At 72.2% G+C, this 55,952-nt stretch carries 51 protein-coding genes, 1 tRNA gene and 1 riboswitch (2 of these 53 cut by a window edge); of the genes, 18 read left to right on the top strand and 34 right to left on the bottom strand.

The window, feature by feature from the left end; genetic code table 11:
• The 5 genes from ACZ3HQ_RS17880 to ACZ3HQ_RS17860 all read left to right on the top strand — a co-directional run.
• On the top strand, positions 1-978 hold the 3' portion of the coding sequence (locus ACZ3HQ_RS17880; RefSeq protein ID WP_467511914.1) for a type III PLP-dependent enzyme domain-containing protein. It extends 423 nt beyond the left edge of the window; the window shows 978 of its 1,401 coding nt (coding positions 424-1,401); the start codon falls outside the window, past its left edge; it ends in the stop codon at positions 976-978.
• A 218-nt stretch (positions 979-1,196) separates the two neighbouring features.
• Entirely contained in the window at positions 1,197-1,586 is a 390-nt protein-coding gene (locus ACZ3HQ_RS17875) for a hypothetical protein (protein ID WP_078858580.1), read from the top strand.
• Complete coding sequence (locus ACZ3HQ_RS17870) at positions 1,583-2,413, top strand: transcriptional regulator (protein ID WP_467511912.1); 831 nt, start codon at positions 1,583-1,585, stop codon at positions 2,411-2,413. The genes ACZ3HQ_RS17875 and ACZ3HQ_RS17870 overlap by 4 nt, the downstream gene beginning before the upstream one ends.
• A gap of 31 nt (positions 2,414-2,444) precedes the next feature.
• Entirely contained in the window at positions 2,445-2,945 is a 501-nt protein-coding gene (locus ACZ3HQ_RS17865) for a roadblock/LC7 domain-containing protein (protein ID WP_467511910.1), read from the top strand.
• A 23-nt stretch (positions 2,946-2,968) separates the two neighbouring features.
• Positions 2,969-3,340, top strand: a complete 372-nt coding sequence (locus tag ACZ3HQ_RS17860; protein WP_467511908.1) for a roadblock/LC7 domain-containing protein — start codon at positions 2,969-2,971, stop codon at positions 3,338-3,340.
• 1 nt (position 3,341) lies between these two features.
• Here the strand turns inward: ACZ3HQ_RS17860 and ACZ3HQ_RS17855 are convergent, their stop codons facing one another.
• From ACZ3HQ_RS17855 to ACZ3HQ_RS17845, 3 genes are all read right to left on the bottom strand, one after another.
• Entirely contained in the window at positions 3,342-3,926 is a 585-nt protein-coding gene (locus ACZ3HQ_RS17855) for a hypothetical protein (protein ID WP_467511906.1), read from the bottom strand.
• Positions 3,927-4,007: 81 nt separating this feature from the next.
• Positions 4,008-4,850, bottom strand: a complete 843-nt coding sequence (locus tag ACZ3HQ_RS17850) for a MurR/RpiR family transcriptional regulator (protein WP_467511904.1) — start codon at positions 4,848-4,850, stop codon at positions 4,008-4,010.
• A 147-nt stretch (positions 4,851-4,997) separates the two neighbouring features.
• On the bottom strand, positions 4,998-6,335 hold the full coding sequence (locus tag ACZ3HQ_RS17845; RefSeq protein ID WP_467511902.1) for an aminotransferase-like domain-containing protein: 1,338 nt from the start codon (positions 6,333-6,335) through the stop codon (positions 4,998-5,000).
• 127 nt (positions 6,336-6,462) lie between these two features.
• On the opposite strand from ACZ3HQ_RS17845, the gene ACZ3HQ_RS17840 reads away from it, so the two are divergent.
• Positions 6,463-7,113 carry a LysE family translocator gene (locus ACZ3HQ_RS17840; RefSeq protein WP_467511900.1) on the top strand — a complete coding sequence of 217 codons (651 nt, stop codon included), beginning with the start codon at positions 6,463-6,465 and terminating at the stop codon, positions 7,111-7,113.
• A 290-nt stretch (positions 7,114-7,403) separates the two neighbouring features.
• Here ACZ3HQ_RS17840 and ACZ3HQ_RS17835 read toward each other — a convergent pair whose 3' ends face one another.
• Positions 7,404-8,795 (bottom strand): cystathionine beta-synthase, encoded by a 1,392-nt coding sequence (locus ACZ3HQ_RS17835; RefSeq protein WP_467511898.1) that lies wholly within the window; start codon positions 8,793-8,795, stop codon positions 7,404-7,406.
• A gap of 161 nt (positions 8,796-8,956) precedes the next feature.
• Between ACZ3HQ_RS17835 and ACZ3HQ_RS17830 the strand changes: the two genes are divergently transcribed.
• From ACZ3HQ_RS17830 to ACZ3HQ_RS17820, 3 genes are all read left to right on the top strand, one after another.
• The gene (locus tag ACZ3HQ_RS17830; protein WP_467511896.1) at positions 8,957-9,979 is read left to right on the top strand and encodes an SGNH/GDSL hydrolase family protein; all 1,023 of its coding nucleotides are present in this window, start codon (positions 8,957-8,959) and stop codon (positions 9,977-9,979) included.
• Between the two features lie 145 nt (positions 9,980-10,124).
• A complete protein-coding gene (locus tag ACZ3HQ_RS17825) occupies positions 10,125-11,345 on the top strand; it encodes an acetyl-CoA C-acetyltransferase (protein WP_467511894.1) in 1,221 nt (406 codons plus the stop codon).
• A gap of 295 nt (positions 11,346-11,640) precedes the next feature.
• Positions 11,641-12,423, top strand: coding sequence for a hypothetical protein (locus tag ACZ3HQ_RS17820; protein ID WP_467511892.1), 783 nt, complete (start codon positions 11,641-11,643; stop codon positions 12,421-12,423).
• Positions 12,424-12,433: 10 nt separating this feature from the next.
• On the opposite strand, the gene ACZ3HQ_RS17815 is transcribed toward ACZ3HQ_RS17820, so the two are convergent.
• Entirely contained in the window at positions 12,434-12,745 is a 312-nt protein-coding gene (locus tag ACZ3HQ_RS17815) for a hypothetical protein (protein ID WP_343235356.1), read from the bottom strand.
• Positions 12,746-12,844: 99 nt separating this feature from the next.
• Here ACZ3HQ_RS17815 and ACZ3HQ_RS17810 point away from each other — a divergent pair, with 99 nt between their 5' ends.
• On the top strand, positions 12,845-13,075 hold the full coding sequence (locus tag ACZ3HQ_RS17810) for a DUF4287 domain-containing protein (RefSeq protein WP_467511890.1): 231 nt from the start codon (positions 12,845-12,847) through the stop codon (positions 13,073-13,075).
• 67 nt (positions 13,076-13,142) lie between these two features.
• On the opposite strand, the gene ACZ3HQ_RS17805 is transcribed toward ACZ3HQ_RS17810, so the two are convergent.
• The 5 genes from ACZ3HQ_RS17805 to ACZ3HQ_RS17785 form a co-directional block, all read right to left on the bottom strand.
• Positions 13,143-14,003, bottom strand: coding sequence for a Bax inhibitor-1/YccA family protein (locus ACZ3HQ_RS17805; protein ID WP_467511888.1), 861 nt, complete (start codon positions 14,001-14,003; stop codon positions 13,143-13,145).
• A 245-nt stretch (positions 14,004-14,248) separates the two neighbouring features.
• Positions 14,249-14,920 (bottom strand): hypothetical protein, encoded by a 672-nt coding sequence (locus ACZ3HQ_RS17800; protein WP_467511886.1) that lies wholly within the window; start codon positions 14,918-14,920, stop codon positions 14,249-14,251.
• Positions 14,921-15,056: 136 nt separating this feature from the next.
• Positions 15,057-17,000: a zinc metalloprotease gene (locus tag ACZ3HQ_RS17795; protein WP_467511884.1), complete on the bottom strand. Its 1,944-nt coding sequence runs from the start codon at positions 16,998-17,000 to the stop codon at positions 15,057-15,059.
• Positions 17,001-17,142: 142 nt separating this feature from the next.
• A complete protein-coding gene (locus tag ACZ3HQ_RS17790; protein ID WP_030814261.1) occupies positions 17,143-17,361 on the bottom strand; it encodes a hypothetical protein in 219 nt (72 codons plus the stop codon).
• A 65-nt stretch (positions 17,362-17,426) separates the two neighbouring features.
• Complete coding sequence (locus ACZ3HQ_RS17785; RefSeq protein ID WP_405555164.1) at positions 17,427-17,642, bottom strand: hypothetical protein; 216 nt, start codon at positions 17,640-17,642, stop codon at positions 17,427-17,429.
• 239 nt (positions 17,643-17,881) lie between these two features.
• Here ACZ3HQ_RS17785 and ACZ3HQ_RS17780 point away from each other — a divergent pair, with 239 nt between their 5' ends.
• Together ACZ3HQ_RS17780 and ACZ3HQ_RS17775 are read left to right on the top strand one after the other, a co-directional pair.
• Positions 17,882-18,289 carry a helix-turn-helix domain-containing protein gene (locus ACZ3HQ_RS17780; protein ID WP_467511881.1) on the top strand — a complete coding sequence of 136 codons (408 nt, stop codon included), beginning with the start codon at positions 17,882-17,884 and terminating at the stop codon, positions 18,287-18,289.
• Between the two features lie 180 nt (positions 18,290-18,469).
• Positions 18,470-18,721: a hypothetical protein gene (locus ACZ3HQ_RS17775; protein ID WP_467511879.1), complete on the top strand. Its 252-nt coding sequence runs from the start codon at positions 18,470-18,472 to the stop codon at positions 18,719-18,721.
• Positions 18,722-18,758: 37 nt separating this feature from the next.
• Here the strand turns inward: ACZ3HQ_RS17775 and ACZ3HQ_RS17770 are convergent.
• Positions 18,759-18,842 (bottom strand) — tRNA-Leu (locus ACZ3HQ_RS17770).
• A gap of 389 nt (positions 18,843-19,231) precedes the next feature.
• Between ACZ3HQ_RS17770 and ACZ3HQ_RS17765 the strand changes: the two genes are divergently transcribed.
• Both ACZ3HQ_RS17765 and ACZ3HQ_RS17760 read left to right on the top strand, forming a co-directional pair.
• Positions 19,232-20,002: an ABC transporter ATP-binding protein gene (locus tag ACZ3HQ_RS17765; RefSeq protein WP_467511877.1), complete on the top strand. Its 771-nt coding sequence runs from the start codon at positions 19,232-19,234 to the stop codon at positions 20,000-20,002.
• Positions 20,002-22,530 carry an ABC transporter permease gene (locus ACZ3HQ_RS17760; protein ID WP_467511875.1) on the top strand — a complete coding sequence of 843 codons (2,529 nt, stop codon included), beginning with the start codon at positions 20,002-20,004 and terminating at the stop codon, positions 22,528-22,530. The genes ACZ3HQ_RS17765 and ACZ3HQ_RS17760 overlap by 1 nt, the downstream gene beginning before the upstream one ends.
• 58 nt (positions 22,531-22,588) lie before the next feature.
• Here the strand turns inward: ACZ3HQ_RS17760 and ACZ3HQ_RS17755 are convergent, their stop codons facing one another.
• From ACZ3HQ_RS17755 to ACZ3HQ_RS17695, 13 genes are all read right to left on the bottom strand, one after another.
• A complete protein-coding gene (locus ACZ3HQ_RS17755; protein WP_467511873.1) occupies positions 22,589-23,884 on the bottom strand; it encodes a class I SAM-dependent methyltransferase in 1,296 nt (431 codons plus the stop codon).
• Between the two features lie 192 nt (positions 23,885-24,076).
• Entirely contained in the window at positions 24,077-25,459 is a 1,383-nt protein-coding gene (locus ACZ3HQ_RS17750; RefSeq protein ID WP_078858577.1) for an NAD(P)/FAD-dependent oxidoreductase, read from the bottom strand.
• A 474-nt stretch (positions 25,460-25,933) separates the two neighbouring features.
• Positions 25,934-26,875 (bottom strand): Ppx/GppA phosphatase family protein, encoded by a 942-nt coding sequence (locus ACZ3HQ_RS17745; RefSeq protein ID WP_467511871.1) that lies wholly within the window; start codon positions 26,873-26,875, stop codon positions 25,934-25,936.
• Positions 26,872-27,429: a DUF501 domain-containing protein gene (locus ACZ3HQ_RS17740; RefSeq protein ID WP_030814224.1), complete on the bottom strand. Its 558-nt coding sequence runs from the start codon at positions 27,427-27,429 to the stop codon at positions 26,872-26,874. Before ACZ3HQ_RS17740 ends, ACZ3HQ_RS17745 begins: the two co-directional genes overlap by 4 nt.
• 46 nt (positions 27,430-27,475) lie before the next feature.
• Complete coding sequence (locus ACZ3HQ_RS17735) at positions 27,476-27,952, bottom strand: FtsB family cell division protein (protein ID WP_467511869.1); 477 nt, start codon at positions 27,950-27,952, stop codon at positions 27,476-27,478.
• Between the two features lie 162 nt (positions 27,953-28,114).
• Complete coding sequence (eno, locus tag ACZ3HQ_RS17730; protein ID WP_350904023.1) at positions 28,115-29,395, bottom strand: phosphopyruvate hydratase; 1,281 nt, start codon at positions 29,393-29,395, stop codon at positions 28,115-28,117.
• Positions 29,396-29,718: 323 nt separating this feature from the next.
• The gene (locus tag ACZ3HQ_RS17725; protein ID WP_467511867.1) at positions 29,719-30,429 is read right to left on the bottom strand and encodes a transglycosylase family protein; all 711 of its coding nucleotides are present in this window, start codon (positions 30,427-30,429) and stop codon (positions 29,719-29,721) included.
• A 4-nt stretch (positions 30,430-30,433) separates the two neighbouring features.
• Positions 30,434-30,612, bottom strand: a riboswitch (cyclic di-AMP (ydaO/yuaA leader).
• Between the two features lie 202 nt (positions 30,613-30,814).
• Positions 30,815-31,840 carry a transglycosylase family protein gene (locus ACZ3HQ_RS17720; RefSeq protein WP_467511865.1) on the bottom strand — a complete coding sequence of 342 codons (1,026 nt, stop codon included), beginning with the start codon at positions 31,838-31,840 and terminating at the stop codon, positions 30,815-30,817.
• A gap of 123 nt (positions 31,841-31,963) precedes the next feature.
• Positions 31,964-33,331, bottom strand: coding sequence for a cytochrome P450 family protein (locus tag ACZ3HQ_RS17715; RefSeq protein WP_467511863.1), 1,368 nt, complete (start codon positions 33,329-33,331; stop codon positions 31,964-31,966).
• A gap of 118 nt (positions 33,332-33,449) precedes the next feature.
• Complete coding sequence (locus ACZ3HQ_RS17710) at positions 33,450-34,463, bottom strand: nucleoside triphosphate pyrophosphohydrolase (RefSeq protein ID WP_467511861.1); 1,014 nt, start codon at positions 34,461-34,463, stop codon at positions 33,450-33,452.
• Between the two features lie 141 nt (positions 34,464-34,604).
• Positions 34,605-35,243, bottom strand: coding sequence for a SurA N-terminal domain-containing protein (locus ACZ3HQ_RS17705; protein WP_467511859.1), 639 nt, complete (start codon positions 35,241-35,243; stop codon positions 34,605-34,607).
• Between the two features lie 154 nt (positions 35,244-35,397).
• Complete coding sequence (locus tag ACZ3HQ_RS17700) at positions 35,398-37,140, bottom strand: M16 family metallopeptidase (protein ID WP_467511857.1); 1,743 nt, start codon at positions 37,138-37,140, stop codon at positions 35,398-35,400.
• Between the two features lie 25 nt (positions 37,141-37,165).
• Entirely contained in the window at positions 37,166-38,122 is a 957-nt protein-coding gene (locus tag ACZ3HQ_RS17695) for a hypothetical protein (protein WP_467511855.1), read from the bottom strand.
• A gap of 133 nt (positions 38,123-38,255) precedes the next feature.
• Between ACZ3HQ_RS17695 and ACZ3HQ_RS17690 the strand changes: the two genes are divergently transcribed.
• The gene (locus ACZ3HQ_RS17690; protein ID WP_467511853.1) at positions 38,256-38,699 is read left to right on the top strand and encodes a hypothetical protein; all 444 of its coding nucleotides are present in this window, start codon (positions 38,256-38,258) and stop codon (positions 38,697-38,699) included.
• Positions 38,700-38,710: 11 nt separating this feature from the next.
• On the opposite strand, the gene ACZ3HQ_RS17685 is transcribed toward ACZ3HQ_RS17690, so the two are convergent.
• The 3 genes from ACZ3HQ_RS17685 to ACZ3HQ_RS17675 form a co-directional block, all read right to left on the bottom strand.
• On the bottom strand, positions 38,711-40,201 hold the full coding sequence (locus ACZ3HQ_RS17685) for a protein kinase domain-containing protein (protein ID WP_467512033.1): 1,491 nt from the start codon (positions 40,199-40,201) through the stop codon (positions 38,711-38,713).
• 38 nt (positions 40,202-40,239) lie between these two features.
• Positions 40,240-40,830 (bottom strand): hypothetical protein, encoded by a 591-nt coding sequence (locus ACZ3HQ_RS17680; RefSeq protein ID WP_467511851.1) that lies wholly within the window; start codon positions 40,828-40,830, stop codon positions 40,240-40,242.
• A 126-nt stretch (positions 40,831-40,956) separates the two neighbouring features.
• Positions 40,957-43,041, bottom strand: a complete 2,085-nt coding sequence (locus tag ACZ3HQ_RS17675; RefSeq protein ID WP_467511849.1) for an N-6 DNA methylase — start codon at positions 43,039-43,041, stop codon at positions 40,957-40,959.
• A gap of 196 nt (positions 43,042-43,237) precedes the next feature.
• On the opposite strand from ACZ3HQ_RS17675, the gene ACZ3HQ_RS17670 reads away from it, so the two are divergent.
• Together ACZ3HQ_RS17670 and ACZ3HQ_RS17665 are read left to right on the top strand one after the other, a co-directional pair.
• On the top strand, positions 43,238-43,669 hold the full coding sequence (locus ACZ3HQ_RS17670; RefSeq protein WP_467511847.1) for a hypothetical protein: 432 nt from the start codon (positions 43,238-43,240) through the stop codon (positions 43,667-43,669).
• A gap of 146 nt (positions 43,670-43,815) precedes the next feature.
• On the top strand, positions 43,816-44,532 hold the full coding sequence (locus ACZ3HQ_RS17665) for a hypothetical protein (protein ID WP_467511845.1): 717 nt from the start codon (positions 43,816-43,818) through the stop codon (positions 44,530-44,532).
• Positions 44,533-44,581: 49 nt separating this feature from the next.
• Here ACZ3HQ_RS17665 and ACZ3HQ_RS17660 read toward each other — a convergent pair whose 3' ends face one another.
• The gene (locus tag ACZ3HQ_RS17660; protein WP_467511843.1) at positions 44,582-45,298 is read right to left on the bottom strand and encodes an HNH endonuclease family protein; all 717 of its coding nucleotides are present in this window, start codon (positions 45,296-45,298) and stop codon (positions 44,582-44,584) included.
• Positions 45,299-45,454: 156 nt separating this feature from the next.
• A complete protein-coding gene (locus tag ACZ3HQ_RS17655) occupies positions 45,455-46,339 on the bottom strand; it encodes an SCO6745 family protein (protein WP_467511841.1) in 885 nt (294 codons plus the stop codon).
• Positions 46,340-46,453: 114 nt separating this feature from the next.
• Here ACZ3HQ_RS17655 and ACZ3HQ_RS17650 point away from each other — a divergent pair, with 114 nt between their 5' ends.
• A complete protein-coding gene (locus ACZ3HQ_RS17650) occupies positions 46,454-47,044 on the top strand; it encodes a TetR/AcrR family transcriptional regulator (RefSeq protein ID WP_467511839.1) in 591 nt (196 codons plus the stop codon).
• A 79-nt stretch (positions 47,045-47,123) separates the two neighbouring features.
• Here the strand turns inward: ACZ3HQ_RS17650 and mfd are convergent, their stop codons facing one another.
• From mfd to ACZ3HQ_RS17625, 5 genes are all read right to left on the bottom strand, one after another.
• A complete protein-coding gene (gene mfd, locus ACZ3HQ_RS17645) occupies positions 47,124-50,669 on the bottom strand; it encodes a transcription-repair coupling factor (RefSeq protein ID WP_467511837.1) in 3,546 nt (1,181 codons plus the stop codon).
• Between the two features lie 268 nt (positions 50,670-50,937).
• A complete protein-coding gene (locus ACZ3HQ_RS17640; protein WP_467511835.1) occupies positions 50,938-53,517 on the bottom strand; it encodes an ABC transporter permease in 2,580 nt (859 codons plus the stop codon).
• Positions 53,514-54,302 carry an ABC transporter ATP-binding protein gene (locus ACZ3HQ_RS17635; RefSeq protein ID WP_467511833.1) on the bottom strand — a complete coding sequence of 263 codons (789 nt, stop codon included), beginning with the start codon at positions 54,300-54,302 and terminating at the stop codon, positions 53,514-53,516. Before ACZ3HQ_RS17635 ends, ACZ3HQ_RS17640 begins: the two co-directional genes overlap by 4 nt.
• A 412-nt stretch (positions 54,303-54,714) precedes the next feature.
• The gene (locus tag ACZ3HQ_RS17630; protein WP_467511831.1) at positions 54,715-55,578 is read right to left on the bottom strand and encodes a DivIVA domain-containing protein; all 864 of its coding nucleotides are present in this window, start codon (positions 55,576-55,578) and stop codon (positions 54,715-54,717) included.
• A 183-nt stretch (positions 55,579-55,761) separates the two neighbouring features.
• Positions 55,762-55,952, bottom strand: the 3' end of a protein-coding gene (locus ACZ3HQ_RS17625; protein WP_467511829.1) for an SUKH-4 family immunity protein. Its footprint extends 2,191 nt past the window's final position; only the last 191 of its 2,382 coding nucleotides appear in the window; its start codon lies beyond the right edge, outside the window; the stop codon is at positions 55,762-55,764.

Raw genomic sequence — 55,952 nt, 5'->3', positions numbered from 1 at the left:
GTCAACGCGGACAACCCGCAGGAGCTGGCCCGTATCGACGCCCTGGTGGCGGCCGGGGCCACCCGGTCCCCGCTCGGCATCCGGGTGAACCCGCAGGTCGGCGGCGGGACGATCGGGGCGACCTCCACGGCGACGCCGACCTCGAAGTTCGGGGTGGCGCTGCTGGACGAGGGGGCCAGGGAGTGGGTGGTGCGGGCGTACCTGGAGCGGCCCTGGCTGACCCGGCTGCACGCGCACACCGGCTCGCAGGGCATCCCGCTGCCGCTGATGGCGCGGGGCGTGGCGGAGGCGTACGCGCTGGCGGAGGAGATCAACGAGCGGGCCGGGCGGCGCCAGATCGACACCCTGGACATCGGCGGCGGACTGCCGGTCGACTTCACGGCCGAGGCGACCGCGCCGACGTACGCGGAGTACGCCCGGCTGCTGGCCGCCGAGGTGCCGGGGCTGTTCGACGGGCGGTACGGGCTGGTGACCGAGTTCGGCCGGTCGCTGCTGGCCAAGCACGGCACGGTGCTGGCGCGGGTGGAGTACGCCAAGAGCGCGGGCGGCCGGCCGATCGCGGTGACGCACGCGGGCGTGCAGGTGGCCGCCCGGACGGTGTACGCCCCCGCGCAGTGGCCGCTGCGGATCGCTGCGTACGACGCCGAGGGGCGGCCCAAGTCCGGGCCGGCGGTGGTGCAGGACGTGGCGGGTCCCGCCTGCTTCTCCGGGGACCTGCTCGCCGAGGGACGCGCGCTGCCCGCGCTGGAGCAGGGCGACCTGGTGGCCGTGCTGGACACCGGCGCCTATTACTTCGCCCACCACTACTCGTACAACTCCCTTGCCCGGCCCGGCATTTACGGCTTCGTGCCGGACGGTGCCGGGGGCGTGGGGTTCGCGGTCGTGCGCGAGCCGCAGACGGTGGCTCAGATCCTGGCCGAGTCCGGAGGGGCGCACGCGGACGCGCTCACCACCCTGGGTACGCACGGGAGCCGTTGACGCGGGAAGTCCGCCCGGAGGACAAAGAGCGCACGGACAGCGCACGGACAGCACACGGACAAAGGGGCCGACTTCCGCGCAACGCAGGCCAATCGGCCCACACTAGTACGCCGGACGCACGTTCCAACGGAAAATGCCAAAGCCCTCACCCGCCACGCACACGTTGCGTAGTGTCAGTGTCACTGAGCCGGAGACCCAGGCGGGGAGGGGAGCCCACGGTGCCCGGAATCGACGAATGCTTACTGGAAGCCATGCGGCTGCCCGGCGCCCGGGGGGCGGCGCTGGTGGACTGGACGAGCGGACTGGCCCTCGGCACGGTCGGCGAGGCGCCCGGCGGTGACCACGAGACCACGGCCGCCGAGGCCGCCGAACTGGCCCGGCTGGCAGCCGAGCACGGCGCCTTCTCGGCCGGGGAGAGCGAGGACGGGCGGCCACCGGTCGAGGACGTGATCGTCAGCAACCACGACAGCTATCACCTGCTGCGGTTCGTGGACACCTCCTTCGACAGCAGTGTCTTCCTCCATCTGTGGGTGGGCCGCGCGGAGGGCAACCTCGCGCTCGCCCGGATCAGGCTCGGCGAGATGGCCGACCGGCTGGTGCTGGGATGACCGTGGTGGACATACCCCCGCCACTGCCCGTGCGGGACCGGAGCGACCAGCGCGACCCGTTCGCGGGAGCCCTGTCCCCGATGCTCAGACGGCTGGCGGAGGAAGAGGCCACCGGTGTCCTCGTCCGCGAGCACGGCACGCTCTACCTGGCCCAGGGCAGAGTGGTGCACGCCGAGAGTCCGCTCGCCCCCGGCCTCGGCGTGCTCCTCACGGCCCATGGCACCCTCGCGGCGACCGCCTGGCAGCGGGCCACCGAGCACTCCGCGAGCCCCGCGGACGCCGCCCGGCTGCTGCTCGACGCCGGGCTGCTCCCCGAGGGCGCGCTGGAGCTGTGCCACCTGGACGCGCTGTACGACGCCGGGTACTTCGCCCTGGCGCCGAGCAGCACACCGGGCCGGTTCCGCTACGACGGCACGCCCCGGCTGGGCCCGCTGCCCTCGGTGCCGGTGGTGGCGCTGGAGCGGGAGACGCTGCGCCGGCGCCTGCTGCTGCACCGGCTCTGGCCCGACCCGGCCGCCGACAGCGCCCCGCTGATCCGGGCCGATCCGGTGGGCGCGGCCCAGGTCCCGCCCCGCCGCCGGGCGGTGCTGGAGCGGGTGGACGGGGTCCGTACCGCGCTGCGGATCGCCCACGACCTGGGGCGTCAGGCGTTCCACACCCTGGTGGACGTACGGCGGCTCACCGCGGACGGGCTGCTGGCGCCGGTGCCGGTGCCGACCGCGCCGGACCCGCCGCCCGCGGGGTTCCATCCACCGGCCCCGCTCACCGTCACCGACCCCGACATCGCGCTGCTGAAGAGGCTCAGGAATGCGCTGGAGGCGCTTTGAACGGCAACCGCCCGCCGAGAGGAGAGAGCTGATGCTGCCCGAATCGGACCTGGCCGCCGTCGTGGACGAGCTGCGGCGGCTGCGCGCCCGCGTACCCCAGCTCACCGGCGCCCTGGCGGCGGGCGTCGACGGCCTGGTCGTCGCCCACGACACCCCCGGTGTCGACCCCGACGGGCTGGCGGCGCTCACCGCTGCCTCGCTGGGCGTCGCCGTCCGGCTCGCCGACGCCACCGGAAACGGCGGCTTCCGGGAGCTGCTGGTGCGCGGCGAGCGCGGCTACGTCGCCACCTACGCGGCCGGGCGCACCGCGGTACTGACGCTGCTCGCGCAGGACCGGGTCAACGTCGGGCGGCTGCACCTGGAGGGCCGCCGGGCCGGGGCCCGGGTCGGGGAACTGCTCGACGCCGCCGAGGCCGAGGCCCGGCGCCGTGCGCCGGAGCGGCCCGCCCGGCCCGCGCCCGTCCGTACCCGCGCCGCCACCCGCACTCCGCGGGCCGCGGCCACCGAAACACCTACCGCAACCGAGAGTTGAACCTCCGAAAGGACAGCAGAACCATGGCGAACACCGAAACGGCACTGAAAGAGGCGCTCACCTCCATCGAGGGTGCCACCGGCGTCGCGCTCGTCGACTACACCAGCGGCATGGCGCTGGGCACGCTGGGCGGCAGCAAGACGTTCGACCTGAACGTCGCCGCCGCGGGCAACACCGACGTGATCCGCGCCAAGATGCGCACCATGGAGCACCTGGGGCTCAACGCCGAGATCGAGGACATCCTGATCACGCTGAGCGACCAGTACCACCTGATCCGGCTGTTGAAGGGCCGGGGCGGCAACGGCCTGTTCCTCTACCTGGTGCTGGACGGCCGGGCCAACCTGGCGATGGCCCGGCACCAGTTGAAGCGGATCGAGGGGGACCTGGAGGTCTGAGCTACACCGACGCCGTGGCACGGCGGCGGGCCCCGCCGGGGGTCGCGTCGCCCGCCGCGACTCCGGTGCTCCGCAGCCCCCGTACGGCCTTGCCGGCCGGGGCTCCGCCGCGCCGGTCCAGCCAGTCGACGCGTACCCAGAGGAGCGCGTCCAGCGCCCGTTCGCGGCGCCCGAGCCACCCCGCCTTCAGCCGGAGCCCGGTGCCCGCTCCGGCGAGCAGCAGACCGCCGGCCACGGGCAGGGCGAAGGCGCTGCCGAGGGCGGCGAAGAAGGCGAGCAGCAGCCACCAGCGGTGTCCCCGGCGCCAGTTGCGGGTGGTCACCGCGCGGTCCTGGAGCAGGTCGTACCGTCCCGCGCGGGTCGCACCGGCGGCGAGGGCCGCGTACCGGGGCCGGTGGGCCAGGGCCGTGACGGCGGTGGCGAGGACGAACAGCGCGGCTCCGGCCGCCGCTCCGGCCACGCGCCCGGTCAGCCCCTCCGGCACCGCGCCGAGGGCGGCCGCGAGCACCCCGAGCCTGATCAGCGGGCCCGCTCCGGCCCGTACGACGACGGCCACCCGGGCCAGTCCCTGTCCACCGCGCGCCACGTCGGCCTCCCGCGTCACCGTGTCCGTTGTTCGCGCGGCAGGTTAACGAGGGAACCTGAGACGAGCCTTAGAGCGCGCCGGTCACTCCACGAAGAGCCCGCGCGCCGACGCCCGCGCGTCGAACTCCTCCAGCCGGGCCTGTGCGTCGGGCAACCCGTCGCACAGCGCCTCCAGCAGGACCCGGCCCAGCAGCATCGGCGCGCACGTGGTGTCGAAGGCGAGCCCGGTGCCGACGGCGGCGGGCAGCAGCAGGTCGGAGTACTTGGCGACCGGCGCGAACGCGGAGTCGGCCACCGTGACGATCGTCAGCCCGGCCTCCCTGGCGTAGGCGAGGGTGTCCAGCACCTCGCGCGGGTGCCGGGGCAGCGCGAAGCAGAGCAGCGCGGAGGCACCGGCCCGTACGGCGGCGTCGACGCGGTCCTGCACCATCGAGCCGCCCTCGTCGAGCAGCCGGACGTCGGGGTGGACCTTGGCCGCGAAGTAGGCGAACCCGAACGCCTGCGGGGCGGCGGCGCGCAGGCCCAGCACCGGCAGCGGGCGGGAGGCGGCCAGGACGCGGCCCGCGCGCTGGACGGGGGCGGGGTCGGCGAGGAGTTCCGCGAGGTGGCGCAGGTTCTCGATCTCGGCCTCGACGGCCTGCTGGTACTCGTTGAACGCGCCGTTGTCCGCGGCCGGTTCGGCGGGGACCACCTCGCGCAGATGGCGGCGGAGCGCCGGGTAGCCGTCGAAGCCGAGGGCGACCGCGAACCGGGTGACGGAGGGCTGGCTGACCCCGGCCAGCTCGGCCAGTTCCACGCTGGACAGGAACGGCACGTCGGCCGCGCGGCGCACCATGCTGTGCGCGATGCGGCGCTGGGTGGGCGTGAGCCGGTGCCCCTCGAAGAGCGCCTGCAACCGGTTCGCAGGGCTGTCGCTCGCGCTCATGCCGCGCTCCCCCTCCAGATGTCGTCGGGTCCCGGGCGCCCCGCGCGGAAAGTACGGAGGGTACAGCGCCGGGGCGGGGTCGGGCACCGTCACCTATTCAGCCACGGCACCCCTTGCATACCTTTATACAGCGCGGGAGGCGGCCCGTCAGTCCGCGAGCAGATCCTCCGGGGCGGACCGGGCGATGCCGGCCAGGGTGTCCAGGGCGGGGCCGAGGGCGTCGGCGGGCGGGGAGGCGAGGGCGAGGCGGACCGCGTGCGGGGCGCTGTCGCGGCGGACGGCGAAGGCGGCGGCCGGGGCGACGGCGATGCCGTGGCGGGCCGCGGCGGCGACGAAGGTGTCCGCGCGCCAGCCGTCGGGCAGCCGCCACCAGCAGTGGTAGGCGCGCGTGTCCCCGCGCACGCCGAACCCGTCGAGCCGCTGGGCCGCGAGCGCCTGCCGTACGGCCGCGTCCCGCCGCTTGTCGGCCACGAGCCGGTCGGCGGTGCCGTCGCGCTGCCAGCGCCGCATGACCTCCAGGGCGAACCGCATCGGGGTCCAGCCGCCCGAGCGCAGTGAGGTGGCCAGGGCGTCGGTGCGGGCGGGCGGTGCGACGAGGAAGCCGAGGGTGAGGCCGGGGGCGACGCGCTTGGAGAGGCTGTCGACGAGCACGGTCCGCTCAGGCAACAACGCTGCCAGCGGCGGGAGTTCGCCGCGCAGGAAGCCCCAGACGGCGTCCTCGACCACGGGGAGGTCCAGCCGGGTCAGCACCTCCGCGAGCGCGGCCCGCCGGGCGGGCGGGGCGGTGAGCGAGAGCGGGTTGTGCAGGGTCGGCTGCGTGTACACGGCGTGCAGCGGGGCGCGCCGGTGGGCCTGCTCGACGGCTTCGGGGACGAGCCCCTCGTCGTCCATGGCGAGCGGCACGAGAGTGACGCCGAGCCGGGCGGCGACCGTACGGATGACGGGGTACGTCAGCTCCTCGACCCCGAGCCGGCCGCCGGGCGGGACCAGGGCGGCGACGGCGGCGGAGACGGCCTGGCGGCCGTTCCCGGCGAACAGCACCTGGCCGGGGCCGGGACGCCAGCCGCCTCGGGCGAGCAGGTCGGCGGCGGCTTCGCGGGCGGCGGGGGTGCCTGCGGCGCCGACCGGGCGGAGGGCGTCACCGAGGATGTCGGGGCGGGTCAGCGGGGCCAGGCCCTCGGCCAGCAGGGCGGCGTGGCCGGGCAGGGTGGAGTGGTTCAGCTCCAGGTCGACGCGGGCGGCGGCCGGTTCGGTGAGGGCGGGGGCGGCGGACTCGGCTTCGGCGCGGACGTAGGTGCCCCGGCCGACCTCGCCGACGGTGAGGCCGCGGCGGGCGAGTTCGCGGTAGACGCGGGTGGCGGTGGACTCCGCGATGCCGTGCCGGCGGGCGAACGTGCGCTGCGGGGGCAGGCGGTCGCCGGGGCGGAGGGCTCCGCCGCGGATCTCCTCGGCCACGGCATCGGCCACGCTCCGGTAGTCGCTCACTCCGGCCCCCTTTCACGACATTGCCCCGAGAACAATAGCGGCTATTGCACCGAGAATTGACGGCTCATAGCCTCAAGGCAATACCGCTCAAGCACCCGGCTCAAGCACCCGACGGGGGGACTCTTCCATGCTCATCGAGCCCAGCGCCGCCCTGGGGGTGACGGTGGTGGCCCTCGGGATGGTCCTCACCCCGGGCCCGAACATGATCTACCTGGTCTCCCGCAGCATCACCCAGGGCAGACGCGCCGGGCTCATCTCCCTCGGCGGGGTGGCCCTCGGCTTCGTCGCCTACCTGCTGGCGGCGAACCTCGGCCTCTCGGTGCTCTTCCTCGCGGTGCCGGAGCTGTACGTCGCGGTGAAGCTGGCCGGCGCGGGATACCTCGCGTACCTGGCCTGGTCGGCGCTGCGGCCGGGCGGCGTCTCGGTCTTCGCCCCGCGCGAGGTCCCGCCGGACTCCCCCCGCAGGCTCTTCACGATGGGCCTGATGACGAATTTGCTCAACCCCAAGATCGCCATCATGTACCTGTCCCTGATCCCCCAGTTCGTCGACCTGGACCGGGGTCACGTCCTCACCCAGGGCCTCCTCCTGGGCGCCTGCCAGATCGCCGTGAGCGTCGCGGTGAACCTGGCCATCGTCCTGGCAGCCGGCACCATCGCCACGTTCCTGTCCCACCGCCCGTCCTGGCTGAAGCTCCAGCGCTACGCGATGGGCACGGTCCTGGGAGCCCTGGCCATCACCTTGGCGGCGGACACGTCGGGGCCGGGCGCGGCGGGCTGAGACCCCCGTGGAAGAACATTCGCGGGGACCGCCGCACCCCCGGTGAAGGGGGGCGGGACGACGGCGGTCCCCGCGAAGGACGCGGGTCGGGTCAGGCCCGGGCGCGTCCGAGGCGCCGTGGGAGGTCCGGGAGCCGCTCCGGAGTTTCCTGGGCGCCGTTCGGCGCCGACACGGGCGGGGAGCCGCTCCCACCCTTGCCGACGCCCCTACTGTGCCGGGCCCGTGTTAAGCACGTGCTGCGCGCACGTGACACGCTCGTGCCGCTTGGACCACGGCCCGGTCAAGGGCGCTCAGTGATGGGCGCCCTTGGCGAGGAAGGACAGCAGGTCCTGGCGGCTGACGACGCCGGTCGGCTTGCCCTCGACCAGGACGATCGCCGCGTCCGCCGCGCCGAGCACCGTCATCAGGTCGCCCACCGGCTCGCCGGAGCCGACCTGCGGCAGCGGGGCCGACATGTGCTTCTCCAGGGCGTCGCCGAGCGAGGCCCGCTGGGAGAACAGGGCGTCCAGCAGCTCCCGCTCCACGACCGAGCCGACGACCTCGGCGGCCATCACGTCCGGGTGACCGGCGCCCGGCTTCACGACCGGCATCTGCGAGACGCCGTACTCGCGCAGCACCTCGATGGCCTGGCCGACGGTCTCCTCGGGGTGCATGTGGACCAGGGACGGGATGACACCGCCGGCCTTGTCCTTGAGCACGTCGGCGACACGGGCGCTGGGGCCCTCGTCCTCCAGGAAGCCGTAGTCGGCCATCCACTCGTCGTTGAAGATCTTCGACAGGTAGCCGCGGCCGCTGTCCGGGAGCAGGACGACGACCACGTCGTCCGGGCCGAGGTCCTCGGCGACGCGCAGCGCGGCGACGACCGCCATGCCGCAGGAGCCGCCGACGAGCAGGCCCTCCTCCTTGGCGAGGCGGCGGGTCATCTGGAAGGCGTCCTTGTCGGAGACCGCCACGATCCCGTCGGCCACGTTCCGGTCGTAGGCGGACGGCCAGAAGTCCTCGCCGACGCCCTCGATCAGGTACGGGCGGCCCGAGCCGCCGGAGTAGACGGAGCCCTCCGGGTCGGCGCCGATGACCTTGACCTTGCCGTCGCTGGCGTCCTTCAGGTAATTGCCGGTGCCGGAGATGGTGCCGCCGGTGCCGACGCCCGCGACGAAGTGGGTGATCTTCCCCTCCGTCTGCTCCCACAGCTCGGGGCCGGTCGAGTGATAGTGCGAGAGCGGGTTGTTCGGGTTGGAGTACTGGTCCGGCTTCCACGCGCCCGGCGTCTCACGGACCAGCCGGTCGGACACGTTGTAGTAGGAGTCCGGGTGCTCGGGGTCCACGGCGGTCGGGCAGACCACGACCTCGGCGCCGTAGGCGCGCAGCACGTTGATCTTGTCCATGCTGACCTTGTCGGGGCACACGAAGATGCACTTGTACCCCTTCTGCTGCGCCACGATGGCGAGCCCGACACCGGTGTTGCCGCTGGTCGGCTCGACGATCGTGCCTCCGGGCTTCAGCTCCCCGCTCGCCTCGGCCGCCTCGATCATGCGCAGCGCGATGCGGTCCTTCACGGAACCGCCGGGGTTGAAGTACTCCACCTTGGCCAGGACGGTGGCCTGGATGCCCTCGGTCACGTTGTTGAGCCTCACCAGCGGGGTGTTGCCGACGAGGCTGATCATCGAGTCGTGGAAATGCACCGTTGTCTCCGGTTGCTTGCAAAAAACTGTGGTCGTCGTGGTTGTGCCAGCCTACGGCCAGCGGGAGGAGATGCGGACGGCCCTTCACTCAGTGTGGAGATTGGCGCACATGCCGTACGGGGCAAGGAGTGGGTACGGCTACGAGGAGGTGGCGGCGACGCATGACGAGCATGTCGAGGGCGAGAGTGGCCCGGCGCATCGCGGCCGGGGCGGCGTACGGCGGTGGCGGGGTCGGACTGGTGGGGGCGGCCGCCGTCGGACTGCTGCTGACGGAGATGCGGATGGCGCGGCGCCATGTGAACAACGGTGGCTCGGGCGGCCGGGTCCCCCTGGCGGACGGTGTGTACGGCGCGGGGTACGGGCGGTTCGGCGAGCCCCCGCTGCGGCTGGCGATGCTGGGCGACTCCACGGCCGCCGGGCAGGGCGTGCACCGGGCGGGCCAGACACCGGGCGCACTGCTGGCGTCCGGGCTGGCGGCGGTGGCGGAGCGGCCTGTGTCACTGCGCAACGTCGCCCTGCCGGGCGCCACCTCGGACGACCTGGAACGGCAGGCGGCGCTGGTGCTGGCCGCCCCGATCACCGCGCCCGACATCTGCGTGATCATGATCGGCGCCAATGACGTCACCCGCCGCATCCCGCCCACCCGCTCGGTCCGGCACCTGTCGGCGACGGTACGGCGGCTGCGCTCGGCCGGTGCCGAGGTGGTCGTCGGCACCTGTCCCGACCTCGGCACCATCGAGCCGGTGCGGCAGCCGCTGCGCTGGCTGGCCCGGCGCGCCTCGCGGCAGTTGGCGGCGGCGCAGACCATCGGCGCGGTGGAGCAGGGCGGCCGGACGGTGTCGCTGGGCGACCTGCTGGGCCCGGAGTTCGCGGCCAACCCCCGCGAGCTGTTCGGCCCGGACCACTACCACCCCTCGGCCGAGGGGTACGCGACGGCGGCGATGGCGGTGCTGCCCACCCTCTGCGCGGCGCTCGGCCTGTGGCCGGCCGAGGAGGAGGGCCCGGACGCCTCGCGCCGGGAGGGCTTCCTGCCGGTGGCCCGCGCGGCCGCCGAGGCGGCGTCGGAGGCGGGTACGGAGGTCGCGGCGGCGATGCCGACCGGGCCGCGCGGCCCGTGGGCGCTGCTCAAGCGGCGCCGGCGCCGCCGGGTCCGGGAGACGGAACCGGTCACGCCCTCTGGCTGAAGCGGCCGGGCGGTGTGACACTGGCCAAGCAAGCGCTTAGACAATTGCGGCCAGTGTCACACCGCCGCACCGGTGACCCGGACCATACGTACGGGTAACTTCCGACTCGGCCCTGCCCGAATTCCCGTAAGCCTCTGGAGCCGTGATGCCCGAAGCCGTCATCGTGTCGACCGCCCGCTCCCCCATCGGCCGCGCCTTCAAGGGCTCCCTGAAGGATCTGCGGCCGGACGACCTCACCGCCACGATCATCCAGGCGGCGCTCGCCAAGGTCCCCGAGCTGGACCCCAGGGACATCGACGACCTGATGCTCGGCTGCGGCCTGCCCGGCGGCGAGCAGGGCAACAACCTCGGCCGGATCGTGGCCGTGCAGATGGGCATGGACCACCTGCCGGGCTGCACGATCACCCGTTACTGCTCCTCCTCGCTCCAGACCTCCCGCATGGCGCTGCACGCCATCAAGGCGGGCGAGGGCGACGTCTTCATCTCGGCCGGTGTCGAGATGGTCTCCCGCTTCACCAAGGGCAACTCCGACAGCCTGCCGGACACGCGCAACCCGTTCTTCGCCGAGGCCGAGGCCCGCACCGCGGCCGTCGCCGAGCAGGAGGGCACCACCTGGCACGACCCGCGCGAGGACGGCCTGGTCCCGGACGCCTACATCGCCATGGGCCAGACCGCGGAGAACCTGGCCCGGCTCAAGGGCATCAGCCGCCGCGAGATGGACGAGTTCGGCGTCCGCTCGCAGAACCTCGCCGAGGAAGCCATCAAGAACGGCTTCTGGGAGCGCGAGATCACCCCGGTCACGCTGCCCGACGGCACCGCGGTCGGCAAGGACGACGGCCCGCGCGCGGGCGTCAGCCTGGAGGGCGTCGAGGGCCTGAAGCCGGTGTTCCGCCCCGACGGCCTGGTCACCGCGGCCAACTGCTGTCCGCTGAACGACGGCGCCGCCGCCCTGGTCATCATGAGCGACACCAAGGCCCGCGAGCTGGGCCTGACCCCGCTCGCCCGCATCGTCTCCACCGGTGTCTCCGGCCTGTCCCCCGAGATCATGGGCCTCGGCCCGGTCGAGGCGAGCAAGCAGGCGCTGAGCCGCGCCGGTCTGGGCGTCGGCGACATCGACCTGGTCGAGATCAACGAGGCGTTCGCCGCCCAGGTGATCCCCTCCTACCAGGAGCTGGGCATCGACCTGGACCGGCTGAACGTCAACGGCGGTGCCATCGCGGTCGGCCACCCCTTCGGCATGACCGGCGCCCGCATCACCGGCACGCTGATCAACTCCCTGCAGTTCCACGACAAGCAGTTCGGTCTGGAGACCATGTGCGTCGGCGGCGGTCAAGGCATGGCCATGGTCATCGAGCGCCTGAGCTGAACCCCTTTTGATCGACCCTCGGTGACCGTCTCCGCACGGTCGGTCGAGAACGGCCCAGAACCCGGTAAAGCCCCCTGGTTCTGGGCCGTTTTGTGATCCAATCTCCCCCAGGGTGTGACCTATCTCGCTCGCTGGGGGAATCGGCGCAGGTCAGTGCCGTGAGCCGAGTGACACCTGAGGCCGCCGAGGCCAAAACCCTGTCCGTTTCGTGACGTTACGCACTGACAGGCGGTCAGTCCACCCTTCAAGCTGAGGTAGGAAGTCGGGGGTCGACTTTGAACCTGGGAGTACGTCAGTGAGCGCCATGTCCATCGCCCTGCTGCTCACCACGGCCGCCACGGGCGCCGTGGGCGTCGCCGTCCTGTGCACCGTGCTGCGGCTGCGCCGCCAGCTCGCCGAGCTGCACACCCAGCTCGCCGCGAACCAGGCGGCGGAGATCCGCGCGCTGCTGCCCGCGGCCCGCACCACCGCCGACGCGGAGGAGATACGCGAGGCCGTGGCCGCCGCGCTCGCCGAGGAGCGGGAGCGCGAGCTGGCCGAGGCCCGCGCCTTCTGGGCCGCGCAGGAGGTCCGCGACCTCTCCGACGCCCCGCCCCCGCTGTACGGCCTGGACGCCGACACGTTCCTGCCCCGCGCCTCCGACTTCGCCGGCCTGGAGCCGGTGTCGGAGCCGGCCACCGAGCCGGACGAGTTCGCCGGCGACTCCCCCGAGCTGGCCGCGGCCCGCCGCCGCCACCCCTCGCACCCGGACTTCGTCCCCGTGCAGTCCCCGGTGGGCGACGAGGAGGACCGCGCCGTCACCGTCCTGGAGCGGCTCTCCATGGAGGGCACCGCCCTCGCCGACGTCCGCCCCGGCCCGCTGGGCACGCTCGATGTCTACGTCTTCGCCGACGGCACCACGCTGTGCATGACGCCGGGCCACCGCGAGACCGCCGAACGGCTGGCCGCCGCGCTCCAGGAGGGCGAGGCCCCCTGTCTGCTGGGCGGCTCGGGCATCTCCGGCGCCTTCACCCTGACCTTCGCCTGCGGCGAGGAGACGGTGTACGTCCTCGCCGACCGGGTCATCGCCTCGCTGTAGGCCCCGCCCCTCAGACACCGGCCCGCTTGCGGGCCTCCTCGACCAGCTCGACCGCCTCCGCGAGCTGGTCCTCGCCCCGCAGCGCGACCGCCAGGTCGTGCCCGGCCACCGTGATCTGGTCGGCCGCCGCGAACATCCCGGCGTCCGGCATCTCCCGCGGCTCACTGCCCGGCTCCTCCAGCTCCTGCGCCCGCCGCGCCAGCTCCCGCGCCACCGCCAGCGCCTCGGCGGCCGCGCCGCGCTGCAGCCGGCTCTGCGGGGCGGCCCGCAGCCGGTCGGCGAAGAGTTCCACTGCTTTGGTCAGGGGCGTCGTATCCAGCACGCGCCGAGCGTAACGCGGGCACTGTTGCCAAGCGGCCCGTGCTCGGGCACGGTGACCTGAAGGACCGGCCTTAAATTCCCCTTGTGTCCGGAGGCGCCGATGTCCCAAGTCTTCTCCGAGGAGACCCACCGCAACCTGCTCGCCCGCATCCCGCACTGCACCGGCCGTGAAGTCGCCGACTGGCTGCGCGCCGTCGACGAGGGGCCTTCCCTCTTCCGCTTCGAGGACAAGGTCAACTGGCTCCGGCACGAGCACAACCTCGCGTACGGCCACGCCAAGGCCCTCGTCCACGAGTACGACCTGAGGAGGGCCGCGCGGAAGCTGGGCTGACCCGGCCCGCACATGCCAAAGGGCCCCCGGTGCGCGTGCACCGGGGGCCCTCCGTCGCGCCGGGGCGCTAGTCGTTGTTGCTGAAGATGGCGACCAGGCGCAGCATCTCCAGGTAGATCCAGACCAGGGACACGGTGAGTCCGAAGGCGGCGAGCCAGGACTCCTCGCGCGGGGCGCCGTAGGCGATGCCGTCCTCGATCTGCTTGAAGTCCAGCGTCAGGAAGAACGCGCCGAGCAGGATCGCGATGACACCGACGATCGCGCCCAGCGGGCCCATGCCGCGCAGACCGCCGTCCGGGGCGATGCCGAACGCGACCAGCAGCAGGTTCACCACCATGGCCAGCACGAACGCGATGGCGATGGCCATGCCGATCCGGGCGTACCGGGCGGTGACGCGAATCCAGCCGGCCTTGTAGACCAGCAGGGTGGCGGCGGAGACCGCCATGGTGCCGAGCACCGCCTGGAAGGGGGCGCCGCTCCAGCGGCTGTTGTACATCTCGCTGATGACCCCGAGGAAGACGCCCTCGAAGGCCGCGTATCCCAGGATCAGCGCGGGCGACGGCTTGCGCTTGAAGCTCTGCACCAGCCCCAGGACCATGGCGACGAGCGCGGACCCGAAGGCCAGCGCGAAGCTGGTCGGGGAGACCGGCAGCAGCGCCCAGGCGAGCACCGCGCCGAGGACGACGACGCCCAGCGTGGTCGCCGAGCGGACGATCACGTCGTCCATCGTCATCCGGCCGGCCGCGGGCGGAGCCTGCGGCGGCGCACCCTGGCCGACGGTGGTCTGCGCGTACGGGTTCTGCGCGTACGGGTTCTGGCCGTACGGGTTGCCCTGCGCGTACCCGGCCTGCGGTGCGATGTCGAAGCCTGCGTAGCCGTTGTCGCGGCCGAACCCTCGGCGCGAGAAGACCGGGTTGCTGCTCCTCATTTCACTCCTCCATGGCTGCCGTGCGCAGCCTTGGCTCAAGAGTAATGGATTGGCAAAGGACCGTCAGTGCTCCTCAAGGAGGATCTTTCCTTCGCCGTGCTTGACCAACGCACCACGCGGGAGCCATGTTCCCGGCCCGGTCGTTTTATATGCGCAGGCCCGCGCGGAAGAGGCCGGCCGCCGGTCCCCGCGGGAGGCGCTCACGGGAACCGGCGGCCGGCCGGGAAGGACGGTCAGGCAGGGGGTCAGTGGCCCGGCCAGCCGTCCAGTCGGCGGTGCAGGGTGACGTCCGGCTTCTCGGTGCCCTTGGGCGCCTCGGCCACGGCCGTCCGGAGGATGCCGTTCACCTCGCCCGCGAGGGCGTCCACCCGCGTCCGCAGCTCGGTGGCGGGCAGCGTGGACCGGGTCAGCGCGTCCAGCCTGCGGTGGATGTCGGCCAACTGGCGGCGGGCCCCGGCGTCCAGGGTGAGCCGGTGGGGCGTGGAGACGACGAACTGGTAGGCGCCGGCCAGGGTCTGGCAGCCGTCGCAGTACTTGTTGGCCGCGTCGCTGACGTTGACCGCCTTCAGGTGGTGCGCGTCCCCGGCGACCGTGACGATCTGGAAGGACAGCGCGACCGAGCGGCAGTGGTCGTCCACCGAGCAGCCCACGGAGACCGCGCGCGCCTGGTTGCGCACGGAGGTCGCGTCGACCTTACCGAACTGGCGGATGGTGAAGGAGTCGCGGGCCTGGGTGTGGTGGAGCCGGTTGGCGCCTGTGAACACGCTGTCCGACACCACCGCGGCGGACCTGGCGGGCCCGGTCGCGGCGTGCGCCGGCACGGCGGTGGCCACGCCCGCGGCCCCGGCGGCGAGAAGGACGGTACGGACGGCCCGCCCGTTGAACGGACCGCTGCGTGGTTTCCGGTGGCTGCTCATGGGTTCTCTCCCGAGGAATGAAGGACGTGCTGATGAGGGGCCGCGATGGGGGAAGGGAGGACGACACCAGGACGGCGGACCGCCGCCGCGGTGGCGTCGCGGGTCCGGCTACCGGCGCGGACCGGTCCCCGTCCGGTCAGGACGTGGACACCGGGGCCGGTGGACCGCTGGTGGGCGGCTCCGTCGTGGGCGCGGTCGAAGGCGTCGGCGTGGCGCTCTCCGACGGGACCGACGACGTCTCCGTGACCGGGGGCGGCGGCTGCTGCGGGGACGGGTCGCCGCCCGGCGCCGCGCCGGTGCTGCTCTCGCTCTGCCGGGGTCCGTCCCCGCCGCGCGTCGGCTTGTCCGGTGCCGTCGACGCGGCGGCGGACGACTGCGGCGCGGAGGCCGAGGCGCCGTCCGAGGCGCCGGCGCCCGGATCGCCCGGCCCGCCCTTGGCCGGCGCTCCCGGCGGGACGGACGGCTCGCCGGAGGCCGCGCCCGGCCCGCCGGATTTGCCTTCCGGACCGGCGCCCGGTGTGGAGGCGTCCGGGGACGGCGGTGGTGTGGTGGGCACCCCCGGCTGGAGGATCGGCGCGATGGGCGGCTTCTTCGGCAGCGGCTGCGGGGTCGCCCCGGACATCCAGGCGTAGGCGAGGCCGCCGAGCCCGGCGAGCAGCAGCCCGCACAGCGCGACGCGCAGCGCGGGCCGCCCGGCCGTGGAGCGCTTGGCGAGCCGGAACAGCCGGCCGCCGATCTTCACGGTGAGGTAGAGGACACCGGCCATCGGGAACAGCAGCATCAGCGTGCCGAGCACCCCGACGAGGCCGGGCAGCACATCCCCGTGAGCGAACGCCGACCCCGTGCCGGTGACCTGCTCGGTGAGCGAGCGGATCATCGTGCTGACGATCCGGGGCAGGTTCCACAGCCCGTAGCCCAGCTCCCCGATGATCAGCGGCACCATGGTCAGCACCCAGGTGGCGACGATGGTGCGCGTGGACTTCTTCAGCCCCGCGACCTCCTGGCGGGCCGACCGGCCCCGCTCCCCCGGCACCAGGGAGAGCAGGATCGGCTTGATCTTGCCGTACAGGTCCGGGACGCCCGCGAGGTCGCCCAGGATGTAGTAGCCGTCCAGGCGGACGGCGGGCATGAGCTGTTCCAGGATCTCGAAGTGGCCGAGGTAGACCGCGGCCAGGAAGAACTGCTCCCCGGTGGCGAAGTAGGCGCCGGCCATGGCCAGCATGAAGACGACGTTGAAGTACACCCCGCCGAAGTCGGTGCGGATGCGCCCGGCCTTGCTGATCCGGTAGACGTCGGTGACATCGGTGTACATCGACGGCCAGATGAGGAAGAGCCCGCAGCCGATGCAGCCGGGTCTCGCCCCGCCGTACCGGCACGCGGAGGCGTGGCCGAACTCGTGGAAGACGAGCGAGGCCACGGTGAGCACGAAGACCAGCAGGATGAGCACCGGCTGGTCCAGCACCTCCAGCACCGGCTCGATCGCGCCGAAGAAGCCGAACAGCCAGACGTCCATGACGACGGCCGCCAGCAGCACCGCCGCGACCACCACCGGCCGGTGCAGCCAGGTCAGCGACCTGGCGATCCGGGCGGTGCGCCGCTCGTCGAAGATGACCCGGTGGCCCTTGAGGGCGAGCAGCAGGTCGGAGCGCGGGGCGTCGACCTCGTCGCTCTCCTGGCCCTCCGGGACCGTCACGCCCAGCGGGTCGAGCTTGTTCTCCACGAGGTAGCGGATGTTCTCCCCGCTGACCTCGCGGCCGAAGCGGGCGCTGACCCGGTGGGCGATCGTGTCGTCGTCGCGGACCCCGTCGACGGACGACGCCACCAGGTACAGCAGCCGCGAGAGCTGCACGACCTGCCCGTCCCCCCGACGGGCGATGTACTTGGGCTCGGTGAAGCCCGAGCCCTGGTACTCACCGTGCAGCCGCAGCCCCGCGCTGAGCCGCGGGACGGGCCGGGCCGGCACCCCGGCCGCCGGCAGGCTGCCGGTCGCCACCTGCTCGTACGTCACCGGCCAGCCACCGGGTCCGGGCAGCGGTCCGGTGTCGTAGAGCGTGGTCGTGCCGTTCCCCAGCACCGTCACCTGTGGTCTCCCCCCACATCGATGCCGCACCGATGCCACGTCGGTGCCGCCGCACCGCCGCGCTTCCCCCGGCATGACCGGGGGCGGACCGCCCCGCACTCGGGCGCGGTCCGCCCCCGTGACCGCCGTCGCGGCGGTGGTGCTACTGCTTGACGCTGATCGTCTGTCCGGCCTGCGACTGGGCGTCCGACCACAGCGAGTGGTCGTTGAGCGCGGCGGACTGGTTGGCGGCCTCGATGTTGGCCACGTGCTTGGTGACGTTGACCGTCTTGTTGAAGCTGAACTTCAGCTTGCCCAGGGCCTCGCGGCCCGGCAGCAGCTCGGCGGACTCGGCGTCCAGGTCGCGCATGTCCATGCTCATGGTGGTGTTCCCCTCTTACCGTGCTTGTCGTGCTTGGCTTGCCTGGTGCTTCCCGACGGTCCGGGCTACTGGCTGACGCTGATGGCCTGCGAGGCGCCGGAGCTGGCGACGGACCACGCCGAGTGGTCGTTGAGCGCGGCCGACTGGTTGGCCGCCTCGATGTGGGCGACGTGCTTGGTGACGTTCACCGTCTTGCCGAAGCTGAACTTCAGCTTGCCGAGGGCCTCGCGGCCGGGCAGCAGTTCGGCGGACTCGGCCTCGAGCTCGTGGGCGTCCATCATGGTGATTCCCCCTCGGGAAATGGGCATTTCCGGTCGGACCGAGTCAGGTTCCCCCCGGACTCTGTCCAACTTGGTCGGACGTACTGTCCAACGAGATTGGACACTAGGCCCTCGCGGCGGCTGCCCGCAACCCTTTTGGGTCATCACTCTTTCGGCGGGTCGGCTACTCGCCCGTAGACTCCCTCCCGACAGGGACGTGCGGCCGAGCGGCGAGCAGGACGAGCAGGAGGTGACCAACGGTGGCCAACGCACTGCAGCAGTTGATCCGCGAGCGCCTGGACCGCGAGGGCTGGTCCTACGGCGAAGTGGCACGTCGCGGCGGCGTCCCCCGCTCCACCGTCCACCACCTGGCCACCACCGAGCGCGTGGTGCGCATGCCTCAGGCCGGCACCCTGGAGGGTCTCGCCAAGGGGCTCGAACTCCCGCTGGACACCGTCCGCCGGGCGGCCGCCGAGGCGTGCGGCATCCATGTGTACGGCAGCGGAGCCGGTGCGGACGACGCCCCGGCCACGCCCCGCTCCGGCGACCCCGAGGTGGACCTGCTGATCGCCAGCGTGCAGCGGCTGTCGTCCGACGACCGCAGACACGTCACCGCGCTGGTGGAGTCCCTGCTCGGCCGGGCGGCGAAGCCGGAACAGCGGGACTGAGCCCCGTACCGGGGCGCGACGCGGAGTGTCCGGGCGGCGCCCCGAGGCGGCCGTGCTTCCGTCAACTCGGAAAAAGAAAGCAACTCCACCCGAACAGGCCGAGATCCCCCGCTAGTCTCTCGTCCTGCCCGAGGAGCGAGAGCCGCACGACCACGGGCCCTTGGGGGGAACGTGTTGTTGGTGCATGGCGGCCCGGCCACCGCGGTGGTCCGGGGCCCGGACGGCGAGTCCGTCGTCCTCCTGTCCGGCGAACTCCCCGAGGTCCTCACCGACCAGGCGGTCCACGAGCTCCTCGACCTCGCCGCGGCCATCCTGGACACCGCCGAACTGGCCCTCTTCCGCACCTGCCTGGACACCCTGCGCGCGAACGGCATGCGAGCGGGCCGCAGCATCGAGGTCGACGGCGCGGTGCTCACGGTGTACGAGGGCTGAGCCGACGGCCTCGGCCGGCCCGTCACGACAAGGAATGTGCCCGGAGCCGGACTCGAACCGGCACGCCCGCGAAGGGGCAGCGAGGTTTAAGCTCGCCGTGTCTGCATTCCACCATCCGGGCAGGCCGTGGGCTCCGCATTCGAGATCCAGAGCCTATCGGGAGGGCTCACTCGGACAGCGGAAAAAACGGACCGACGTTGTCTTATTTTATTGATGTCTGAGGGTGCATCAGACCACGGAACGAGCCATCCGCACTTGCCAACAGCCTGCCGGGACGCCCACGCACCCGTACGCGGAATGACGGAATTTCACCTACCGAACAAGGGCGGTCCCCCTGTTCCTGGTGGTACGCCCCCTCAGGGTCGGCCGTCCTCCCCAGGTATGACACGGAGCGGCTCCGTCCGACCGGAGTCGCGGTAGGGAACGGGAACAGCGGCTGACCGAATGGCCGCCGGGAACGGGAACGATGGGAACAGACCCCCGAGACCCGTCCGACAGGAGCCCCACCCCGTGACCACCACACCCACCACCGGCAGGACCACCGCCGTGGCCGCGCGCGCCGCGGAGCTGTCGAAGATCTACGGGCAGGGTGAGACCCGAGTGGTCGCCCTGGACCGGGTCTCCGTCGACTTCCGGCAGGCCGAGTTCACCGCGATCATGGGCCCGTCCGGCTCCGGCAAGTCCACGCTGATGCACTGCGTTGCCGGACTGGACTCCTTCTCCTCCGGCTCGGTGCGCATCGGCGAGACCGAACTGGGCTCGCTGAAGGACAAGCAGCTCACACGGCTGCGCCGGGACAAGATCGGCTTCATCTTCCAGGCGTTCAACCTGCTCCCGACGCTGACCGCGCTGGAGAACATCACGCTGCCGATGGACATCGCGGGCCGCAAGCCCGACAAGGAGTGGCTGGACCGCGTCATCGGCATGGTGGGCCTGTCCGGGCGCCTCACGCACCGCCCCTCCCAGCTCTCCGGCGGCCAGCAGCAGCGCGTCGCCGTGGCCCGCGCGCTGGCCTCCAAGCCGGAGATCATCTTCGGTGACGAGCCGACCGGAAACCTCGACTCCCGCTCCGGCGCCGAGGTGCTGGGCTTCCTGCGCAACTCGGTGCGCGAACTGGGCCAGACGGTGGTCATGGTGACCCACGACCCGGTCGCCGCCGCCTACGCGGACCGGGTGGTCTTCCTCGCCGACGGCCGGATCGTGGACGAGGTCCAGGACCCGACGGCCGACTCGGTCCTCGACCTGATGAAGCGCTTCGACGCGAAGGGCCGTACGAGCTGATGTTCCGCACCGCGCTGCGCAACGTCCTCGCGCACAAGGCCCGGCTGATGATGACGGTGCTCGCCGTCATGCTCGGCGTCGCCTTCGTGTCCGGGACGCTGGTCTTCACCAACACCCTCTCCCGCGCCTTCGAGAACAGCTCCGCCCAGGGCTTCGACGGCGTCGACGTGGCCGTACGGGCCAAGCACCAGGCCGCCGACGGCGACCGGGTCGGCTCCACCCCGGACCTGACCCCGGCGCTCCTCGCCAAGGCCGAGAAGGTGCCCGGCGCCGCCTCCGCCACCGGTGTGGTCAGCGGCTTCACCGCGCTGGCCGACAAGCACGGCAAGCTGGTCGGTGACGGCTGGCAGTCCATGGGCGGCAACTACTGGGGTACCGAGGACCCCCGGTACAAGCTCGTCTCCGGCCACGCCCCGCACGGCAAGGGCGAGTTGCTGATCGACTCCGAGACCGCCCGCCGCACCGGCTACGACGTCGGTGACACCGTCCGCCTCTCGGTCGACGGCCCGGTCCTCACCCCGCGCGTGGCCGGCGTCTTCACCACCGACGACGGCAACGTGGCCGCGGGCGGCAGCCTCACCCTCTTCGACACGCCCACCGCGCAGACCCTGCTCGGCAAGAAGGGCACGTACGACGAGATCGACGTGACCGCCGCGCCCGGCACCAGCCAGAGCGCCCTCAAGGCCGCCCTGGACAAGGCACTCCCGAGGGGTCAGGTCAGCACCACCACCGGCGAGCAGCTCGCCGCCGACCAGGCCGAGCAGATCTCCTCCTCGATGAGCGGTCTGCGCCAGGCGCTGCTGGTGTTCGCGGGTATCGCCCTGTTCGTCGGCACCTTCATCATCGCCAACACCTTCACCATGCTGGTCGCCCAGCGCACCAAGGAACTCGCCCTGCTGCGCGCGGTCGGCGCCTCGCGCGGCCAGGTCACCCGCTCGGTGCTGACCGAGGCGCTCGCCGTCGGCACGGTCGCGGGCGTGGCGGGTCTGGCCGCCGGTGTCGGCATCGGCGCCGGACTGCGCGCCCTGCTGAACTCCTTCGGCGCGAGCATGCCGGACGGGCCGCTGGTGGTCACGCCGGGCACGGTCGTCGCCGCGCTCGCCGTCGGCATCGTCATCACCGTGCTCGCCGCCTGGCTGCCCGGCCGCCGGGCGGCGAAGATCCCGCCGGTCGCGGCGATGAGCAGCGTGCACGCGACCGCCACCACCCGCTCGCTGGTGGTGCGCAACACGATCGGCATCCTGTTCGCGGCGGCCGGCGCGGCCGTGGTGCTCGCGGCCACCACCATGAACACCGACACGGGCCAGGGCGCGATGGGCCTCGGCGCGGTCCTGCTGATCATCGGCGTGTTCGTGCTGACCCCGCTGCTGTCCCGCCCGCTGATCGCGGCGGCCGCCCCGCTGCTGCGCCTGTTCGGCGTCTCGGGCCGCCTGGCCCGGCAGAACGCGGTGCGCAACCCGCGCCGTACGGCGGCCACCGCGTCCGCGCTGATGATCGGCCTGACCCTGATCACCGGCATGACGGTGATGGCGGGCAGCCTCCAGAAGTCGGTCGACAAGATGGCCGCCGCCTCGATCCGCGCGGACTACGTCGTCTCCATGGCCAACCACACCCCGCTCTCCCCGAACGTGGCCACCAGACTGGCCGCCACCGACGGGGTCACCGCGTCGAGCCCGCTGCGCAACGGCGCCTCCCGCATCGGCGGCGAGACCGAGTACCTGACCGGTGTCACCGGTTCGGCGATCGGCGAGCTGACCGACCTGAAGGTGCGGCAGGGCACGTTCGACGTGTCCGGCGACCGGATCGTGGTGGACGCCGAGCGGGCCGAGGAGCACGGCTGGAAGGCCGGTTCGAAGCTGACCGCGCACTTCGAGGACGGCAAGCAGGCCACGCTGACCGTCGCCGGGGTGTACGAGGGCAACGAGATGATCCGCGGGATCATGATCGACGACAAGACGCTCACCCCGCACCTGCGCGCCCCGGCCGACATGCAGGTCCTGGTCCGCACGGCGGACGGCGCCTCGGACGCGACCAAGGACCGGCTGGCCAAGGCCCTCGGCTCCAACCCGGCGATCCAGGTGCAGGACAAGCAGGACATCACCGACGGCATCGCCAAGATCTTCACGCTGATGCTGAACCTGGTCTACGGCCTGCTCGGCATGGCCGTGGTGGTCGCGGTGCTCGGTGTCATCAACACGCTGGCCATGTCGGTGTTCGAGCGCTCCCAGGAGATCGGGATGCTGCGCGCCATCGGCCTGGAGCGCGGTTCGGTGAAGCGGATGGTCCGCCTGGAGTCCCTGGTGATCTCGCTGTTCGGCGGGGTGCTGGGCATCGGGCTCGGCGTGTTCTTCGGCTGGGCGGCCGGTGAGCTGCTGGGCACGAAGATGGCGACGTACGAGCTGGTGCTGCCCTGGTCCCGGCTGGTGCTGTTCCTGCTGCTGGCGGCCCTGGTGGGCGTGCTGGCGGCGCTGTGGCCGGCCCGGCGCGCGGCCCGGCTGAACGTGCTCGGCGCGATCAAGGCCGAGTAGCCCCCGGGCAGTCGTGGGGCCCCGTTCCGGGTTCGGAGCGGGGCCCCACTGCCGTCTGTCAGGAGTTCCAGGTGCGGGTGCGCGCCGGGAGACCCGAGGTGCCGGACTCCGGGGTGCGGACGGCCAGGACCTGGTTGACGCCGATCTGGTTGCGCTCGAAGGCCAGCGCGGAGGCGGCCATGTACAGCCGCCACACGCGGGACCGGCCGAACCCGGCGAGCCGGGTGGCGCGGGCCCAGTCGCCCTCCAGGTTGGTCACCCAGGCGCGCAGGGTGCGGCCGTAGTGCTCGCGCAGCGACTCCACGTCCCGCACCTCGAACCCGGCGCGCTCCAGCATGGTGACGGTGGTGCCCAGCGGCGCGAGTTCGCCGTCGGGGAAGACGTAGGAGTCGATGAACGCGTCCACCTCGTACGCCGTCTCGTCCTGCTGGGGGCGGCGGGCGATCTGGTGGTTGAGCAGGCGTCCGCCGGGCTTGAGCAGGCCGTACAGGTCGCGGGCGTAGTCCAGGTAGCGTTCGGCGCCGACGTGTTCGGCCATGCCGATGGAGGAGATCGCGTCGTAGGGGCCGTCGCGGACGTCGCGGTAGTCCTGGACGCGGATCTCGACGCGGTCGGTGAGGCCCTCGTCGGCGACGCGCTTGCGGGCGAAGGCGGCCTGCTCCTGGGAGAGGGTGATGCCGACGACACTGACGCCGTGCTCGCGGGCGGCGTGGATCGCCATGGAACCCCAGCCGCAGCCCACGTCCAGCAGCCGCTGACCGGGCTTCAGACCGAGCTTCCGGCAGACCAGTTCCAGCTTGTCGCGCTGGGCGGTCTCCAGGGAGCTGTCGTCCTCCCAGTAGGCGCAGGAGTACACCATGGACGGGCCGAGGACGAGGGCGTAGAAGTCGTTGCCCACGTCGTAGTGGTGGCTGATGGCCCGCTTGTCGGTGCGCCGGGTGTGCAGGTGGCGCCGTCTGCGGACCTCCTCGCGCGGCGGGGCGGGCGGCAGCGGCGGCCCGACGAGCCGGATCAGGTCGCGGACGGCGGCCCGTGCGGCCGGGTCGCGCACCGTGTCGGCGAGGGAGCGTCCGCCGCCCTCGTCGTCGTGCTCCCAGAGCAGGCCGGCCATGGCGCCGAGAGCGGTGTACAGGTCGCCCTCGATGTCCAGGTCCCCGGCCACCCAGGCGCGGGCCATGCCCAGTTCGCCCGGCTTGAACAGCATGCGGCGCAGGGCGCGCCGGTTGCGTACGACGATCACGGGAGCCCCCGGCGGCCCGGCCTGGGAACCGTCCCAGGCACGCACCCGCACCGGGAGGGGCGCTCCCAGCAGTTGTTCGGCAACACTCACCAAGCGCGACGCGGCGTCGGCCATGACGCACACCTCCAAGACGACGATCCCGGATGTCCGTTACCACGTAAACACCGTGCCGTACCCGGCACAGTCCCGCATTGGGGTTACGACAGGGCAAAACAGGGGCCGCGGCCCGGAACGCCGAAGGACCTCCCGCACCACGGATGGCGGGAGGTCCTTCGGGTCGAGCAGGGTCGGGCTGCTGACCGGGGGTCAGCTCGCCTTGGCCTTCTCCTCGGTCTTCGGCGCGGCGGCGACCGGGGCGGGCTTGGCGGCCTCGTAGAACTCCTCGCGCGGGTGCTCCATGGCGCCGAGGGCGACGACCTCGCGCTTGAGGAACATGCCGAGGGTCCAGTCCGCGAAGACGCGGATCTTGCGGTTGAAGGTCGGCATGGCCAGACCGTGGTAACCGCGGTGCATGTACCAGGCGAGACGGCCCTTGAGCTTGATCTTCATCTTGCCCATGACGATCATCGCCACGCCCTTGTGCAGGCCGAGGCCCGCAACGGCGCCCTTGTTGGCGTGCTCGTAGTCCTTCTGCGGGAAGCCCCGCATGCCGGAGACCACGTTGTCGCCGAGGACCTTGGCCTGGCGCAGCGCGTGCTGGGCGTTCGGCGGGCACCAGGCGTTCTCGTTGCCCGCCTTGCGGCCGACGAGGTCGGGAACCTGGGCGTTGTCACCGGCGGCCCAGATGTAGTCGGTGCCGGTGACCTGGAGGGTCGGCTGGCAGTCGACGTGGCCGCGCGGGCCGAGGGGCAGACCGAAGCGGGTCAGGGCCGGGTTGGGCTTGACGCCCGCGGTCCAGACGATCGTGTCGGAGTCGACCTCGAGGCCGTTCTTCAGCACGACGTGGCCGTCGACGCAGGAGTCCATCGAGGTGGAGAGGTAGATCTCCACACCGCGGCTCTCCAGGTGCTCCTTGCCGTACTGGCCGAGCTTGGGGCCGACCTCGGGGAGGATCTTGTCGGCGGCGTCGACCAGGACGAAGCGCATGTCCTCGCGGGACACGTTCTTGTAGTACTTGGCGGCGTCGCGGGCCATGTCCTCGACCTCGCCGATGGTCTCCGCGCCCGCGAAGCCACCGCCGATGAAGACGAAGGTGAGCGCCTTGCGGCGGATCTCCTCGTCGGTCGTGGAGTCGGCCTTGTCGAGCTGCTCCAGGACGTGGTTGCGCAGACCGATGGCCTCTTCGATGCCCTTCATGCCGATGCCCTGCTCGGCGAGGCCGGGGATCGGGAAGGTGCGCGAGACCGCGCCCATGGCGATGACCAGGTAGTCGAACGGCAGCTCGTACGCCTCGCCCACGAGGGGGGCGATCGTGGCGACCTTGCGGTCCTGGTCGATGGTGGTGACCCGGCCGGTGAGGACCTCCGCCTTCGGCAGCACGCGTCGCAGCGGTACGACGACGTGCCGGGGGGAGATGTTGCCGGCGGCGGTTTCGGGGAGGAAGGGCTGGTAGGTCATGTACGACCGGGGGTCGACGACCGTGACGGTCGCCTCTCCGAAGCGCATCTTCTTGAGGATGCGCCGAGCTGCGTACAGGCCTACGTACCCACCGCCTACTACGAGGATCCTGGGACGCTCCGTGGTGCTCATGCCATCGAGTATCCACCCGCCCCGTGGGGGTAGCTCGTGCGCCCCTTCACAAGGTTGGAGAGGGGGTGTGTTATCCTCCGCCGCCCGCGTGACGCAGGTCATGTTCACAAGGGGGAACCCCACGTGATCCCGACCCGTTGTCAATGGCGCTTGAGCTGGCTTTCCGCCCCTCCGACCCCTCACGCGACACCCCGCGCGGGCGCTCCGGACACCCCCGCGAAACCCTGCCGCAATACGGTCGTGATCATGCGTCAGCGGCCCTCCGGCCCCCGAACGGGTCAATGCGGACCCTCGCGTCCCCCACCGGGGCTGATTTCCTTGTGAAGAACTTCACGAAGGTTTCCGCCAGAGCCCCGCGAAGCGGCGTGTCGACCGCCCCGCGGGGGCGCTCAAACGACGTCCCGGCTGCTCAGCCGCACACTACTGGACGGTAACAAGCCATGCCGGTACGGGCGTCGGAGCGGTCGGGCGCGGTCAGGCGATGGACCACGCGATGCCGTCGAGGATGTCGTGCTCGCTGACGACGACCTCCTCGGCGCCGGTTCGCTCCATGATCGAGAGGAGCACCAGGGCGCCCGCGCCGATCACGTCCACCCGGCCGGGGTGCATGCAGGGGATCTCCGCGCGCTCGGCGTGCGAGGAGCTGAGCAGCCACTCGGTGATCTGGCGGACGCGGGCCCGCGAGATCCGGGAGTGGTGGATGCGCGCGGATTCGTACTCCGGCAGTTCCAGCGCGATGGCGGCCACCGTGGTGACCGAGCCCGCGAGCCCGACCAGGGTGCGCGCCTCGTCGAGCGGCACGGTCTCGGCGGCCAGGTCCAGCGCGGCCGCGATGTCCGTCCTCATGGCGGCCACCTGCTCGTGCGCCGGCGGGTCGGTGACCTTGCCGTCGTGCACCAGGTGCCGCTCGGTCAGCCGCACACAGCCGATGTCCACCGACCGCGCGGCGCCCACGTGGTCGTCCCCGACGACGAACTCGGTGGAGCCGCCGCCGATGTCCACCACCAGGTAGGGCTTGTCGAAGTGGTCGCCGCCGGACAGCTCCCTGGTCGCGCCGGTGAAGGAGAACTCGGCCTCCTGGTCGCCGGTGATGACCTCCGGCTCCACACCGAGGATGTCCACCACCCCGCGCACGAACTCGTCCCGGTTCTCCGCGTCGCGCGAGGCGGAGGTGGCGACGAACCGCACCCTGGTCGCGCCGAGTTCGCGGATGACCTGGGCGTACTCCCGGCAGGCGGCGAAGGTGCGCTCCAGCGCCTCGGGGGCGAGGCGGCCGGTGCGGTCGACGCCCTGGCCGAGCCGGACGATCGTCATCCGGCGGTCCAGGTCGGTCAGTTCGCCCGTCTCGGGGTCGGCGTCCGCGACCAGCAGGCGGATGGAGTTGGTGCCGCAGTCCACGGCGGCCACGCGCGTCATCGCTGCTCCTCCGCACCGGACTCGGCCTCGGCCGCGCAGGCGCCCGGCACCACGCAGGGGCCCTTCGCCCACCACTCGGGCAGCATGGCGATGGCCTCGTCGCCCAGCGGGTTCACGCCCGGCCCGGCGGCCAGCGAGTGGGCGACCAGGACGTGCAGGCACTTCACCCGGTCGGGCATGCCGCCCGCGCTGGGGAAGCCCGCCAGCACCTCGATCTCGTCCCGGCGCCGGATGTAGTCCTCGTGCGCCGCCCGGTAGGCCGCGGCCAGCTCCGGGTCGGTCTGCAGCCGCTCGGTCATCTCCTTCATGACGCCGTTGGCCTCCAGCGTGCCGATGGCCGAGGCGGCGCGGGGGCACGTCAGGTAGTACGTCGTCGGGAAGGGCGTGCCGTCGGGCAGCCGGGGCGCCGTCTCCACGACGTCCGGCTGGCCGCAGGGGCAGCGGTGGGCGATGGCCCGCAGGCCGCGCGGCGGGCGGCCGAGCTGGAGCTCGAAGGCGGCGATGTCCGCCTCGGTGGGCTCGGTGCGCGGGGTGTGGGGCGGGGGCGTTTCCATGACTGCTTCCGTAAGTGGCTTGTCTTCGGTCACCGGCGGGTGCCGGTCACTGGTCGGAGGCGTCGGACTTGTCGACGCCGTCCCAGACGTTGGCGTACCAGGGCCGGTGGGCGGCGCCCCGGTCGGTGCGGGACTGCTTGGCGGCGCCCGGGTCGATCACGACGTACCCGGTCTCGCCGGGCATCACATAGTGCAGCCTGCGCCGGATCTGCTGTTCGGCGTAGGCGTCGTCCTGCCAGCGGGCCTTGACGTCCCTGAGCTGCTCCACCCGGGCACGGGCCTGCTCCTGGCGGTTCCTCAGGTCCGCAATCTCGGCGCGCTGGGAGACGTACTGCCGCATCGGGTAGGCGAGCGCCACGATCATCGAGCACAGCACCAGGGCCAGCAGGGCGGCGCGGCCGGTGAGGCGGGAGCGGCGGGCCTGCCGTTTGGTCTGGGAGCGGTAGACGCGGGCCGCCGTCTGCTCACCGAGCAGCCGCAGCCTGGTCGTGGTGGAGAAACGGTCCCGGTCCCTCGCGGCCATCTGGCTCTCCGCCTCCACTGTGCCTGTGCGTCTTGTGCTGTGCCTGTGGTGCCGCGCGCGTGCTGGGCTCACACGCGCGTACGTCCCCGGACACGGTACGGGACCGGGTCCGGGGACGTACGTACGACGGGCGGGGCCGGCTCGCGCCGACCCGCCGGGGTCTCAGCCCTTGAAGCGCGGGAAGGCGCTGCGCCCGGCGTATACCGCGGCGTCGTCGAGGATCTCCTCGATGCGCAGGAGCTGGTTGTACTTGGCGACGCGCTCGGAGCGGGCCGGGGCACCGGTCTTGATCTGGCCGCAGTTGGTGGCGACGGCCAGGTCGGCGATGGTGACGTCCTCGGTCTCGCCGGAGCGGTGGGACATCATGCACTTGTAGCCGTTGCGCTGGGCCATCTCGACGGCGTCCAGGGTCTCGGTCAGCGAGCCGATCTGGTTGACCTTGACCAGCAGGGCGTTGGCGACGCCCTCCTCGATGCCGCGGGCGAGGCGCTCGGGGTTGGTGACGAACAGGTCGTCGCCGACGATCTGCACCTTGTCGCCGATGCGGTCGGTGAGGACCTTCCAGCCCGCCCAGTCGTCCTCGAACAGCGGGTCCTCGATGGAGACCAGCGGGTAGGCCGCCACCAGCTCCTCGTAGTACTCCGTCATCTCGGCGGCGGAGCGCTCCTTGCCCTCGAAGAGGTACTTGCCGTCCTTGTAGAACTCGGACGCGGCGACGTCGAGCGCGAGGGCGATCTGCTCGCCGGGGGTGTAGCCGGCCTCCTTGATGGCCTCCAGGATGAGGTCGAGGGCCTCACGGTTGGAGCCGAGGTTCGGCGCGAAGCCGCCCTCGTCGCCGAGACCGGTGGCGAGGCCCTTGTTCTTCAGGACCTTCTTGAGAGTGTGGTAGACCTCGGCGCCCCAGCGGACGGCCTCGGAGAAGGACTCCGCGCCGATCGGGGCGATCATGAACTCCTGGATGTCCACGTTGGAGTCGGCGTGCGAGCCGCCGTTCAGGATGTTCATCATCGGCACCGGGAGCAGGTGCGCGTTGGGGCCGCCCAGGTAGCGGAAGAGCGGCAGGTCGCTGGCCTCGGAGGCGGCGTGGGCGACGGCGAGGGAGACGCCGAGGATGGCGTTGGCGCCGAGCGAGCCCTTGTTGTCGGTGGCGTCCAGGTCGAACATGGCCTGGTCGATCAGGCGCTGCTCGGTGGCGTCGTAGCCGACCAGCTCCGGGCCGATCTGCTCGATGACGGCGAGGACGGCCTTCTCGACACCCTTGCCCTGGTAGCGGTTCGGGTCACCGTCACGCAGCTCGATGGCCTCGAAGGCACCGGTGGAGGCGCCGGACGGGACGGCGGCACGACCCGTGCTGCCGTCGTCGAGGCCGACCTCGACCTCGACCGTGGGGTTGCCTCGGGAGTCCAGGATTTCCCGAGCTACGACGACGTCGATGGACGGCACGAGCATCTCCTTCATGGATGTGACGCGATGGGTGCGGGGCGTGCGCGGGTGGCACGCCTTGCGTCTAGAGCCTAACCGTCCCAGGGGCGTCGGCCGTCGACCGACCGCCTCGTGGACGGGGTGGGACAGGGAGACCGTACCCATTGTTCCCGCCCGGAACAAAGGGTTCTGGGCAAAGGCTGCGGGCGGGGAGGCGGGCCGGTCGGGGAACGCGCACCGCCCCGGCGCGCGGGGGGAACGCGCACCGGGGCGGGGGGTCCGTCAGGGGACCGGAAGCTCGGAGGCCGGACGGTTCGGGGGCCGGGCCGCCGAGCGGGTCGCGGTTACTTCAGGTGGAGCATCTGGCCGGGGAAGATGAAGTCGGCCTTCTCGACGATGTCCTTGTTCAGGTCGAACAGCTTCTTCCAGCCGCCCTGGACCTTGTGCTTGGCGGCGATGGAGCTGAGCGTGTCGCCCTTGACGACCTTGTACTCGCCGTCGCCCTTCTTGACCTTGCCGCCGGTCGGCGTGGTGACGGTCTTGCTCGCGTCCGGACGCTCGGTGGAGCGGGAGGCGGCCTGGTCGTCGGCGGTGCGCTCGGAGGTGTCGGCCGCGGCCTTGTCCTCCGACGTGGTGTCCGTGGAGGGAGCCGGGCTCGCCGGAGCGGCGGAACCGCTGTACGGCGTGCTGGACAGACCCGTGCCGCAGACCGGCCAGGCGCCCTTGCCCTGGGCGGAGAGCACCTTCTCGGCGACGGTGATCTGCTGCTCCTTGCTCGCCTTGTCGGCGGTGGAGGCGTACTGCGTGCCGCCGTACGCGGCCCAGGTGGAGGCGGAGAACTGGAGCCCGCCGTAGTAACCGTTGCCGGTGTTGATGGACCAGTTGCCGCCCGACTCGCACTGGGCGACGGCGTCCCACTCGGAACCGGTGGCGGCGGAGGCGCTGCCCGACGCCATCACCGGGCCCGCGACGGCCGCGCCGGCGACACCGGCGAGCGCGAGGACACGGACGGTCTTGGACGGGCGACGGTGCTTGCCCTTGCTGGAGAACAGCATGGATCGATCCCCTCACCGACGCCTGCGAGGTGAGCTGTCGGGTTCGGGCCGGTTGAGTTGCCCGGCCACCCCTCCCCGGTACTTCCGGAAGGCGTGGCTCCACCCCAAGCCCGTCCCGGTGTCAGTCACCGGTTCGGGCACCTACCTTGGGTCCCCCGCTCCTGCCTACGGCGCTTGACGCGACGGTTGTCCCCGACGGCCGCTGGCAGGATTCGGCGTTGCGGCCACGGGTGCTCGTGGTGACGAGCGGTCCCGACCGTAGACATGCCGCGCGGCGAAATTCAAAGACGATCAGGTCTTCTGAGAGTCATCCCACACTTTCGCCAAATAGGACATATAAGAATATAGCGGGGCGTCAAATGCCGCTGTGCGCCGTCTGTTCGCCCTATTCGCCCGGCACTTCGAGGGTCTGACCCGGGTCGACATGGTTCGGGTTCGCGCCGATGGCCTGCTTGTTCGCGGAGTACAGGGCCTCCCAGCCGCCGTCCACGTCCAGAGAGTCGGCGATGGACCCGAGCGTGTCACCGGCGCGGACGGTGTAGGTGCCCGGAGAGGCGGTGGCGTGGCGGCCCGTGCCGGCCGTGTGCTGACCCTCCGTCACGCTCTCGTCGGCGTTGCCGCCCCGGTGACGGCCGCCGCCGAGGTCGCCGGTGTCGACGAGGCTCCAGGAGCCGCCGTCCTCCCAGGACTCGTCGTCCTCCGCCGCGGGGGCACTGGAGGGCGAACCGCCGTCCTTGTAGCCGGGGTCGGCGGCCGGGGGCGCGGACGCGTCGGAGCGGGAGGCGCCGGCGTCCTTCCCGGCGTCGACGGAGGCGTCCTTCTCGCCGGCGCTCGGGGACGGCTTGCCGGTCTCCTTGGCGGAGGAGTCGGACAAGTCGGACGGCGGGGAGGAATTGCCCAGTCCGGACGAGTCGGAACCATCGGACGAAGCACCCGCGTCGGGAGCCTCGCTCGACTTGCCGGCGTCCTTGTCCGAGCCGCCCTGGCCGGCGGAGGGGGACTCGCTCACGCCCGTGTCGACGTCCACCGAGCCGGAGTTCGAGGTGAGTCCGGCGAGCAGGGCGCAGGTGGCCCAGTGGGTGGTGCCCTGGTCGGCCAGGATCTTCTCGGCCACCGAGATCTGCTGCGAACGGCTGGCCTGGTCGGCGCTGGCCGCGTACTGCGTGCCGCCGTACTTGTCCCAGTCGTCCTGGGATATCTGGAGGCCGCCGTAGTAACCGTTGCCGGTGTCGGCGCTCCAGGAGCCACCGCTCTCGCACTCGGCGACCTTGTCCCAGGTGGTGCCGTCGGCCGCGTTGGCGCTCGCCGCCCCGAGGAGCGGGATCGCGATGGCGGACGTGGTCACGCCCGCCGCGACGAGGAGCGCCGGAGCCTGGCGGGGGCGACGGTGCCTACCGTTCCCGGAGAGCATGCGGTTGCCTTTCGTGCGACAGCGTTTCGGCGTGGCAAGTGGTGCTCGGCGCCACACTGATGGGTGAACGTAGCGTCAGACGAACACTTGTCACAAGTTCATGCCGCAGAGATCACGTGAAGATCACATAGTTGAACGCCCGTCATGTGCGCCTTCACGACGGGGACCGACCGGTGTGAACTCCACCGGCAGTGTCCGCAGTCCACGCATGATCAGCCCGCCGCGCCAGCGGAGTTCGGCCGGATCGGCCGCCAGGGCGAGGTCCGGCAGCCGGGTGAGCAGGGTGGCCAGCGCGGTCTGGCCCTCCAGCCGGGCGAGCGGGGCGCCCACGCAGTAGTGGATGCCGTGTCCGTACCCCAGGTGCTGGTTGTCGCGGCGGCCGAGGTCCAGCAGGTCCGGGTCGGCGAACCGCTCCGGGTCGCGGTCCGCCGCGGCGAGGACCACCAGCACCGGGTCCCCGGCCGCGATGTCCTGGCCGCCGATGGTGAGCGGCTCGGTGGCATAACGCCAGGTCGCCAGCTCCACCGGCCCGTCGTAGCGCAGCAGTTCCTCCACCCCGGTCTGGAGCAGGCCGGTCTCCCCCGCCGCCAGCGAGAGCTCCAGCCTGCGGCGCTCCTCGGGGTGGGTGAGCAGCGCGTAGGTGCCGTTGCCGATGAGGTTGACGGTGGTCTCGAAGCCGGCGAACAGGAGGATGAAGGCCATGGCGGCGGCCTCGTTCTCGGTGAGGTGCTCGCCGTGGTCGGAGGCCCGGATGAGCGCCGAGATGAGGTCCTCGCCGGGCGCGGGCTCGGCGGGGAGTGCCTGGCGCTTGCGGTGGATGAGGTCCGCGAGATAGCCCCGCATCTTCTTCACCGAACGCGCCACCCCGCCCCTGGGCCCGCCGCCGTGCCGGATCATCATGCCCGCCCAGTCCCGGAAGTCGTCCTGGTCCTCGCGCGGGACGCCGAGCAGGTCGCAGATGGCGTAGATGGGGAGCGGGAAGGCGAACTCGTGGATGAGGTCGGCCGAGCCCTTCTCGGCGAACCGGTCGATGAGGTCGTCCGTCAGCTCCTGCACCCGGCCCGCGAACTCGGCGACCCGGCGCGGGGTGAACGCCTTGCTGACCAGCCGGCGCAGCCGGGTGTGGTCCGGCGGGTCGATGTTCAGCAGGTGGGTCATCAGGTCGGCCTTGCGCTCACCGGGGATACCGGTCTTGCCCTTGGCCTGCGCGGTCTCGGCGTGGTGCGCCGGGTTCTTGCTGAGCCGCTGGTCGGCCAGGGCCTGCTTGGCATCGGCGTACCGCGTGACCAGCCACGCGTCCACTCCGCTGGGCAGCCTGGTCCAGCGCACGGGAGCGTGCTCCCGGAGCCAGGCGTAGGCGGGGTAGGGGTCGGCGGCGAACTCCCAGGTGAAGAGGTCCGGGGCGGGCCCCTGGGCGGGGGCCTCGGCGGAACCCTCGGCGGGGGCTCTGGGGGTGGGGTCGTCGGGGGTGGGCTGGTGCGGCTGGGTCACTCCCCGACGGTATCCGGCGGGCCGGGGTGGAGACGGGTCGGCTCCTTTCTCCTGGTCTGCTCGCGGCCGGCTCTGTGCTGGTGGGGAGCCCCCGCCGGTGTGGGCCGGCCCGGCCGGGCTACTCGGTGTCGTCGTCCTTGTCGATCTCGGCGTCCGGGGCGGGCACGCCCTCGGCGGTGCGTATCGCGTCCCGGTAGACGCGGGCTGCCGCTCTCAGGGCCGCTTCCGGGTCGACGCCCGCCTGTTCGGCGCGGGCGGCCAGGTCCAGCAGTTCGTATCCGATGCCGTCGCCCTGGGGCAGCGGCACGTCCAGGCCGGCGGTGCGGACGCGGGAGGCCAGCTTGGCGGCGAGGGCGAGGCCGGGCTGGCCGAGGGGGACGCCCTCGGTGACGGAGCTGCGCCGCTTCTCCTCGGCCTTGGTGCGCAGCCAGTGCGCCTTGACGTCCTCCGGGGTCTCGGCCTCCTCCTCGCCGAAGACGTGCGGGTGACGGTGGATCAGCTTGGCGACGATGCCCCCGGCGACGTCGTCGATGGAGAAGGGTGCCTCCGCGTCCTCCTCGGCGATGCGGGAGTGGAAGACGACCTGGAGCAGCACATCGCCCAGCTCCTCCCGCAGCTCGTCCCGGTCGCCCGCCTCGATGGCCTCGACCAGTTCGTACGCCTCCTCGATGCCGTACTTGGCCAGGCCCTCGTGGGTCTGCCGGGAGGACCAGGGGCACTCGGCGCGGATGCGGTCCATGACCTGGACGAGGTCGAGGAGGCGGGCGCCGGGCAGGTCGTAGGAGGCGGGGAGCAGCTCCAGTTCGGGCATGTGCACCCGCCCCGATCCGGCGAGCCGGGCGAGGCCGTCGGTGAGGGCGGGCTCTCCCTCACCGGTGGCGACGACGACCACCGTGCGGTCGCCCGCGCAGGCGTCGACCAGTTCCTCGGCGGTCGGCGACGCCTCCGTCACCGCTATCCCGGCCTCGCGCAGATACGGCACCTGCGGATGGGCGCCGTCCGCGCACAGCACGGCGTCGGCGGAGCGCAGCGCCTGCCAGGCGGGCCAGGACAGCAGGCCGGGGGCGACGCGGTGGCTGGTGGTGAGCAGGACGATGCGGCCGGGGGCGGAGGCGGAGCTGATTGCGTTCACGATCCGAACGTAACCCAGGACGCGGAATGGTGGGTCGAGTTGTCCACAGGGGTGGAGGAGTCCTGTGATCGTATGACCGACACGCCGCGCGGGACCGGAAACCAGCAGGTCAACCGGCCGGCCCCACGCGTCCGCGTCCGTTCAGGCGCTCTGCGCCGCCGAGGCATCCCGCAGCCAGGGCGTACGGGCGTCGACCCGGCTGCTCTTGGTCACGTCCCAGGCGCCGTAGCGCGGGTTCACGTCGATGTGGAGTTCCTTGGACGCCCTGGACAGGGCGTCCCAGAACGGGGGCTGGCTGGTGTCGGTGCCGAGCTTGGCGGCGAGCTTCTGCGCCTCGATCTGGAGGCCGAGGTTGTCGTCGAGGCGCTCGGGGGCGATGCCGTACTTCTGGAGCCAGGCGGACTGGAGCTGCTCGGCGCCGCCCGCCTGCTTCTCCAGGTCGGCGTGCATCCGCTGGATCTCCTTGCGGGTGACCGTGACGCCCTGGTCACGGGCGGCGCGGTGCAGCACCTGGTCCAGGACCATGTTGTGCAGGGTGTCGCGGGTCAGGCTGCCGGTGGAGGCCAGGACCTGCTGGTACTGGGCCTGGTCGGACACCTCGGCCCGCTGCGCCGCCCGCACCTCGTTCACCCGGCTCTCCAACTGCGACACGGTGATCCGCTGCCCGCCGACGACGGCCGCCGCGCCCGGATGCGCGTCGTTGCCGCAGGCGGTGAGGAGCGGAGCCGCGGCGGCGATCACGGCGGTGAGGACTAGCGCGGTGCGACGGCGGCGGAGCAAGGGGAACCTCCTGAGGAGATTGTGCGACGGTGCACAAAGTCTTGCGGTGATCGATGTTAGGCAGCCGTACTGCTCCGGCCAACCCATCGGACCAACGATTCACCACGAGTTCGGGCACCGCCGCGTCACTCCGCCGGGGGGCGCGGCGGCCGTCTCATCCCCTCCGGGTGGTCCGCACGATCCGTACCGCGGGCCACACGAGCAGACCGGTGATGCCCCAGAGGAAGCCCGACAGGGCGAGCCACTCCCCCATGGTCAGCTCCGGGTCCTCGGCCTCGAACGCCGTGAAGGAGAGGGCCACGAAGCCGCTGAGCACGGCGAGGATCAGGAGGACGACCAGGCCGATGGACTGTACGACGGTCCGCCGCGTGGGCGTACGGGCGCCCGCGGACCCCTGAGTGCCACCGCCCTCCTGCCGGGCGGCCGAGGACGCCGGCCTGGCCGCGGGCTGCTGCCGGGGCGGCAGCCGCACGACCGCGTGGGGCGGCACGGCGGCGTCCAGGGCGGCCATCGTGTGGGCGTCGATGCCGTAGAGGCCCGGTTCCACCTCGACGGTCAGACCGTCGGTGCCGATCAGGCGCCGGCCGCCGTCGGGCCAGCTCAGCACGGCGGCACAGGCGCGGTAGTGGACGGTGACGGCGCGCTCGGAGCCGCCGGCCGTCCGCCCGGTCAGACTGACGCCGTCGGCGCCCATGACGAGCGACGTGTCACCGCCGTCGCGGGCGGCGAAGCGCCGTCCGGTGACCGCGTACGGGGAGTCGACGGGGGCGGCGGTGTACCCCGCCCAGTCGGCGCTGTGGCCGCCGGGCACTTGGAGGAGGGCGGTGCCCGCCGCTTCCACGGCCACCTGGTGCAGATCGGCGGGGGTGACCGCGCGCAGCTCGGCACGCAGTTCCTCGGCGGTGCGCAGCGGGCGCCCGGCGAGCAGGTCCTCCGCCAGGCCGGGCAGCCTGAGGGCCACCGAGTCGGGGGCGGCCAGGGCGCCGTCGGCGCGGCCGCGCACCGCGTCCAGGTCGGCCTGGGCGATGCGGCCCGCCTGGAACCCGGCGAGCACGTCGACGAAGCCGCCGAGCACCGCGTCCTGCTTGGCGGGCAGGCTGTCCGCGAAGGCGGTGACGAGGGCGTAGCCGTCCCGGCGGGAGGTGAAGTCGCTCGCGGCCGTGTACGAGTAGCCGCCCTCCTGCCGCAGGGCACGGGTCAGTTCGCGCTCCAGGACGCCCGAGTACAGCCGGGCCGCGGCGGTGTCGGCGACCACGGCGTCCAGCAGGACCCCGCCCGTGCCGTCGGAGAAGTACGCGGGAGTGGCGGGGAGCGCCGAGGTCACCGCGGGCATCGGACGCCGGTCGCCCGCGGGCAGCTTGAGGGAGAGGCCGGCCGGGATGTGCTCACCGGCGATCCAGAGCACGGCGTTGTCCGCCGTGAACCAGCTCTGCGCCCACTGCCACACGTCCTGCGCGCTCGCGGTGCGCACTCCCCACTCCGGGTAGCTGACCAGGCCGTACCCCTGCGCGCCGTACCGCCACAGCGGGAGCAGGCCCGAGTCGCGGCGAGACTCCTCGGTGCGCAGGATCTCCCTCTCCGTCTCCAGCCGGTCCATGGGCAGGTCGGTCAGGGAGGCGCAGACACCGGTGAGGTAGGCGACGATCTCGTGCTCGGCGCCCTCCACGTGGAAGTGGGTGAACGCGGCCTTGGTCGCGCCGTTGTAGTGGTAGTCCGCGACCCCCTGGCGGTACAGCGCGAGGTGCTCGATGAGATGGGTGAGCCCCGCCCGGCCGAGGGTCTCGTCGGCGATACCGACCCGGAAGACGAGCCCGGCGCGCATCGGCCCGGCCGCCTGGACGAAGAGCGTGGGTATGCCGTCGACCCGGGTGTGGTGGACGGCTGCGTGCGGGTTCATCCTCGGCCTCTGTTCAGCATGGTGGTCATCCTCGGGCGAGCGCCGCGTCGCGGTGCTTGACGTACGCCTCGGCCGGCTTCCCGAGGTAGCTCCAGGGGAACTCGGACGCCAGGTTGCCGAGGGCGCGGAAGTGATGGGCGGCACGGACGGTGTCCCCCATCAGGGAGAACAGGGCGGCGTACGTGCCCTCGACGCCGACCCAGCCGTAGCCGCGCGCGAAGTGCGGGTGGGCCACCGAGCGGCCGGCGCTCTCCACGAGTTCGGCGTGGACGTGGGGCTGGCGCAGGTACGCGGTGCGCTCCTGGCCGGCGTCGAGTTCCAGCCAGTGTTCGAGGTGGACCTCCGCCACCAGGCCGCCGTTCAGGGCGCCTTCGGGGGCGGCGAGCATGCACTCGCGGGCGAAGCCGTGGGCGTCCTCCCAGGTGCCGCTCCACTTGGGGCACAGTTGCTGGAGCAGCCGGGCCTGGCCGGTGAAGTGGTGCGGGTGGTGCTTGGCCAACTGCCGGTAGCGGCGCCGGGCCTCGTTCTGGCCGAGCTGCAGCCCCCGGGCGGTGTCGAGCCGGGCGGCCCAGGCCGCGTCGGCGGACGGGTCGAGGGCGGTGGCGCGTATGAGGTGCTGCTCGGCGGTCCGCAGATGCTCGTGGAAGGCGGCGAACTGCTCCCGGCTGACGTGCTCGGCGCGGGCCCCGGTGCGTACCGCCCAGCCGATCTCGACCTCCCGGGCGCCGAGCAGCGTCAGGCCCAGCACGTCGTCGGGTACCGTCTCGACCCGTGCGCGCAGGGCGTGTTCGACACCGTCCACCTCGCTGACGATCCGGACCGGGAACGCCCGGTCGGTGCCGTGCGGCAGCCCGTGGAAGTACCGCCACAGCGCCTCCAGGTCGCCCGCGGCGGCGGCCTGCCGGAGCCAGGCGACCTCGGGATGGGCGGACGCGACCTCGAAGTCGGGTGGTGGCAGGGCAGATCCGGAAGCGAACGACATGCGGCGGATACTAGGTGAGACCAGTGACAACCCTGCGCACGGGGCGCCTTCCGGAACTTCCGTACAACCATCGCGGCGCGGCGCGAGTCTCCTTGGAGCCGTTTTTCCCTACAGCGCTTCCCCGGAGTCCCAGATGTCCCTCAATGCCCGCCGCAACCGGCAACTGCTCGAAGCCACAGCCCCCTTGCTCCTCCAGGGCGAGCGGGTGGAGTTCACCTCGCTGGCCGGGGTCGGCTCGGTGTCGGTGCGCAGGCAGGCGCTCACCGCGGCGGTGGTCGGTGTGCTGAGCGCCGGAACGGTGATGGCCACGGTCACACCCCGACCGCTCTACCTGGCGCTCACCGACCAGCGCCTGCTCTTCTTCGACGGCAATCAGGGCCGCAAGCCGGGCAAGCTGGTGCTGAACCTGCCCCGCCCCTATCTCTCCGCGGGCAACTCCAAGAAGGTGTTCCTGGGCCTGCAGTACGCCACCGTCCTCTCGGTGGCCGGCGAGGAGCACGGGCTGAAGGTGACGTTCCCGGTGCAGCACAGGTCGGACGGGCCGCGCTTCGTCTCGGCACTGCCCGTGACCCGCTGACCGGAAGGACTTCAGCGCACCTGGCCCAGCCATTGCAGGGTCCGCCGGATCTCCATCGCCGTGGGGTGCTGGGGGCCGTGCACCCGCTCCACGTCCATCAGCAGCCGCGCCAGCGTGTCGTGCGCGGCCGGGCGGTCGCCGAGGGCGAGCAGCAGGTGGCCGATGCGGCGGCGGACGTCGTGGGCGAGGCCGGGGTCGTCGAACGCGTACCGGTTCTCGTAGTAGGGCAGCAGCGCGCGGTACTCCGCGAGCGCGGCGGCCGGTTCGCCCAGTTGCTCCAGGCACTGTGCCGCCTCGTAGCGGAAGCGCAGGGACTGCTGGTCGGCTTGGCCCGCCTCGGCGGCCCGCTCGTCGGCGAGGCGGCGCAGCTCGGGCAGGGCGCGCCGGTACTGGCCGTCGTCGAGCAGCGTCGCCGCGTACTGCTTGCGCAGGGTGCGGACGACCGGTGAGTGCTCGCCGTGCTGTTCGGCCGCGGTGGGCAGGATCGCGCCGAGGATGTCCACGGCCTGGGTGATGCGCCCCTCCCCCAGCAGCCGCTTGACCTCGTCCACGGCCGCCGCGACATCGGGCTTCTCGTCCACCGGGGGCGCGGGGGCGACCGGGGCGGGCTGCGGCGCGGGGGTGCGGGCGCGGTCCGGCCAGGGGGCGTGCGGGCGCAGGAAGGGACGCGTGGGGTCGAGCGGCGCGCCGGTGGGCATGCCGCGCGCGGGCAGCAGCGGCGCGAGGTCCTCGTACACCTCCTGCGCGGAGGCCGGGCGGGCCTGCGGGTCCTTGGCGAGCAGCCGCAGCACCAGCGCCTCCAGCGCGGCCGGCACCTCGGCACGCAGCCGTCGCACCGGGAGCGGGGGCTCGTAGAGGTGCCGGTGCAGCACACCGAGCGCGGTGGAGCCGGTGAACGGCACGTCTCCGCTGAGCAGTTCGTGCATCAGCACGCCCAGCGCGTACAGGTCGGTGTACGGGCCGACCGCGCCGCCCATCGCCTGCTCCGGCGCCATGTAGGCGGGCGAGCCGATCGGTGAACCGGTGTGCGTGAGGCGGGTGGTGTCGGTGTCCATGACGGACGCCACGCCCAGGTCGAGCACGGTGACCGTGCCGTCCTGCTTCACCATCACATTGCGCGGCTTGAGGTCCCGGTGCACGATCGGCACCGCGTGCACCGCGCTCAGCACGGCGCACAACTGCGCGGCCACCGCGACCGTCCACTGCCACGGGTACGGGTCGTGCTCCGCGAGGTGGTCGGAGAGGTCGGCGCCGTCCACGTACTGCATGACGAGGAACAGCTCCTCGCCCTCGCTGCCCGCGTCGTGCACCGTGACCAGGCCGGGGTGGTCCACCTGCGCGGTGACCCGGCACTCGCGCAGAAACCTGCGGCGCAGCTCGTCCGCCTCAAGACCGGCCACCTTGTCCGGCCGGAGCAGCTTCACCGCCACCCGCCGGTCGAGCCGACGGTCGTACGCCGTCCAGACCTGGCCCATGCCGCCCTGTCCGATCAGTGTGGACAGCTCGTACCGGCCGGCGACGACGCGTCCCTGCGTCACGCTCACCGGCCGCCCTCGGGCTTGCCGTCCTGCCGGCGCAGGTAGTCGCTCAGCTCGTCCAGCTCGGCACGCACCTGGTCGATACGGGCGGGCGCGGGGCGGGGCGGGGTGGGGGGCCGGGGCGGGATGACCTGGGGGGCGGGGTGTTCCGGCGGGGGCGGGGGCGGCATCCGAACCGGCGTGTCCGGGTAGGGCGGGACGGGGTGCGGGTAGCCGTAGGTCACGGGCACGGTCTGACCGTGTGGTGACGCGTAACCGGCCGGGGCGGCGGCCCTGTTGTGGAACCGGATGTCGGCGACCAGGAAGTGGACGGCCGCGCCCAGCGCGACGAACAGGATCGCGATCACCACGGCATCACTCCGCGGGTCGTCCTCCGGCAATTCACCGATGGCCACGAAACAGCCGACGGACAGCACCAGGCTGAGCCAGGACGCCAGCCAGTCGTACCAGCGCCCCCGCAGGAACGCGACCCGGAACAGGGGCACGCACGCGAAGACTCCGCACGACAGCAGGGAGCAGGCGGCCATCAGCACGCGCAGGGTGATGACGGTCCCCGCGCTGCGGGCGGGCTGCGGCTGCCCCTGGCCGTGCATGACTGCTCCTGGACGGTTCGGTATCGGGGTTCGAGCGTATAGGCCCGCACCGACAGGGTGTTACACGTTGTACCGAACCGTTGCCCGGGGTTCAGCTCAGTGCGGCTCGACTCAGTGCGGCTCGACTCAGTGCGGCTCGACCGTTCCGTCCGTGAGCCCGTCGTACATGCCGCGCAGCAACTGCTCCCCCAGCCGGCCCGCTCGGCGCAGCGCCTGCTCGAACTCGTCCAGGGCCCGGAACCGGGCGCCGTAGCGGCGCTGTTCGTCCAGCGGGAGGCGGGGCAGTTGCAGGCGGCGCACGTCGAGCCGGGTGGCGGTGGAGGCGTAGCTGCTGGCCTGGCGGTTGTTGGCGGTGCCGCGCAGGAAGCCGGCGAGGAACCACGCGTCGAGCGCGCCGGAGTCCGGGCGCAGCAGGACGAGGTTGCGGCCGAGGGCCGCGCCCGCCGTCGTCTCGTCCACCACGCGGGCCACCGAACCACCGCCGAGCACCGGTACGACGACGTCGCCGGGCTCGGTCAGCACCGCCTCCTCGTCGCCCTCCGGGAGCGTGCCGGAGGGGGGCGATCCGGCGAGCACGTCGTGGTCGGTGAGGACGGGTACGCGCGCGGGGCTGGTGCCGACGGTGCTGCCGGGGGTGCCTGGCATGCCGCCGGTGCGCAGCAGCAGGGCGCCTCCTCGGGCGAGTTCGCCGATGGTGGTGAGCGGCCAGCGGGCGGGCGGGGCCGGGACGGCGGGGGGCGGGGTGAGGCCGGTGGTGAGGCGGAGGGTGGCGGCCAGGTCGTCCCGGACGGCGGCGAGCTGCTCGACACCGTCGGCCGCGGCGGGGGGCGGGAGGTGGCGGGCGGGGGCGAGGTCCACGTCGTCGTCGAGGAGTTCGATGACCGGTACGGAACGCGCCAGACCGGGTCGCTCCGCGAGCTTCCCCTCACGCGCGAAGGTGCGCCAGGTGTCGAGCGCCGCGTCCCGCACCGCCTGCCAGTCCGGTCCGCCGCGCGCCTCCCCCGCGAACGCCCCGGTGTCCACGAGCAGCACCTCCGGCGCCACCGGCACCCGGCCGGGACGGCGCAGCACCCAGAGGTGGAGGGGGAGGTTGTACGGCGGTGCCGCCCCGACCGGCAACGCGAGCACGGCCCTCAGCGCGCCCCGGCGCAGCAGATCGGCGCGGATACGGCGCCCGGAACGCCGGGAGGCCGCGGCCGGCGGCATGAGCAGCACGGCGGTGCCGCCGTCGGCCAGCCGGGCCAGCGCGTGCTGCACCCAGGCCAGCTCGGACTCGTTGCGCGCCGGGAAGCCGTACTCCCAACGGGCGTCGTAGGCAAGCTCGTCGTGTCCCCAGTTGCGCTCGTTGAACGGCGGGTGACACAGCACGGCGTCGGCCCGCAGCTCCGGGAACGCCTCCGCGCGCAGGGTGTCCCCCACCGCGCCGCGCACGGCCGCGCGGGTGTGCAGCGCGAGTCGCAGCGCGGTGAGCGCGACGAGGTCGGGGGCGCTGTCCTGGGCGTACAGCGCCTGGCCGGGGCGGGCTTCGACGGCACGCAGCAGGGCGCCGGTACCGCAGGCCGGGTCGAGAGCGGTCAGGGCGGGGCCGGCCAACTCGGCCATGAGTCCGGCCAGTTCGGCGGGGGTGGGCGTGTACTGGCGGGAGTGGGCGTCCAGGTACCGGCCCACCAGGAACTCGAAGGTCTGCCGCGCTCCCAGCTCCCCGGCGAGTTCGACCGCACCGCGCAGGAGGGGGACGGAGGGGAGGAGCTGCGGACCGGAGGGAGTGTGAACCGGCGTTCCGCTGTTCACAGAGTCTGCCGCGTTCACAGGCTCACAGCCGAAGCGCGCCGCGATCACCCCGTCGAGCACCCCCGGCAGTCGCGCGGCCAGCCGCTCGTCGGAACCGGCGTCGATGTCGAGCCAGACGGTGGGCCGCTCCTGGACGAGCAGCAGGACACAGCCCACGTGCACCAGAGCCACGGCCGGCCCCTCGGGGTGACCGGTGAGCTGCTGCCAGACCCGCTCCCGCAACGGCACCTCGGCGAGTTTCCCCTGCTCACGCAGCCACGCCTCGACCTCGGCGAGCGCGAAGGAGGGGCTGGTCTCGGTACCGCCGACCGGCTTGGGGAAGTCGGGGTGCCGACGGCGCCAGTTGCTGACGGCGGCCCGGCCCACCCCGGCGAGCCGCGCGATCCCGGCCGCTGTCACCTCTGTCGCGTTGTCCTGCACCGGCCCCGCTCCCCTCGTCCCATGTGTGCACCGAGCATACCGACGCTTCGGCGAATCCGGTTCACACCCGTGTACTCCCATCTTTCTGTTAACCGTGTTGACTCGGTTCACAAGCTCTGCTCTTATTGACCCAGCGAACGAGCGGCCCGCCGGAGGGGGTTGGGCCGTCGGCATCGGGGAGGGACGCGCCGTGGGCATGATGGGCAGGATCGCGCTCAACACAGCCACCGGACTCGTCGTCATCGGCGCCCTCTCCGCGAACGCCGGCCACGGGGGCGACCTCGGCACCGGCAGCTCGGGCGGCGAGGCTTCCACCACCGCCGGAAGCGGGTCCGGTCGGACGCCGGGCCGCTTCGGGGCGCCGGGGGGCGCCGGGTCGGGCACGACGGAGGGCGTGCTGTCCGGTGACGCCGACTTCCGGGTCGGTACGGACATCGCGCCGGGTACCTACCGGTCCAGCGGCAACGCCCGTCGCATCTGCCGGTGGGAGCGCGCCAGGGATGCCGAGCGTCGCTTGGGCTCGGTCATCGCCAGCGGCAGTGGGACCGGCTCCGTGGTCGTCACCGTCCGACCTGCGGACGCCTACTTCAGGTCGACCGGCTGCGGCGGCTGGAAGAAGGCCGACTGACCGGCACCGGGCACCGACTCCGACTCCCCCGCGTCTAGCTTTCGTTCGCGGAACTCTTTCGCCGTCCGGCGCGCTCACGCCCGGACCGCGCGCCCCACTTCTCCTCTCACGACTTCTCCTCTCACGACTCTTCAGTAGGAACTCTCATGCGCATTCCGCCCCGCTTCGTCCAGGTCCTCGCCGTCGCCGCGCTTCCGCTGGCCCTGGCCGCCTGCTCGCCCAGCTCTTCCGACTCCGCCGCGCCGGCCGAGAAGCCGCAGGCGAAGAACCTGAACGCCGGTCTGATGACGGGCACCCAGCTCAAGAAGGCGCTGGCGCCTGCGTCGTTCTTCCCGTCCCACCTCAGCGCGGTCTCCGAAGGCTTCTCGGACAGCGGCGACGACTTCGTCTCCCCCGCCAGCCGGGACACCGCGAAGCCGGACTGCACCAAGTTCGAGAACACGACGTGGCTGGACGTCTCCGGGTTCACGGGAGGCGTGTCGTTCGCACAGGGCGAGTACGCCAACGCGGACGAGACCGAGGAGATGGTCCAGGAGATCGATGTGTTCCAGGGCACGACGGCCGACACCGTGATGCGGCAGATCCGGGCCGCCGCCGGGTCCTGCGCCACGTTCACGGACCTCAACGACCACTCGAAGGTGAAGCTGTCGGGCAGCACCACCTCCGGGCTCGGTGATGACGCCTACACCATGACGATGACCAGCGGTCACTGGGAGAACGGCACGACCCTGGTGGCCGCCCGCGTGGGCAGTGCCGTGGTCACCGTGACCTCCACGACCGGCAAGGACAACGGCGCCGCCAACGCGGCCAAGCTGGCGGGGCACCTCGTGGACTCGCTGAAGACCGCCGGCGCCAAGGGCTGACCGGCCACGGGCCGACCGGTCAGGGACGGGCCCGCCGGGCGGCCTCCGCTCAGCGGGCCCGGAAGCGGGACGGGGCGTTGGTGGGGTTGCCGCCGGTGGGGAGTTTCTGGGCGGGGCAGGACGTGAGGATCTTCTTCATCGCGGACTTCTCCGCCGAGGTGACCCAGAGGTCGTACTTCTTCTTCACGGCGACCTGGGCGGCGACATAGGTGCAGCGGTACTTCTTCTCCGGGGGGACCCAGCTCGCGGTGTCGCCGTCGCCCTTGCCGCGGTTGGTGCTCGCGTCGACCGCGATGAGGTTCAGGGGGTCGTTGGCGAGGGCTATGCGCTTGCTGCTGTCCCAGTACTTGGCACCCTTCTGCCAGGCGTCCGAGAGGGCGACGACATGGTCGATGTCGACCAGGCTGCGGCCGCGCCGGTAGGTGACCGTCTTACCCGAGTAGGGGTCGGGCTCCAGTACGCCGTAGGTGACCTTGCACTTGCCTCCGCTGAACTTCACCTCCTTCAGGTCGCGCTTGAGGATGTCGTCACGGGTGTCGCAGGAGTTGGAGTCGGTGTCGGCCCAGGCGCTGCCGAAGCGCTCACGGGAGTAACCGGTCTTCGGTGCCCGGCCCTTGACGTCCAGTGCATCGACGGCGGTCAGGGCGGCGCCGCGTGCGCCAGTCGGCTCCGCACCGGAAGAACCGTTGACCTCTTCGGCCTTGCAGCCCGTCACGGCGGTCATCACGGCCATGGCGGTGACCGCCCCGCCCCACAGACGCTTCACGTGCGCCCCCCTCGTTCGCCCTGGTCCGTCCGCTGACACGCGGGCGGAGAGATCCGCTCTCCACCGTAACGGCCGCGCCGTGCTTGGTGGACAGGAACAGAAGGGGCGTACAGGGTTATTCGGGGCTTTGGGTGTCCGCCGGTTCGCGCGCCTGACTCAGACCTTGCCTATGCCAAGAGTCGACTCGGAGGGCAGCAGGCCGGAGGAGAGGACCGCGACCCAGTGGTCGCCGAGGAGGTCGCCCAGGCGGTCGGCGTCCGTCCGGCCGAGGGACTGCCAAGGGGCTGCGGCGAGACGGTCGGTGTGCTCCTCGACGCGGCGGCGCAGAGCGCGGCCCTCCGGCGTGGCCGTACCGTCCGGCTCCACCAGGCCGCGCGCCGCGAGGCGTTCACGGGCGGCCGCCCACTCCTCCCGGCTCCAGCCCCGGCTCTCGAAGCGTTCGACGGAAGCGGCGCCTATCGCCGCGAAGGACACCAGGGACTCCACGGGATCGAGTCCGGCGACGAGCAGGGCGGACAGGTGGCCGTCGCCCCGGTGTTCCCGCAGGATCGTGGCCGCGTGCCACAACTGGAGGTGCGGGGCCTCGGGCCACGGGAGTTCGGCGTTGGCCGCCGCGAGGGGTCGGCCCTCGGTGCCGGCCGATTCCGCCGCACGGCGGGCCAGAGTGGCAGCCTCGGCCAGGCCCGGCCCGTCGACACCGGCTCCGAGGATGGCTCGGTAGGCGCGGTCGATGCCTCGCAGCCGGGCCGCCAGCACTTCCTGCGGGTCGGCGATGTCCCACACCGCTTCCATGTGCCGGGCGACCATGCGCGGGCTGAAGCTGTAGAAGGCGGAGGCCACCCGCTCGGCGCCGGCCTCCCCCAACGGGGCCGCGCGCAGGGGGAAATACGTGGGCCAGCGGTCCTCGGTGCCGTACCCGAGCGCGGCCATCTCCTCTTCCACCTCGGGTGCGTAGTAGAGCAGCGCGTGGAACGGCTCAAGCAGGTGCCAGAGCTGGCGTACGCGGGCCGTCTCCACCGCTTCCAGTGTCTTCTCGGACATGCCGGTCTCCTCCCCCGGATGCGACCGTCGGCCGGCCGCCTTCGACTTGACACTGACTAGATTGCCGGAGCAGAAAGAACTTGTCAATGACTAGATTCCGCGTATGCTGATTCCATGAGCCCCTCGAACTCCACGTCCGCGGAACGGCGGACGTACCACCACGGCGATCTGCGGCGGGCCGTGCTGTCCGCCGCGCTCGACGTCATCGCCGCCGAAGGCCCCGGTGCCCTGAGCCTGCGCGACCTCGCCCGCCGCGCCGGGGTCTCGCACGCGGCGCCCGCGCACCACTTCAAGGACCGGACCGGACTGCTCACCGCGATAGCCGCCGAGGGGTTCGGCCTGCTCGCGGACACCCTGCGGGACGCTCCCGGCCTGCGCGAGGCCGGCGTGCGGTACGTGCGGTTCGCCCGCGAGCACCCCGCGCATTTCCAGGTGATGTTCAGCCCGGAGCTGCTGCGCGCCGAGGACCTGGAGCTGACCACCGCCCGCGCCCTGGCCGGTGACGCCCTGAGCCGAGCCGTCGCCGGCGTCGACCCCGGCGACCGGGGCCCCGACGCCCGGCTGGCCCAGATGGCCGCCTGGTCCCTGGCCCACGGCTACGCCACGCTGCTCCTCGGCCACAACCTCGACAACCAGATGGGAGAGGAGGACCCGGAGGACACGTTCCGCGCGCTCACCGCGATGCTGTTCCACTCGGCCGGCTGACGCCGGACCCGGGCAGCAGAACGGGCCAGGGGAACGGGCCAGGGGAACCAGCGCTCCCCCGGCCCGCTGAAGACCTCGCTCAGGACCCCAGGATCGACGCCAGGAACTCCCCGACCCAGCCCAGGAGTTCCCGGCCGACCAGCGGCTTGCCGCCGACCTTGGCCGTCTTGGGACGCGGCACCAGCACCTGGTGCGCGGTCGGCTTGATGACCGAGCCCGGATACAGCCGCTTCAGCCGCAGCTCCTGCGACTCGCGCAACTCCACCGGCGCGAAGCGGATGTTGTTGCCCTGGAGGACGATCTCGCCGACCCCGCAGGCCCGCGCCAGCATGCGCAGACCGGCGACGAGCAGCAGGTTCTCCACCGGCTCGGGCAGCTTGCCGTAGCGGTCGGTGAGTTCCTCGCGGACGGCCTTGATGTCGTCCTCCGAGTTGGCGGAGGCGATGGACCGGTACGCCTGGAGGCGCAGCCGCTCGCCCGGCGCGTAGTCGTGCGGGACGTGCGCGTCGACCGGCAGCTCGATCTTGACCTCGAGCGGCGCCTCCTCCACGCCTCCCGCCCCGGGCTCCCCCGTCTCCAACTGCCGCCGGTAGTCGGCCACGGCCTCGCCCACCATGCGCATGTACAGGTCGAAGCCGACGCCCGCGATGTGGCCGGACTGCTCGCCGCCGAGCAGGTTGCCCGCGCCGCGGATCTCCAGGTCCTTCATTGCGACGTACATGCCGGCGCCCATCTCGGTGTGCTGGGCAATGGTGGCGAGCCGTTCGTGCGCGGTCTCGGTGAGCGGCTTCTCCGGCGGGTACAGGAAGTAGGCGTACCCGCGCTCGCGGCCACGACCGACGCGGCCGCGCAACTGGTGCAACTGGGAGAGGCCGAAGTTGTCGCCGCGTTCCACGATCAGGGTGTTGGCGTTGGAGATGTCGATGCCGGACTCCACGATCGTGGTGGAGACCAGGACGTCGAACTTCTTCTCCCAGAAGTCCACCACGACCTGTTCCAGGGCCTGTTCGGACATCTGGCCGTGGGCCGTGGCGATGCGCGCCTCGGGGACGATCTCACGGAGCTTGGCGGCCGCGCGGTCGATGGACTCGACCCGGTTGTGGATGTAGAAGACCTGGCCCTCGCGCAGGAGTTCACGGCGGATGGCGGCTCCGATCTGCCGCTCCTCGTAGGGGCCGACGAAGGTGAGGACCGGGTGGCGCTCCTCGGGCGGGGTGGTGATGGTGGACATCTCGCGGATGCCGGTGACCGCCATCTCCAGGGTGCGCGGGATGGGCGTGGCGGACATGGTGAGGACGTCCACGTTGGCGCGCAGCTTCTTGAGCTGTTCCTTGTGCTCGACGCCGAAGCGCTGTTCCTCGTCGACGATGACCAGGCCGAGGTCCTTGAACTTGGTCTCGGAGGAGAACAGGCGGTGGGTGCCGATGACGATGTCCACCGAGCCGTCCTTGAGCCCTTCCAGGACGGCCTTGGCCTCGGTATCGGTCTGGAAGCGGGAGAGGGCGCGCACGTTGACCGGGAACTGCGAGTACCGCTCGGAGAACGTGCCGAAGTGCTGCTGCACCAGCAGGGTGGTGGGCACCAGGACGGCGACCTGCTTGCCGTCCTGGACGGCCTTGAAGGCGGCGCGGACGGCGATCTCGGTCTTGCCGTAGCCGACGTCGCCGCAGATCAGGCGGTCCATGGGGATCGACTTCTCCATGTCCTCCTTGACCTCGGCGATGGTGGTGAGCTGGTCGGGGGTCTCCGCGTACGGGAAGGCGTCCTCCAGCTCGCGCTGCCAGGGGGTGTCGCCGCCGAAGGCGTGGCCGGGGGCGGCCATGCGGGCGCTGTAGAGCCGGATCAGGTCGGCGGCGATCTCCTTGACGGCCTTCTTGGCGCGCGCCTTGGTCTTCGTCCAGTCGGCGCCGCCCAGGCGGTGCAGGGTGGGGGCCTCGCCGCCGACGTACTTGGTGATCTGCTCCAACTGGTCGGTGGGGATGTACAGCCGGTCGCCGGGCTGGCCGCGCTTGGCGGGGGCGTACTCCACCACCAGGTACTCGCGGGTGGCGCCCTGGACGGTGCGCTGGACCATCTCGATGTAGCGGCCGACGCCGTGCTGCTCGTGGACGATGTAGTCGCCCGATTCGAGGGTGAGCGGGTCGATGGCCTTGCGGCGGCGGGCGGGCATGCGGACGCCCTCGCGGCCGGCGGCCCTCTGCCCGGTCAGGTCGGTCTCGGTGAGGACGGCCAGCTTGAGCGCCGGGTCCACGAAGCCGTGCTCGATCGAGCCGCAGGAGACGTGGACGACGGAGGGGCTCAGCTCGTCGAGGTCGGCGTCCAGCCGGGCCGCGATGCCCTCGCCGCCGAGGACCTCGACGGTGCGGGAGGCCGGGCCGTGGCCCTCGGTGAGGAACACCGTGCGCCAGCCGTCGGAGAGCCAGCCCTTGGTGTCGGCGAGGGCGCGGGCGGTGTCGCCGCGGTAGGTCTCGGGGGCGCGCATGCCGAGCTTGAGGGTGTCGCCGCCCAGCTCCTCGTCGGCGGCGAAGGGCGAGACGGACCACCACATCATGTCCAGCTCGCGGGCTCGGTCCCGTACGTCCGCGATGGACCACAGGGAGGCCGCGCCGACGTCGATGGGCGCCTCGCCCCCGCCCGCGCTGGCCGCCCAGGACGCCTGGAGGAACTCCTGCGAGGTGGCGACGAGGTCGGAGGCGCGGGTACGGACCCGCTCCGGGTCGCAGACGACGGCCATCGCGTTCTTCGGGAGGACGTCCAGGAGCAGTTCCATGTCGTCGACGAGGACGGGGGCGAGGGATTCCATGCCCTCGACCGCGATGCCCTCGGCGATCTTGCCGAGCAGTTCGCCCAGCTCGGGGTGTTCCTCTGCCAGGGCACGCGCGCGGTCGCGCACCTCGTCGGTGAGGAGCAGTTCGCGGCAGGGCGGGGCCCACAGGCCGTGGTCGGCGACCTCCAGGGAGCGCTGGTCGGCGACCTTGAAGTAGCGGATCTCCTCTACGTCGTCGCCCCAGAACTCGATGCGCAGGGGGTGTTCCTCGGTGGGCGGGAACACGTCCAGGATGCCGCCGCGTACGGCGAACTCGCCGCGCTTCTCGACCAGCTCCACGCGCGCGTACGCCGCCGCCGCGAGGGCCTGCACGATCTCGTTCAGGTCGGCGGTCTGGCCGGTGCGCAGGGATACGGGTTCCAGGTCGCCGAGGCCCTTGACCTGCGGCTGGAGCACCGAGCGGACGGGCGCGACGACGACGGAGACGGGGCCGGTCTCGGGGTCGTCGGGGCGGGGGTGGGTCAGGCGGCGCAGGACTGCCAGGCGGCGGCCGACGGTGTCGCTGCGGGGGCTGAGGCGCTCGTGCGGGAGGGTTTCCCAGGAGGGGTACTCCACCACGCCCTCGGGGGGCAGCAGGGAGCGGAGGGCCGCGGCCAGGTCTTCCGCCTCGCGGCCGGTCGCGGTCACGGCGAGTACCGGGCGGGTGGTGTCGCGGGCGAGGGCGGCGATCGCCAGGGGGCGGGCCGCGGGCGGGCCTACGAGGTCGATGTGGGGGCGGTTGCCGTCCGTGGCCGCGGTGATCGCTTCCGCGAGGGCGGGGTCCTTGACGACGGCGTCGAGCAGACCGTGCAGGCTCATGGAGGGGCTTTCCGTCCTGGGGGTGGGAACGCGAATCGCCCGACTCGTCGTACGGGCCGGGGGTCTTCCAGCGTACGACGCGGCGGCTGGCTTGGCGGGGGGCTGTGGATAACGTCTGCTTCCTGGGGGGGCCTGTGCTGCAGGGGGCGTACCAGGCCCGCCCGTCTCGGTTGGCCGAGAAGCGCAGCTTGAAAAGCAACCACCCCGCCGGAAACACGCCGGTGCCGGGAGCCCCCAAGCCCCCGGCACCAGCCCCCCTCGCTGCCCCCTACTCCGTGGCGATAGCGCTCAGCACATTCATCCGCCCCGCCCGGAACGCCGGGATCAGCGCCGCGAACAGGCCCACGAAGGCCGAGGCGACGAAGACCGTGATGATCGTCGGCCAGGGAATGTCCAGCACCTTCAGCCCCTGGAGGGCCAGCAGCTTCTGGGCGGTGGCGCCCCAGCCCATGCCCAGGCCGAGACCGAGCAGCGCGCCGAAGAGGGCGATCACCACCGACTCCAGGCGGATCATGCGGCGGAGCTGGCGGCGGGAGAGGCCGATGGCTCGCATGAGGCCGATCTCGCGGGTGCGTTCCACCACCGAGAGGGCGAGGGTGTTCACCACGCCGAGGACGGCGACGATGATGGCGAGGGCCAGCAGGCCGTAGATCAGGTTGAGGAGCTGGCCGATCTGGTCCTTGAGGGCCTGCTTGTAGTCGGTCTGGTCGCGGACGGTGTACTGCGGGTAGTCGTGCAGGGACGCCTTCAGGGACTTGTACGCGGCGTCCTGCTGACCCTCCTTGGCGGTGGCGAAGAGAAGCAGGTCGAGCGGCATCTTGTCGGCCGGCACGTACTTCTTCGCGGTGGCGATGGAGACGTACATGGCGCCCTTGTCGACCACGACCTCGTCGCTGGTGATCGCGCGGACCGTCAGCTCGGCAGTGCGGCCGTCCTTGAAGGCGACGTCGACCTTGGAGCCCAGTTTGATGCCGTGGTCCTTGGCGAAGCCGGCGAAGACGGACATGGAGTCGGCGCCGTAGGCGTCGGCGAGGTCGCCCTGGACGGTCTTGGTGCGCAGATCCTCGGCATAGGAGGGGTCGGCGGCGTTGAGGGTCTCGTTCCGGGAGACCTTGCCGTCCGGCGTGGTCAGGGTCACCGGGAGGACCTTGTACTCGGTGACCCGCTCCAGCCCCGGCGTGCTCTTGAGGGCGTCGACGGCCTGCGGGGTGATGACGGAGCCGTTGTCGCTCTGGACGATGAAGTCCGCGCCCACCGTCTTGTCGAGCTGGTCGGTGGCGGAGGCCACCATGGACGAGCCGACCACGGAGAGGCAGGCCACGAGGGCGAGGCCGATCATCAGGGCGGCGCCGGTCGCGCCGGTGCGGCGCGGGTTGCGCAGGGCGTTGCGCTCGGCCATGCGGCCGACGGGCCCGAAGACCCTCAGGACGATCGCGCCGAGGACGCGCACCACGCCGGAGGCGAGCAGCGGGCCGATGACCACGAAGCCGATCAGGGTGAGGACGATGCCGAGGCCCAGCCAGGCCGAGCCGGTGGTGGCGTGGTCCTCGGCGGCGGCCGCGGCCAGGCTCGCGGCGCCGGCGCCGGTGAGGACCAGGCCGACGACCGCGCGGATCACACCGGCCCGGGCGTCGGCCGGGGCGCCCGCGTCGCGCAGGGCGGCCATCGGGGAGATCTTGCCCGCGCGGCGGGCCGGCAGATAGGCGGCGAGGACGGTGACGACGACGCCGAGCACCACACCGGCGACCGGGGTGGTCCAGGCGACCGTCAGGTCGTCCGTGGACAGGTGCATGCCGATCTGGCCCATGAGCTTCATCAGGCCGACGGCGATCCCGACCCCGGCGCCCACGCCGAGCACGGAGCCGACGGCGCCGAGCAGCAGGGCCTCGATCAGCACCGACCGGTTGACCTGGCGGCGGGAGGAGCCGATGGCCCGCATCAGGCCGATCTCGCGGGTGCGCTGGGCGACCAGCATCGAGAAGGTGTTGATGATCAAGAAGATGCCGACCAGGAAGGCGATCCCGGCGAAGCCGAGCATGGCGTACCGCATGACGTCGAGGAAGCTCTTCACGTCCTGCTGGTTGGCGTCGGCGACCTCCTTGGCGGTCTGCACCTTGTAGCCGGTGCCGAGGGCGGTGCTCACGTCCCGCTTGAGGCGGGCGTCGGTGACCCCCTGGGCGGCGGTGACGTTGACGTTGGTGAAGACGCCGGTGCGGCCGACCAGGGCCTGCTGGGCGGTCCTGGTGTCCAGGTAGAAGATCGCCGCGCCGGGGTTGGTGACGGTGAAGGTGGCGATGCCGGAGACGCGCGCCCGGTGCGTGCCGACGGCGGTGATGACCCCGATGTCGTCGCCGAGCTTCAGGTGGTGCTTCTTGGCGGTGTCGGCGTCGACCATGATCTGGCCGGACCCCTTGGGCGCCGCACCGGTGGTGATCTTCATGGTGCGGGCGTCGTTGGCGTTCCAGTTGCCGACGATGGTCGGGGCGCCGCTGGTGGGAGACAGCTTCTCCTTGTCGCCGTCGACCACGGTGACCGAGGTGGAGAACACGGTGCCCTCGGCGGACTTCACGCCCGGCGCCCGCTCGATCCTGCCGACGACCGCTGCGGGGAGGACCGGCGGCTTGCCGGTGTCGGAGGTGGTCTCCCCGGTGTCGGAGGCGCCCTTGGCGCTCACCGTGACGTCGGAGGACGTCACCTGGAAGAGCTTGTCGAAGGTGGTGTTCATGGTGTCGGTGAACACCAGGGTGCCGCAGACGAACGCCACCGAGAGCAGGACCGCGATCGCGGAGAGCGCCATCCGGCCCTTGTGCGCCAGGAAGTTGCGCAGCGAGGTCTTCAGGACGGTCATGAGGTGCGCCCCCGCGCGTCGAAGTCCTTCATCCGGTCCAGGACCTGCTCGGCCGTGGGCTTGAGCATCTCGTCCACGATCCGGCCGTCGGCCAGGTAGAGCACGCGGTCGGCGTAGGAGGCGGCGACGGGGTCGTGGGTGACCATGACGATGGTCTGGCCCAGCTCGTCCACCGAGCGGCGCAGGAAGCCGAGGACCTCGGCGCCGGCGCGCGAGTCGAGGTTTCCGGTCGGCTCGTCACCGAAGATGATCTCCGGCCGGGCGGCGAGCGCGCGGGCCACGGCGACGCGCTGCTGCTGGCCGCCGGAGAGCTGGGTGGGCCGGTGCCTGAGCCGGTCCTTGAGCCCGACGGTCTCCACGACCCGGTCCAGCCATGCCTTGTCGGGCTTGCGGCCCGCGATGTCCATGGGCAGCGTGATGTTCTCCAGCGCGTTCAGCGTCGGCAGCAGGTTGAACGCCTGGAAGATGAAGCCGATCCGGTCGCGGCGCAGCCGGGTGAGCTTCTTGTCCTTCAGGCCGGTGATCTCGGTCTCGTCCAGGTAGATCTGACCGCTGGTCACGGTGTCCAGACCGGCGAGGCAGTGCATCAGGGTGGACTTGCCGGACCCGGAGGGGCCCATGATCGCGGTGAACTGGCCGCGGGCGATGTCCACGTCGACGTGGTCGAGGGCGACGACGCGGGTCTCCCCGGCCCCGTAGGACTTCACGACCTGCCGCGCTCGTGCGGCGACGGCCGTAGGCCCTCCAGTGCCCCCGTGCCTGGGAATGGTCACAGCCGATGTCACGGTATGTCTCCTATAACGGGTCGATCGCGGGCACCCTGGATCGCGGTGCGGTGCGGGAGTGAAGTGGTGCGGGCCGGTACGTCCGTGCGCTACGCCTGAAGTCTGGCCGCGACGGGGGGTTGCGCACGCTGGTGCGGGCCCCCGTTTCCCGGGGGGAAATCCCTACCCCCGGGGTTCGGCCTGCCGCCCCCCTGGCGGCATAAAGACAGACTAAGGACGGAGCACACCCGCCCTCGTCCTCCGCGGGGACGAACCCTCCCCGAGCCCTCGTACGGAGATACCCCTAGGGGTACTCCACCGTTGGGTGGAGCCCTTCTCAGGGTCGTGTCCGTCCCCGACCCCGGTCAGCCTCCACCCTTACGCCGCGTCAGGGTCAACCCGTCCCCTACGGGCACCCCGACATGAGCCCCCGTCACCGCGCGGCGGCCCGCCCCGTCAGCTCGGTCAGGCGGTCGCGTACGCGGCTCGTCTGGGCCTGTACGTCGTCCCAGGTGTCGCTGTGTTCGCGCAGGACGCGTTCGGTCTCGCGGGCGGTGCGCTCCGCGTGGAGGCGGGCCCCGGCGAGGATCTCGGCGGCACGCGCGCGTGCCTCGTCCTGGCAGTGCCGCGCCCGGACGGCCGCCTCCTCCAGCGCCCGTCCGGCCGCCGCGAGTCCGGCCTCCGCGCGGGCGGTCCGCTCGGCGAGGCGGGCCTCGGCGGCCGTCTCCCGCTCCGCGTCCGCCCGTTCGGCCGCCGCCCGGCGCTCCGCCCGCTCGGCCTCCAGTACGGCGGGCAGCGCGGCGGCGTGGGCGCGCGCCTCCCGCAGGACCGCGAGCGCCCGCCCGCGCAGTTCCCGCACCTCGCGCCGGGCGCCCACCCGCACCCGGTCCGCCTCGCCGCGCGCCACCAGCAGCAGCCGTGCGCCCTCCTCCTCGGCCTCGGCGCACCGCGCCCGCGCCGCCTCCCGCGCGGCCCGCACGACGCCGGCCGCGTCCTGCTCGGCCCGCGCCGCCTCGTGCCGCGCCTCCTCTTGGGCCGCCTCGCGCACCGCGCGGGCCTCCTCGCGCAGCAGCCCGAAGGCGTACCGGGCGCGCTCGCCGAGGGTGTCGTACTCCTGCGGGGCGAGCCCCGCGGCCGTCTCCCGGAGCCGCGCGGACTCGGTCTCCATCCGCCCGGCCAGCACGGTCAGCCGGGCCGCGCGTTCCCAGGCGGCGTCCCGGTCGCGGGAGAGCGCGGCCAGGAACGCGTCGACCTGGTCGGGACGGTAGCCGCGCGGTGTCCTCGCTGTGCCGCTCACCCTGGGACCCCTCTCCGCCGGGCCTGCCCGACAGGACGATTTCCTGCATATCCTGCCGGTCGGGTCATATCTGTTCATAAACCGACACTCCGCAGACCACACTTGGTCGGCATCAGCCGGAAAACACCCAGGGGCCCCTCACCCGAACCGGTGAAGGGCCCCATGTCTGAGCGGCGGTGCCCGCTAAAGCAGGCCGTCCCACATCTGCTCCAGCAGCACCGACCACCAGCTCTCCGGCGACGCCAGCGCGGCCGGGTCGAGCGCGGCCAACTGGGCCTGGAAGTCGACGGTCCAGCGGGCCGCCTGCTCCTGGTTGAGCCCGTACCGCAGCCGCCACATCCGGCCCAGCAGGGCCAGGCAGCGGGCGAACTCGG

The sequence above is a fragment of the Streptomyces sp. NPDC018263 genome (assembly GCF_055562575.1).
This window is presented reverse-complemented; position numbering and strand designations above follow the sequence as displayed.

Excerpts from the sequence above, each read along its gene's own strand:
- ACZ3HQ_RS17785 (WP_405555164.1), bottom strand. The coding sequence starts at position 17,642 with ATGATGGACGCCCACGAGCTCGAGGCCGAGTCCGCCGAACTGCTGCCC.
- ACZ3HQ_RS17700 (WP_467511857.1), bottom strand. The coding sequence starts at position 37,140 with ATGAACCCGCACGCAGCCGTCCACCACACCCGGGTCGACGGCATACCC.
- ACZ3HQ_RS17655 (WP_467511841.1), bottom strand. The coding sequence starts at position 46,339 with ATGTCCGAGAAGACACTGGAAGCGGTGGAGACGGCCCGCGTACGCCAG.
- ACZ3HQ_RS17760 (WP_467511875.1), top strand. The coding sequence starts at position 20,002 with ATGTTCCGCACCGCGCTGCGCAACGTCCTCGCGCACAAGGCCCGGCTG.
- ACZ3HQ_RS17870 (WP_467511912.1), top strand. The coding sequence starts at position 1,583 with ATGACCGTGGTGGACATACCCCCGCCACTGCCCGTGCGGGACCGGAGC.
- ACZ3HQ_RS17680 (WP_467511851.1), bottom strand. The coding sequence starts at position 40,830 with ATGCACGGCCAGGGGCAGCCGCAGCCCGCCCGCAGCGCGGGGACCGTC.
- ACZ3HQ_RS17790 (WP_030814261.1), bottom strand. The coding sequence starts at position 17,361 with ATGAGCATGGACATGCGCGACCTGGACGCCGAGTCCGCCGAGCTGCTG.
- ACZ3HQ_RS17860 (WP_467511908.1), top strand. The coding sequence starts at position 2,969 with ATGGCGAACACCGAAACGGCACTGAAAGAGGCGCTCACCTCCATCGAG.
- ACZ3HQ_RS17850 (WP_467511904.1), bottom strand. The coding sequence starts at position 4,850 with ATGAGCGCGAGCGACAGCCCTGCGAACCGGTTGCAGGCGCTCTTCGAG.
- ACZ3HQ_RS17745 (WP_467511871.1), bottom strand. The coding sequence starts at position 26,875 with ATGACGCGCGTGGCCGCCGTGGACTGCGGCACCAACTCCATCCGCCTG.
- ACZ3HQ_RS17810 (WP_467511890.1), top strand. The coding sequence starts at position 12,845 with ATGTCCCAAGTCTTCTCCGAGGAGACCCACCGCAACCTGCTCGCCCGC.
- ACZ3HQ_RS17650 (WP_467511839.1), top strand. The coding sequence starts at position 46,454 with ATGAGCCCCTCGAACTCCACGTCCGCGGAACGGCGGACGTACCACCAC.
- ACZ3HQ_RS17755 (WP_467511873.1), bottom strand. The coding sequence starts at position 23,884 with ATGGCCGACGCCGCGTCGCGCTTGGTGAGTGTTGCCGAACAACTGCTG.
- ACZ3HQ_RS17865 (WP_467511910.1), top strand. The coding sequence starts at position 2,445 with ATGCTGCCCGAATCGGACCTGGCCGCCGTCGTGGACGAGCTGCGGCGG.
- ACZ3HQ_RS17690 (WP_467511853.1), top strand. The coding sequence starts at position 38,256 with ATGTCCCTCAATGCCCGCCGCAACCGGCAACTGCTCGAAGCCACAGCC.
- ACZ3HQ_RS17670 (WP_467511847.1), top strand. The coding sequence starts at position 43,238 with ATGATGGGCAGGATCGCGCTCAACACAGCCACCGGACTCGTCGTCATC.
- ACZ3HQ_RS17800 (WP_467511886.1), bottom strand. The coding sequence starts at position 14,920 with ATGAGCAGCCACCGGAAACCACGCAGCGGTCCGTTCAACGGGCGGGCC.
- ACZ3HQ_RS17665 (WP_467511845.1), top strand. The coding sequence starts at position 43,816 with ATGCGCATTCCGCCCCGCTTCGTCCAGGTCCTCGCCGTCGCCGCGCTT.
- ACZ3HQ_RS17735 (WP_467511869.1), bottom strand. The coding sequence starts at position 27,952 with ATGGCCGCGAGGGACCGGGACCGTTTCTCCACCACGACCAGGCTGCGG.
- ACZ3HQ_RS17725 (WP_467511867.1), bottom strand. The coding sequence starts at position 30,429 with ATGCTGTTCTCCAGCAAGGGCAAGCACCGTCGCCCGTCCAAGACCGTC.
- ACZ3HQ_RS17695 (WP_467511855.1), bottom strand. The coding sequence starts at position 38,122 with ATGTCGTTCGCTTCCGGATCTGCCCTGCCACCACCCGACTTCGAGGTC.
- ACZ3HQ_RS17720 (WP_467511865.1), bottom strand. The coding sequence starts at position 31,840 with ATGCTCTCCGGGAACGGTAGGCACCGTCGCCCCCGCCAGGCTCCGGCG.
- ACZ3HQ_RS17640 (WP_467511835.1), bottom strand. The coding sequence starts at position 53,517 with ATGACCGTCCTGAAGACCTCGCTGCGCAACTTCCTGGCGCACAAGGGC.
- ACZ3HQ_RS17825 (WP_467511894.1), top strand. The coding sequence starts at position 10,125 with ATGCCCGAAGCCGTCATCGTGTCGACCGCCCGCTCCCCCATCGGCCGC.
- ACZ3HQ_RS17840 (WP_467511900.1), top strand. The coding sequence starts at position 6,463 with ATGCTCATCGAGCCCAGCGCCGCCCTGGGGGTGACGGTGGTGGCCCTC.
- mfd (WP_467511837.1), bottom strand. The coding sequence starts at position 50,669 with ATGAGCCTGCACGGTCTGCTCGACGCCGTCGTCAAGGACCCCGCCCTC.
- ACZ3HQ_RS17805 (WP_467511888.1), bottom strand. The coding sequence starts at position 14,003 with ATGAGGAGCAGCAACCCGGTCTTCTCGCGCCGAGGGTTCGGCCGCGAC.
- ACZ3HQ_RS17740 (WP_030814224.1), bottom strand. The coding sequence starts at position 27,429 with ATGGAAACGCCCCCGCCCCACACCCCGCGCACCGAGCCCACCGAGGCG.
- ACZ3HQ_RS17750 (WP_078858577.1), bottom strand. The coding sequence starts at position 25,459 with ATGAGCACCACGGAGCGTCCCAGGATCCTCGTAGTAGGCGGTGGGTAC.
- ACZ3HQ_RS17830 (WP_467511896.1), top strand. The coding sequence starts at position 8,957 with ATGACGAGCATGTCGAGGGCGAGAGTGGCCCGGCGCATCGCGGCCGGG.